This window comes from Neoroseomonas oryzicola (assembly GCF_012163135.1).
Classification (GTDB): Bacteria; Pseudomonadota; Alphaproteobacteria; order Acetobacterales; family Acetobacteraceae; genus Neoroseomonas; species Neoroseomonas oryzicola.
On sequence record NZ_JAAVUP010000002.1, the window covers coordinates 662,570 to 720,240 of the forward strand.

At 71.8% G+C, this 57,671-nt stretch carries 43 protein-coding genes and 1 tRNA gene (1 of these 44 cut by a window edge); 28 read left to right on the forward strand and 16 right to left on the reverse strand.

The features are described from left to right. The 5 genes from GWK15_RS09710 to GWK15_RS09730 form a co-directional block, all read right to left on the reverse strand. A protein-coding gene (locus GWK15_RS09710; protein WP_168041081.1) for a serine/threonine-protein kinase crosses the window boundary here: on the reverse strand, window positions 1–470 show its start. Its footprint begins 1,813 nt before the window's first position; 470 of the gene's 2,283 nt are visible here — the first part of the coding sequence; the start codon lies at window positions 468–470; its stop codon lies beyond the left edge, outside the window. Window positions 471–606: 136 nt separating this feature from the next. Next, a complete protein-coding gene (locus GWK15_RS09715; RefSeq protein ID WP_168041082.1) occupies window positions 607–3,618 on the reverse strand; it encodes a CHAT domain-containing protein in 3,012 nt (1,003 codons plus the stop codon). A 4-nt stretch (window positions 3,619–3,622) separates the two neighbouring features. Beyond that, complete coding sequence (locus GWK15_RS09720; protein ID WP_168041083.1) at window positions 3,623–15,601, reverse strand: two-partner secretion domain-containing protein; 11,979 nt, start codon at window positions 15,599–15,601, stop codon at window positions 3,623–3,625. A 3-nt stretch (window positions 15,602–15,604) separates the two neighbouring features. After that, entirely contained in the window at window positions 15,605–17,404 is a 1,800-nt protein-coding gene (locus GWK15_RS09725) for a ShlB/FhaC/HecB family hemolysin secretion/activation protein (RefSeq protein WP_168041084.1), read from the reverse strand. Window positions 17,405–17,593: 189 nt separating this feature from the next. Further along, window positions 17,594–20,491, reverse strand: coding sequence for an FAD-dependent oxidoreductase (locus tag GWK15_RS09730; RefSeq protein WP_168041085.1), 2,898 nt, complete (start codon window positions 20,489–20,491; stop codon window positions 17,594–17,596). A 74-nt stretch (window positions 20,492–20,565) separates the two neighbouring features. Here GWK15_RS09730 and GWK15_RS09735 point away from each other — a divergent pair, with 74 nt between their 5' ends. The 5 genes from GWK15_RS09735 (at window position 20,566) to hydA (ending at window position 25,957) form a co-directional block, all read left to right on the forward strand. Further along, on the forward strand, window positions 20,566–21,477 hold the full coding sequence (locus GWK15_RS09735) for a dihydrodipicolinate synthase family protein (RefSeq protein ID WP_168041086.1): 912 nt from the start codon (window positions 20,566–20,568) through the stop codon (window positions 21,475–21,477). A 14-nt stretch (window positions 21,478–21,491) separates the two neighbouring features. Beyond that, window positions 21,492–22,322, forward strand: a complete 831-nt coding sequence (locus GWK15_RS09740) for an ABC transporter substrate-binding protein (protein WP_168041087.1) — start codon at window positions 21,492–21,494, stop codon at window positions 22,320–22,322. A gap of 9 nt (window positions 22,323–22,331) precedes the next feature. After that, a complete protein-coding gene (locus tag GWK15_RS09745; protein WP_168041088.1) occupies window positions 22,332–23,021 on the forward strand; it encodes an amino acid ABC transporter permease in 690 nt (229 codons plus the stop codon). Window positions 23,022–23,058: 37 nt separating this feature from the next. Continuing rightward, a complete protein-coding gene (locus tag GWK15_RS09750; protein ID WP_168041089.1) occupies window positions 23,059–24,411 on the forward strand; it encodes a cytochrome P450 in 1,353 nt (450 codons plus the stop codon). A 61-nt stretch (window positions 24,412–24,472) separates the two neighbouring features. Beyond that, on the forward strand, window positions 24,473–25,957 hold the full coding sequence (gene hydA, locus GWK15_RS09755; protein WP_168041090.1) for a dihydropyrimidinase: 1,485 nt from the start codon (window positions 24,473–24,475) through the stop codon (window positions 25,955–25,957). A 6-nt stretch (window positions 25,958–25,963) separates the two neighbouring features. Here hydA and GWK15_RS09760 read toward each other — a convergent pair whose 3' ends face one another. The 4 genes from GWK15_RS09760 to GWK15_RS09775 all read right to left on the reverse strand — a co-directional run bounded on the left by GWK15_RS09760 (window position 25,964) and on the right by GWK15_RS09775 (window position 29,238). Next, a complete protein-coding gene (locus GWK15_RS09760) occupies window positions 25,964–26,509 on the reverse strand; it encodes a glucosaminidase domain-containing protein (protein ID WP_168041091.1) in 546 nt (181 codons plus the stop codon). Window positions 26,510–26,649: 140 nt separating this feature from the next. Beyond that, window positions 26,650–27,399, reverse strand: a complete 750-nt coding sequence (locus GWK15_RS09765; protein WP_168041092.1) for a hypothetical protein — start codon at window positions 27,397–27,399, stop codon at window positions 26,650–26,652. Further along, window positions 27,396–28,550, reverse strand: a complete 1,155-nt coding sequence (locus GWK15_RS09770; RefSeq protein WP_168041093.1) for an aminotransferase — start codon at window positions 28,548–28,550, stop codon at window positions 27,396–27,398. The genes GWK15_RS09765 and GWK15_RS09770 overlap by 4 nt, the downstream gene beginning before the upstream one ends. Window positions 28,551–28,584: 34 nt before the next feature. Next, a complete protein-coding gene (locus GWK15_RS09775) occupies window positions 28,585–29,238 on the reverse strand; it encodes a DNA-3-methyladenine glycosylase 2 family protein (RefSeq protein WP_168041094.1) in 654 nt (217 codons plus the stop codon). A 318-nt stretch (window positions 29,239–29,556) separates the two neighbouring features. On the opposite strand from GWK15_RS09775, the gene GWK15_RS09780 reads away from it, so the two are divergent. Both GWK15_RS09780 and GWK15_RS09785 read left to right on the forward strand, forming a co-directional pair. Then, entirely contained in the window at window positions 29,557–30,273 is a 717-nt protein-coding gene (locus GWK15_RS09780) for a response regulator (protein ID WP_168041095.1), read from the forward strand. Further along, entirely contained in the window at window positions 30,266–31,615 is a 1,350-nt protein-coding gene (locus tag GWK15_RS09785) for an ATP-binding protein (protein WP_338147223.1), read from the forward strand. The genes GWK15_RS09780 and GWK15_RS09785 overlap by 8 nt, the downstream gene beginning before the upstream one ends. A 3-nt stretch (window positions 31,616–31,618) precedes the next feature. Here the strand turns inward: GWK15_RS09785 and GWK15_RS09790 are convergent, their stop codons facing one another. Genes GWK15_RS09790 through GWK15_RS09800 form a run of 3 tightly spaced genes read right to left on the reverse strand, consistent with a single transcriptional unit; the run spans window position 31,619 to window position 34,621 of the window. Continuing rightward, the gene (locus GWK15_RS09790; RefSeq protein WP_168041096.1) at window positions 31,619–33,448 is read right to left on the reverse strand and encodes a TadE/TadG family type IV pilus assembly protein; all 1,830 of its coding nucleotides are present in this window, start codon (window positions 33,446–33,448) and stop codon (window positions 31,619–31,621) included. Then, window positions 33,445–34,062 (reverse strand): TadE family protein, encoded by a 618-nt coding sequence (locus GWK15_RS09795; RefSeq protein WP_168041097.1) that lies wholly within the window; start codon window positions 34,060–34,062, stop codon window positions 33,445–33,447. The genes GWK15_RS09790 and GWK15_RS09795 overlap by 4 nt, the downstream gene beginning before the upstream one ends. Continuing rightward, entirely contained in the window at window positions 34,049–34,621 is a 573-nt protein-coding gene (locus tag GWK15_RS09800) for a TadE family protein (protein ID WP_168041098.1), read from the reverse strand. The genes GWK15_RS09795 and GWK15_RS09800 overlap by 14 nt, the downstream gene beginning before the upstream one ends. A gap of 203 nt (window positions 34,622–34,824) precedes the next feature. Here GWK15_RS09800 and GWK15_RS09805 point away from each other — a divergent pair, with 203 nt between their 5' ends. Both GWK15_RS09805 and GWK15_RS09810 read left to right on the forward strand, forming a co-directional pair. Then, entirely contained in the window at window positions 34,825–35,388 is a 564-nt protein-coding gene (locus GWK15_RS09805) for a LemA family protein (RefSeq protein WP_168041099.1), read from the forward strand. 6 nt (window positions 35,389–35,394) lie between these two features. Then, a complete protein-coding gene (locus tag GWK15_RS09810) occupies window positions 35,395–36,567 on the forward strand; it encodes a M48 family metallopeptidase (RefSeq protein ID WP_168041100.1) in 1,173 nt (390 codons plus the stop codon). On the opposite strand, the gene GWK15_RS09815 is transcribed toward GWK15_RS09810, so the two are convergent. From GWK15_RS09815 to GWK15_RS09825, 3 genes are all read right to left on the reverse strand, one after another. Next, window positions 36,564–37,208 (reverse strand): aspartate/glutamate racemase family protein, encoded by a 645-nt coding sequence (locus GWK15_RS09815; RefSeq protein WP_168041101.1) that lies wholly within the window; start codon window positions 37,206–37,208, stop codon window positions 36,564–36,566. The two genes, GWK15_RS09810 and GWK15_RS09815, sit on opposite strands and share 4 nt — an antisense overlap. Next, window positions 37,205–37,657: a hypothetical protein gene (locus GWK15_RS09820; RefSeq protein WP_168041102.1), complete on the reverse strand. Its 453-nt coding sequence runs from the start codon at window positions 37,655–37,657 to the stop codon at window positions 37,205–37,207. Before GWK15_RS09820 ends, GWK15_RS09815 begins: the two co-directional genes overlap by 4 nt. A gap of 72 nt (window positions 37,658–37,729) precedes the next feature. Then, on the reverse strand, window positions 37,730–38,959 hold the full coding sequence (locus tag GWK15_RS09825; protein WP_168041103.1) for an MFS transporter: 1,230 nt from the start codon (window positions 38,957–38,959) through the stop codon (window positions 37,730–37,732). Window positions 38,960–39,097: 138 nt separating this feature from the next. On the opposite strand from GWK15_RS09825, the gene GWK15_RS09830 reads away from it, so the two are divergent. The 9 genes from GWK15_RS09830 (at window position 39,098) to GWK15_RS09870 (ending at window position 46,246) form a co-directional block, all read left to right on the forward strand. Then, window positions 39,098–39,173 (forward strand) — tRNA-His (locus tag GWK15_RS09830). A 68-nt stretch (window positions 39,174–39,241) separates the two neighbouring features. Then, window positions 39,242–40,027, forward strand: a complete 786-nt coding sequence (locus tag GWK15_RS09835) for an SDR family NAD(P)-dependent oxidoreductase (RefSeq protein WP_168041104.1) — start codon at window positions 39,242–39,244, stop codon at window positions 40,025–40,027. Between the two features lie 214 nt (window positions 40,028–40,241). Further along, window positions 40,242–41,606 carry a CmpA/NrtA family ABC transporter substrate-binding protein gene (locus GWK15_RS09840; protein WP_168041105.1) on the forward strand — a complete coding sequence of 455 codons (1,365 nt, stop codon included), beginning with the start codon at window positions 40,242–40,244 and terminating at the stop codon, window positions 41,604–41,606. A 3-nt stretch (window positions 41,607–41,609) separates the two neighbouring features. Then, on the forward strand, window positions 41,610–42,458 hold the full coding sequence (gene ntrB, locus GWK15_RS09845; RefSeq protein WP_168041106.1) for a nitrate ABC transporter permease: 849 nt from the start codon (window positions 41,610–41,612) through the stop codon (window positions 42,456–42,458). 7 nt (window positions 42,459–42,465) lie between these two features. Next, entirely contained in the window at window positions 42,466–43,314 is an 849-nt protein-coding gene (locus GWK15_RS09850; protein WP_209442106.1) for an ABC transporter ATP-binding protein, read from the forward strand. A 23-nt stretch (window positions 43,315–43,337) separates the two neighbouring features. After that, entirely contained in the window at window positions 43,338–43,820 is a 483-nt protein-coding gene (gene cynS, locus GWK15_RS09855) for a cyanase (RefSeq protein WP_168041108.1), read from the forward strand. A 290-nt stretch (window positions 43,821–44,110) separates the two neighbouring features. After that, window positions 44,111–44,791, forward strand: coding sequence for a DUF6792 domain-containing protein (locus GWK15_RS09860; protein ID WP_168041109.1), 681 nt, complete (start codon window positions 44,111–44,113; stop codon window positions 44,789–44,791). 277 nt (window positions 44,792–45,068) lie between these two features. Then, window positions 45,069–45,386 (forward strand): hypothetical protein, encoded by a 318-nt coding sequence (locus GWK15_RS09865; RefSeq protein WP_168041110.1) that lies wholly within the window; start codon window positions 45,069–45,071, stop codon window positions 45,384–45,386. Window positions 45,387–45,436: 50 nt separating this feature from the next. Next, window positions 45,437–46,246, forward strand: a complete 810-nt coding sequence (locus tag GWK15_RS09870) for an aspartate dehydrogenase (protein WP_168041111.1) — start codon at window positions 45,437–45,439, stop codon at window positions 46,244–46,246. 109 nt (window positions 46,247–46,355) lie between these two features. On the opposite strand, the gene GWK15_RS09875 is transcribed toward GWK15_RS09870, so the two are convergent. Beyond that, window positions 46,356–47,960, reverse strand: a complete 1,605-nt coding sequence (locus GWK15_RS09875; RefSeq protein WP_168041112.1) for an alkaline phosphatase D family protein — start codon at window positions 47,958–47,960, stop codon at window positions 46,356–46,358. A 149-nt stretch (window positions 47,961–48,109) separates the two neighbouring features. On the opposite strand from GWK15_RS09875, the gene GWK15_RS09880 reads away from it, so the two are divergent. The 10 genes from GWK15_RS09880 (at window position 48,110) to rseP (ending at window position 57,631) form a co-directional block, all read left to right on the forward strand. Continuing rightward, entirely contained in the window at window positions 48,110–49,084 is a 975-nt protein-coding gene (locus GWK15_RS09880) for a Bug family tripartite tricarboxylate transporter substrate binding protein (protein ID WP_168041114.1), read from the forward strand. Window positions 49,085–49,268: 184 nt separating this feature from the next. Further along, window positions 49,269–50,057 (forward strand): 30S ribosomal protein S2, encoded by a 789-nt coding sequence (gene rpsB / locus GWK15_RS09885; RefSeq protein WP_168041115.1) that lies wholly within the window; start codon window positions 49,269–49,271, stop codon window positions 50,055–50,057. Between the two features lie 67 nt (window positions 50,058–50,124). Then, on the forward strand, window positions 50,125–51,063 hold the full coding sequence (gene tsf / locus GWK15_RS09890) for a translation elongation factor Ts (RefSeq protein WP_168041117.1): 939 nt from the start codon (window positions 50,125–50,127) through the stop codon (window positions 51,061–51,063). A gap of 131 nt (window positions 51,064–51,194) precedes the next feature. Continuing rightward, window positions 51,195–52,178: a magnesium/cobalt transporter CorA gene (gene corA, locus GWK15_RS09895; protein ID WP_168041118.1), complete on the forward strand. Its 984-nt coding sequence runs from the start codon at window positions 51,195–51,197 to the stop codon at window positions 52,176–52,178. A gap of 169 nt (window positions 52,179–52,347) precedes the next feature. Then, window positions 52,348–53,073 (forward strand): UMP kinase, encoded by a 726-nt coding sequence (gene pyrH / locus GWK15_RS09900; RefSeq protein ID WP_168041120.1) that lies wholly within the window; start codon window positions 52,348–52,350, stop codon window positions 53,071–53,073. A 13-nt stretch (window positions 53,074–53,086) separates the two neighbouring features. After that, window positions 53,087–53,653 (forward strand): ribosome recycling factor, encoded by a 567-nt coding sequence (gene frr / locus GWK15_RS09905; RefSeq protein WP_168041122.1) that lies wholly within the window; start codon window positions 53,087–53,089, stop codon window positions 53,651–53,653. A gap of 81 nt (window positions 53,654–53,734) precedes the next feature. Continuing rightward, a complete protein-coding gene (gene uppS, locus GWK15_RS09910) occupies window positions 53,735–54,469 on the forward strand; it encodes a polyprenyl diphosphate synthase (RefSeq protein WP_408891890.1) in 735 nt (244 codons plus the stop codon). 71 nt (window positions 54,470–54,540) lie between these two features. Beyond that, on the forward strand, window positions 54,541–55,323 hold the full coding sequence (locus GWK15_RS09915; protein ID WP_408891883.1) for a phosphatidate cytidylyltransferase: 783 nt from the start codon (window positions 54,541–54,543) through the stop codon (window positions 55,321–55,323). Further along, on the forward strand, window positions 55,320–56,501 hold the full coding sequence (dxr, locus tag GWK15_RS09920) for a 1-deoxy-D-xylulose-5-phosphate reductoisomerase (protein ID WP_209442107.1): 1,182 nt from the start codon (window positions 55,320–55,322) through the stop codon (window positions 56,499–56,501). Before GWK15_RS09915 ends, dxr begins: the two co-directional genes overlap by 4 nt. 29 nt (window positions 56,502–56,530) lie before the next feature. After that, window positions 56,531–57,631: an RIP metalloprotease RseP gene (gene rseP / locus GWK15_RS09925; protein WP_209442108.1), complete on the forward strand. Its 1,101-nt coding sequence runs from the start codon at window positions 56,531–56,533 to the stop codon at window positions 57,629–57,631. The last annotated feature ends 40 nt before the right edge of the window (window positions 57,632–57,671 follow it).

Genomic DNA, 57,671 nt, shown 5'->3' on the forward strand with positions numbered 1-57,671 from the left:
ATGCCGAAATCGGCGATCTTCACCTGGCCGTCCGGCGTGAGCATGATGTTGCCGGGCTTGATGTCCCGGTGCACCACGCCGCGCTGGTGCGAATAGTGCAGCCCGGCGCAGACCTCGCCCATGATCCGCACGATCTCGGGGACGGTGAAGCGCTCGTTCTTGTCGAGCCGGCCCTTGAGGCTGCCGCCCTCGACCAGCTCCATCACGATCCAGGCCTGGGTCGCGTTCTCGCCGTAGTCGTAGACGCCGACGATGTTGGGGTGGGACAGGCGGCCGGCGGCCTGCGCCTCGCGCCGGAAGCGGGCATGCGCCTCGACGGCTTCGGGGTCGCTTTCGTTCGGGCGGTTGACGACCTTGATGGCGACGCGGCGCTCGATGATGCGGTCCACCGCGTCGTAGACCGTGCCCATCGCGCCCGCGCCGAGCGTCCCGCGGACTTCGTACTTCTGGTTCAGCTCGGCTGGCAGCATGGGTCCTCGGGGTCTCCGGCGTCCCGCATCCGGTTCGGGGCGATGCTACAGCCTCGCCGCCGCGATGTCGTTACCACGGCGGAGAACATTTGCACGCATTGCGATTCCCCTCACCGCACGCGCCGGCGCGCCGCTGTTACAGGCGGGCCGGGCCGTTGGTCGGCGCCTGGGCGCTGCCGCCCGGCGTCCCGGTCCGCCGCCCGTCGCCGATCAGCACGAAGGGGGCCCAGTAGTAGGGGTGGGCGAAGGCGGCCGGGATGCTGCGTCCGGCTTCCTCGAGGATCAGCATCTGCGCCCCGCGCAGCGACGCGGCGGAACTCGCGCCCCCCTGCTGGCGGCGCAGCGTGTCGGCGACGGTCAGCGCCGCAGCGGCGTCGTCCACCGCCCAGTGGGTGACCATCAGCCCGCGGGCGCCGGCGTAGAAGAAGGCACGGGCAAGACCCGACAGCGCCTCGCCGCCGCCTTCGCCGCCCGGCCCGCCGGTGTTGCAGGCGGACAGGATCACGAGGTCGGCGTCCATCTTGATGTCGAGCACTTCGCTCGCCTTGAGGAAGGCGGGATCGGCCGAGGGCGCCCCACCCGGCGGGGAGGCGACGACCGAAGGCTCCGGCAGGCACGAAAGCTCGCCCGGCAGCAGCGCGTGGGTCGCGAGATGCACGACGCGATATTGGTCGAGCCGCTGGCGCCGCATGTTCGGGATGGTGAACTCCGCCCCGAGGATCGCCTTGTCCGGGGCCGCGCCCATCAGCTGGCGCGACGTCTGGACCTCCGCCCGCGTACCCGGCAGGCGGCCCAGGCCGGTGGCGAGCCGTGCATCGCGTCCGCAGCGGTCGGCGGGGAAGGAGCGCGCATATTGTGCGGCCGAGGGCGGGACGAAGTCGCCGAAGCCGATATAGGGCAGCGGCGCGGTCGACCCGGTGCCGGCGGCGCGCAGCGTCACCAGCGTCTGCGGGCTCGGCACATGGACGATGGCGAATTGCCGCACCAGCCAGGGCGCGCCGACCAGGTTCTCGGCCGGCGCGGGGCCGGCGAGCAGCATCCCGAAGGGCAGGGCGAGCAGCGGGCCGTCCGGCGCGACCACCAGCGTCTCGGTGCCCGCGAGCGAAGCCGCGAGCGGGCCCACCAGCAGGTTGTGCAGTTCCTGCGCCGCCTCGGTGTCGAAGCGGGGCACGCCGCCGGCGCCGATCTCGCTCGACCGCCGCACCCGGCTCACCAGCGCCGCCACGGCTTCCTCCCCGATCGGGATGCGCCGGGCGTCGACGCGGCCGTTGCGGACCGACATGACGAAGCCGTTGTTGGGGCCGAGCAGCATGGTCAGCATGCCTTCCTGCGGCCCGAGGGCGCGGAAGACGCTGTCGGCATCGACGGCGGCGAGCAGCAGCTGGCGATAGCCCGGCGCCGCCGCGGCCACCTGGCTCTCGGCCTCCGCGCGCCGCTGCTGGGCGGCGGCGATGCGCTGGTCGAGCGCGGCGTTGTTGGCGCCCGAGGCGTCGCGCTCGGCGAACAGGTCGCGCAGTTCGCGGTCGGCGTCCTGCAGGCCGCGCACCGCGCCCTGCACCGCCGGATTGCCTTCCGACACGCCAAGGCGCGCCGAGGCCTGCTGCACGTAGCGCGCAGTGCTTGAACGCTGGGCGAGCTGCGCGGCGCCGAACATCTCGGCCCGCAGCGCCGCGGCATTGCCCGGGCTGGCCGAGGCTTCCTGGTCCAGCGCGTCGAGGTAGGGGACGACGAGGGCGACCGGCAGGCCGATCTGGCGGGCGCGCAGGATGCCCGCGCCGGTGCGGAAGGCGGCCAGCGCCTCGGTCCGGCGGCCGGCGCGCAGGCGCTGCTGGCCGGCGAGGAACAGCGTCACGGCTTCCGGACGCTCGCCCGGGGCGGCGATGCCGAAGCGGCCCGCCGCGCGTTCGAGCAGCGTCGCCGCCGCCTCGGTGCGGCCGAGGCGGATATCGGCGCCGGCCTCGGTGCGCAGCGCGCGGCCGACCATCATGTTGGGCTCGAGCCCGGCGCGGCGCAGCACGGCGCGGCCCTCGGCCACCACCTCGGCGGCTTCCTGCGCGCGCCCGGCGCGGGACAGCGCCACGGCGCGGTTGCGCTTCGCTTCCGCCAGGCCAAGGATCGCCGATTGCTGGACCGGGTCGGCCAGCAGCTCGGCGGTGTCGTTCTCCTGCGACTGCGAGGCGGCGGGCGCCAGCGCGGCGTAGCGGGTCTCGGCTTCCTGGAGGAAGGTCGCCGCGCGCGCCGGGTCGCCGGCATTGAGCGCATGCAGGCCGCGATAGTGCAGCACGCGCGCCTGCATGGTCGGGTCGGCGGCGCGCGGGGCGAGGGTGCCGGCGCGGTCGAGCAGGACCTGCGCCTCGGACAGGCGCTTCTGGTTGGACAGGTTCACCGCGAGGGCGAGCATCGGCGCCGCGGTGTTGGGATTGTCGCGGCCCAGCACGCGTTCCTGCACCGACAGCGCGGCGCGGTAGGCGTCCTCGGCGGCGGCGAAGTTCTCGGTCTGGTTCAGGTCGCGGCCGAGGTTCATCAGCTGCTCGTAGCGGCCGACATCGGCGGCGCCGAAGGCGTCGGCCGACAGGCGCGCCACCGCGAGTTCGAGCGCGGCCGAACGCGACCCGCCCCCTGCCGCGGTGCCCGAACCGCCCGTGCGGCCGGTGGCGAGGCGCTCGATGACGGGCAGGGAGGTCGCGACGCCGTCGGCGACCACCGGCCCGGACGCCCCGGCAGTGACGATGGCGACGTGCGGCCAGCCGCCGGCCCGGCGCGTGCAGGCGAGCAGCCGCGCCGAGCCGCCGCCCGTCACGGTGGTGCGCGTCGGCGGGCCGCAGGCGACGCGCTGGTCGAGCCAGGACCGCCACAGCCCCGAGGTGGCGAGCGCGTCGAGATCCGCCTCGGTCGCGCTGCCCGAGAGTTCGAGCACGCGCGCGGCCGGCTGGGTCCAGCCGCCGCAGAACACCTCACGCGCACGCAGCACCGGACGGTCGGCGGCGATGGTGCGCCCGGGCTGCGCCTGGCAGGCCTCGTTGCGTGCGTCGGTGCCGACGGGCTCGCCGGCGGTGGCACTCATGGTGCGCGTCACATAGGCGTCGGGCGGCGGCTCGGAGCAGGCCGAGAGTCCGATGAGCAGGCAGGCGGCGAGCGGGACGCGCACGGGCTCAGTAGTCCTCTTCTGCGACGTTCGGGATCTGCACGTCCGGGTCGGTAATGCGGCTGCCGAAGAGGCGGATGTCCACCTGCTGCGGCGGGGCCTGCGGGATCGCCAGCACCTGCTGCGGCACGAAGCAGTTGATCGAGGAGATGACGCAGTCGTTGAAGGTGAAGCGCGCCAGGGCGTCGCCGGGCGCGGGGCGGGCGGAGTCGGTCAGCGCCGAGGCGTTGCCGCCCGAATACTGGTTGCCCTGGTAGTCGATCAGCGTGCCGCGCAGCGTCACCGTGCCGCCGGTGCCGAAGATGCCGACGCGCCCGGCAGTGTTGATGTCGCCCGTCGCGCTGCCGCCGTCGATCAGCAGGAAGATCGCGCTGCGGCCGGCATCGATGGTGAAGTTGAGCGTGCCGGCGGGATTGCCGGTGGGCACGCCGAAGTCGCCCGGCGCGTCGGTGCCCGGCTCGCGCACCTGGGTCGGCTGCTGGGAGGCCGGCAGGTTCGGGTTGTCCGGCTGGATGATGTCGAGCGGATCGATCGCCGGGACGGTGATGCGGGTGTCGAAGGCGACGCCCGGCAGGTCGGTGCCGAGCGGGCGGACCACGATGCGCCCGACCGTCTGGATGCTGGTCGGGCTGGCGAAGACCACCGCGTCGCCGATGATGTAGAGCCCGCGCTCGAGCGTCAGCGGGCCGCCGCTCTCGATGCCGAGCGTGACCGCGGTGAAGGTCGAATCCGTCACCGTCATGGACCCGCCCGCGAGGATGCGGATGGCGTCCGAGGCCGTCATCGTCGAGTTGACGATCGAGATGTTGTTCACCGCGGTGATGCGGATGACCTGCGGGTCGATGTTCGCCGAGGTGAAGTTGAACGACCCGCCGGACAGCGCGATCTCGTTCCCGCCGTCGAACTTGCCGCCGTTCACCGAGACGAGCCCGCCGGCGCCGAGGCGGATGTCGCGCGTGGCGAAGAGCGAGGCGCCGGAGAAGGAGGCGCCGCCGCCGACCGTCATCAGCATGTCCTGCCCGGCGGACAGGGACGCCGAGGTCACGGTGAGCGTGCCGGCATTGACCGTGAGGTCGGTCCCGGCCGCGGCCGAGGTGCCCGGCTGCACGAGGACCGTGCCGGTCGCATTCAGGCCGAGCGTCGTCGCGGCGGACAGCACCGGGGCACCGAGATTGAGGTCGCCGGCCGTCGCCGACAGCGCCAGGCTGCCGCCCGACGCGACCTGCCCGCCATTCACCACCACCGCCGCACCGGTGACGGAGACCGCCCCGCCGGTGCCGGAGGTGATCGTCGTGCCCGACAGGGTGGCCGTGCCGCCGGGGGCCGCGAGCGCGAAGCCCTGGCCGCCCGCATGGCTGCCGCCCGAGAGCGTCGCACCGGCCTGGCCGGTGATCGAGGTCGCCCCGGTCGCGTTCGTCACGGTGCCCGCCAGGGTCGCCGTGCCGGACGCCGCCAGCGTGATGTCGCCGCCCGAGGTGAGCGAGCCGTTGGTGGTGGAGACGGCCCCGCCGGTCGCGGTCATCGCGATCGCGGTGCCGGCGCGCAGCGTGGCGCCGGACATGGTCGCGGCCGTGCCGGTCATCGACAGCGTGCCGGCGGTGGCCGTGACGGTGGTGTTCAGCGTCTCGGCCGGGCCGGCCGCGGAAGCGATCGTCACGTCCTGCGCGGCGACATGCGTCCCGCCCGTGATCCGCGCCAGCGTCCGGCCCTGCACGGAGATGCTGTCCCCGGCCGTCAGCCCGCCCGCGGAGACGATCGCGGACCCGGTCGTGCCGGTCAGCGAGATGGTGCCCGAAGCGCCGACGGTCGTGGTGTCGATCGTCGCCGAGGTGCCCGAGAGCGTCACGTCGCCGCCATTCGCCGCGACGGCGGTGCCGATCACGTTCGCCGCGCCGCCCGAGGAGGTGAGCGAGACGCCGGTGCCGGCGGTATGCGTCCCGCCGCTGATCTGCGCCTGCGTCGCGCCCTGGAGCGTGATCGCGCCGGTGACGTCGGTGGTGCCGTTGGTGATCGTCGCCGCGCCGGCGGTCGCCGTCATCGCCAGGTCGCCCCCGGCGGTGATGGTGCTGGCGGAAACGAGGGCGCTGCCGCCGTTCATCGTGACATTGCCCGAGGCCCCGGCGGTCGAGGTGTCGATCGTCGTCGTCAGGCCGGCCAGCGCGATGTTGCCGCCATTGGCGGTCGCGTTGGTGAAATACAGGTAGGCGTCGCCGGCGGCGGCGGTGACGTTCACCCCCGCGCCCGCGGTATGGGTGCCGAGATAGAGCGCCGCGAAGGTGGCGCCGTCGACAGAGATGTTCCCGCCCGCGTTCGTCGTGCCGGCGTAGATGTAGGCCTGGCTCGTGCCGGCCAGGGTGACGTCAGTGCCGGCGCGGATGGTGCTCGAATCGATGATGGCGTAGGCGCCGGAAAGATCGACCGCGCCCGAAGTCGCCGTGACGTCCGCGCCGTTGTAGATGTAGGCATAGTTGCCCGGCCCGGTCAGCGTCACGTTACGGCCGGCCACGGCAACGCCGCCGGCGATATAGGCGCCGCCAGGGCTCTGCAGGATGATGTCCCGCCCGGCGCCAAGGTCGGCGGTGTCGACCAGCGTTTGGCCGGAGGTGCCGGTCAGCGCGATGTCGGTGCCTGCGCGGACGATGCCGCCCGTGATGCTCGCGGAGGTGCCGATGAGCGCCACCTCGCCGTTCGTCGCCGTCACGTTGGCGGTGCCGGTCAGGTTGGCGGCACCGCCGGTGGCGGTCAGGTCGACATTGCCGGTCGCGCGGTGCGTGCCGCCGCTGATCTGCGCCAGCGTGTCGGCCTGCAACTGGATGTCGCCGCCCGCCGTCAGGGCGCCGTTGGTTACCGTCGCCTGGCCGGCAGTCGCCGTCAGGGTGATGTCGGTGCCCGCGCCCACGGTGGCGCCACTGACGACGGCATTGCCGGTGGACGCCGTGAGGCCGACCAGGCCGCCCGCGTTGACCTGCCCGCCGCTGATCGTCGCCGCGGTGCCCGAGACGGTCACGTCGCCGCCGGTCGAACCAACCGTGGCGCTCAGGATGTCGGCCAGCCCGGCCGTCGCGTTAACCGCCACGCCGCCCGATGCGTTGTGCGTGCCGCCATTGATGCGCGCGCTGGTCTGGCCGAGGACCTGCAGCGTCCCGCCCGTGACCGTCGTGGTCCCGCCCGAGAGCAGGGTCGCCCCGTCGGAGGTCAGGGTGAAGCCGCCCGACCCCGCGGTCAGCGCCGCATTGGTGACCGTGAGGCCCCCTGCGCCGGCATCGAGTGTCGCCGTGTTGCCGCCGACCGTCCCGCCGGTGACCGAGACGACGCCGGTCGTGGCCAGCGAGAGCACGCCCGCCGCGCCCTGGGCCGCGACGTTGCTGCTGTCGAGCGTGATGTTGCCCGAGGCGAGGTTGGCCGTGATCGTCTGCGCCGTGACGTCGGCGCCGCCGGTTATCGCGAGCGAGGTGCCCGCGAGGGTGACGCTGCCGCCGGCCCCGGCGCCGCCGGTGACCGTGCCGCCGGTGATGGCGAGCTGGCCGCCGGAGGCAGTCAGGTTGACCGTCTCGGCCGAGGCGGTGCCGTTGATCGTCATCGCCGTCCCGGCATTCAGCGACAGGACGCTGGCCGGCCCGGTCGCCTCCGTCGTGCCGGTCGCCGCGACCGTCAGCGTGGTGCCCGCGTTGAGCGTCAGCGAGCCGACCGCCGAGGCGAGGCCGGTGACGAGCAGCCCGTTCTGCACCGTGAGCGAGGCGGCCCCGCCCGCGGAGAGGGACCGCAGCTCCGTGACCTGGTTGGTCGCCGGGCCGAGGTCGGCATTGACGCCGGCGACCACCTGCAGCGCGTTCGCCCTGATCTGCGTGCCGGACGCCGCCTGGGTGATGCTGCCCGTCGCCGAGAGGGTGACGACGCCCGCACCCGCGCCGGTCGCGATGATCTCGGTGACCGAGGCGCTGGTGCCGAGGTTCGGCCCGACCACGGTCGGCGCCGTGATGACGATGTCCGCCGCCGGCTGGGTGCCGGGAGCGACGGTGCTGAGCGTGATGTTGCCGGCGCTGGACTGGATGTCCTGCGCGACGGTCAGCGTGCCGGTCGCGCTCGCGACGATGTCCCCGGTGGCCGAGACGGTGCCGTTGATCGACAGCGTGCCGACGCCGTTGCCGGCGGCCGGGCCGGCCGTCAGGGCGATGCCGCCGCCTGCGGAGACCGCCGCGGTCGAGGCGATGGCGAGGCCCGTCCGCCCGGTCAGCGCGACGTCGCCGGCCACGCCGGTCGCCTGCGCGCCGCCATTGACCGTCAGGAAGCCGTCGGAGGTGACGGCGAGCGCGCCGCCGGCTGCCGAGGCGGTGACGCCGGTGGGCAGCACCAGGTCGCGGGCGCTGCGCAGGGCCGCACCGCCGCCGGCGCCGGTCAGCGCCGTGACGGTGTCGACCGCATTGGCCGCCGAGGTCAGCGAGACGCTGCGCGCAACGGCGCTGATGGTCGCGACGTTGAGGCCACCCGCGCCGGTCTGGGTGATGTCGCCGCCGGTGCTGCTCGCGGTCAGCTGCAGTGCGAGGGCGCGCGCGCCGCCGACGGCCGAGGAGGCATCGGCCGGCGCGTCGCGGAAGGAGACGTTGCCCTGGATCTGGATGGTGCCCGACCCGGTGTCGCCGAAACGCACGAGCGCCAGCGGATCGGTGGTCTGGCCGATCCGCCCGATCTCGGCGGTCGATAGGCCGAGGGTGCCCGCGACCTCGGTGCCGAGGCTGATGCCCCGGCCAGCGGTGACGCCGGAGATGTCGACGGTGCCGCTGGGCACGGTGATGCTGCCGCCGGCGGTGATCGCGAGGTCGTCGGCGCGGATGGTGATGGTCGATCCCGAAGCCGCGGACGCGACCGCGCCGCTCAGTGTCAGCAGCGGGCTGGCGGAGGCGAGGCTTATCGCCCCGCCCGCGCTGATGCCGGTCACCTCACCGATCAGGTTGCTGGCGCTGCCGACGGTCACGAAGGACCCGGCGGCGATGTTCAGGCGTTCGACCGTCAGCTGCGACGTCGTGGTCGCATAGGCGAACTGGTTGACGAAGCCGTTTGCGGCCGAGAGGTTCAGCGTGGTGCCGCCGGTCATGAGGCCGGCGAGCGCCGCGGTGTCGATGATGTAGATGCCCTCGCCGGTGTTCGTCGTCGTGACGTTGATGGTACCGGCGCGGAGATTGGCGAGCTCGCTCGCCTCCAGCGTCAGGTAAGGTGCGCCGATATCGACGATGCCGCCCAGCACGACGGGATTCGCGGCCGTCAGCGGCGCGATGTCGATCACGCCGGCCTGGCGGTTCGTCGCCCCCGGCCCGCGCGTATCGACCAGCGCGCCCAGCGTCATCTGGTCGGCGCGCAGCGTGACCGTCACGCCGGTCCGCGCCGGATCCCACCCGGCGAGCAGCGGCGAGTTCAGCGCCAGGGTGCCGTCGGTGGTCAGCGATACGTTGCCGCCGGCGACGATGCCGGCAGAGGCCGCCGCGCCGCCGGCATCCGCGCCTGCGACGATCGTGCCGAAGGTGTTGCCCGTCGCCGTGAGGGTGATGTCGCCGCCCGGGGCGGAGGCCGAGAACTGCGACGTCTCGATGGTGCCCGCCGTCTGCACGATGCTCGGCCCGCCCGCGGTGCCCGAGGCCGGGTCGAAATTGCCGCCCGTGCGCAGCAGGACGCGGTTCGCCGTGAGCGTGCCGCCCAGGCCGCCCGAGCCGAGAGTGATCCCCGCGCCCTGGAGCTCGATCGACGTGCCGGAGATGTTGGCGCCGACCGTCATCGCACCGCCGCCGGTCGCGCTGATCGTCCCGCCCGAGACGTTGGCGCCGATGCCCACGGTGCCCGTGGCGGCCAGCGTGACCGCTCCGCCGGCGCCGCCCGTGAGGGTGGCGGTGGTCGCGAGGTCGCCGCCGCTCTGCACCGCGATGGAACCGCCGGACAGCGCGGCATTGACCGTGACGTCGGAATCGCCGCGCAGGGCGACCGTGCCGGCCGCGCCGCCGGTGATCGTGCCGGCCACCGTCAGCGCGCGGTCGGTGAAGAGGCGGAAGTCCGTCCCGGCGCTGCTGGCGAGAACCGTGCCCACGGAATTCGTCGTCGCGCCGTTCAGCAGCACCGAGCCGCCGGGTGCGACCGCCGTGAGGCTGTCCGCCGCGAGCGATCCGCCGGCCTGCTGGACGATGCTGCCGAAGCGCGAGACGAGGGTCGCTGCCCCCGACGTCCCGCCCGCCGCCGTGCCGACCTGCACGGCGCCCGTGAGGTTCATGTCGAGGAAGGTGCGCAGCGTGAAGTCGCCCGCCACGAACACCGTGCCAACGGCACCGAGCTCATTCGCGACCACGGATGTCGTGGTGGGTGGCACGGCGCCGTTGGTCAGGGCCACCGAGCCCGCCGGCGCCGAGACCGAGAGCGTGTTCGTCGTGATAAGGTTGCTCGGCTGGGTGATATTGCCGCTCTGAGAATGGAGCGTGACGTTGCCCGCCGCCGTGTCGGTCACGACCCACGCGTTGAGCGCCAGATCGCCGCTGTTGCGGATGGTGATACCGTTGTTGGCGTTGAAGCTGCTGAGGACAGACTGCGTCAGGCTGTCGATGCGGTTCAGATCCGCCGCGAGCGTCGTGTTGGCCGAACCGCCGTCGAGCACGAGGGCCCCGGCCGGCAGGTTGACCTCGAGCGCCGCCGTGTCGATCGGCGAACCCGTCGCCTGGGTGATGCTGCCGGTATCCGCCTGCAGCACGACGCGCGTCGGTGCCGAGATGCCGCCCGAACCCGCCGGGCCGATCTGGAAGCCGTCCGCGTCGCGGAAGCTGAAGGTCCCGCCCGCGGAACCGGACAGCGACGCCACGTTGTGCGCGACGCCGCCGAGGTTGACGTTGCCCGCGGCGTTGGCGATCAGCGTGCCCGCCGTGATGACTCCGTTGGCCTGCAGGTAGGCCGGGTTCAGCACGTTGATGGAGACGATCGGGTTCAGCAGGACATCGTACGTGAGGATCGTCTCGAACCGCGCATACGTGCCGGAGGGGAGGATGCTAGCGCCGGCGGCGAGGTTCACGGTGCGGCCCGGCGCCGACACGTTCGCGCCGACGACGACGTCGCCGCCGCGGATGTCGAAGGTCGTGAACTTGGCGTTGGGCGTCAGCGCGCCGATGACGAAGGTGCGCGCGGTCTGACCTGGGGTGCCGATGCGCAGCGTCGCGTTCACCGTGCCGGCCGACAGCGGCAGGTTGTTGATGTAGGTGCCGCTGATCCACTGCGTCAGCGCGCCCGTCACGGGCGTCGCGGCGATGACGTAGGACGCGCCGGGGATCGCGACGATGTTGGTGTCGATCGTTGGGTCGCCGACCAGGATCTCGATGTTCGGGTTGTCGAAGCCGATCCCGAAGGTGCCGCCCGGGCCGAGGTCGATCTCGCCGCCACCGTTGATCAGGTTGTCGGTGATCAGCGTGACGCTGCCCACCTGGTTCGTGTCGAAGCGTACCAGCGGCGCGCCGGCCCCGATCGTGATGGAAGGCGCCTGCAGCGTGATGTCGTTGCTGACGATCCCGATCGGCCCCGTCGTCACCGTGTTGTCCGGCGTCAGGATGTTCGGCGCCGCGGCCGAGACGGTCGTCAGGCCGACATTGCTGCGGACGTTGATCCCGACATCCGCCGCGAGCGCCGCGGCGGCGAGGTTGCTGATGGTGTTGCCGGTGCCGCTGAGGTCGACGTCGCCCGCGGCGAGGATCCGCAGCGTGTTGGTCCCGACGCTGCCGCCCGCGCCCTGGACGATGGTGCCGCCCGGGCTCGTCGTCATGTCGAGCCGGGTGGTCAAGCCGGCATTGCCAAGGACGCCGTTGACGGTGACGCCGCCGCCCGCGCCGACGCTGATCGCCTCGGCGATGATGCTGCTGAAGTCGCCGACGGTCAGCCGGCCGCGGGTGACGATCGCGACGGTGCCGCCGGCGGCGCTGTTGAAGGCGCTGCCCTGGAACAGCAGGTCGCCGACATTGAGCAGGCGGAAGTCGCCGACCGTGCTCGCGACGATGCTGCCGATGGTGTTCCACAGCGCCGGATTGCCGGCATCGCCCGGGCCCAGCCCGGCCGTGGTGCCGATCCCGATGCCCGCGGTCAGGTTGACGCCGCCATTGGCGTTGAGGCTGAGGCTGTCGGCGACGATCCGCCCGCCGGTGGACTGGCCGATCGCGCCGGTGACGCCCGTGGCGGTGAGGCTGACGGACCCCCCGCTGGTCGCCGCGGCGCCGCGCGGGCGGATCAGCGCCGCCTGGGTGATGTCGGTGCCGGTCAGCGCGATCAAGCCGGCATTGGTGGTGGTCAGCGCGCCGTTGACGGCCAGCGTCCCGCCCTGGGCGTAGAGTTGCAGGGAATCCGTCGCCGACACCGCCCCCGAGACGGTGAGGCCGCCCGTCGTGGTGAAGGAGAAGGGACCGCCCGCCGAGGAGGCGAGCAGCGTCGGAATGCTGTTGTCGGTGCGCGAGAGGTCGACGCTGCCCGTCGCCGTCACGGCGAGCGCGCCGGAGGCCGTCGTCAGCACCCGCGCCGTCTGGCTGACATTGCCGGAGGCCGCGCCCGAGCCATTGGTGGTCAGCCGCAGCGTCGGCGTGACACCGCCCGAGACGGCGATCGGCGCGCCGATCGAGACGCTGCCCGCGGTGATGTCGACCAGGCCGCCGCGCGATTCCACCGCCCCGGTGATCGACAGCGCGCCGGACGTCGCGAGGGTGAAGGTGCCGCCGGCATAGACGCCGCGGTTGGCGTCGGTCAGCAGGGGGCCGTTGCCGCCTGGCGCCGTGATGCCGTTGACGATGGCGCCGATGGCGTTGCCGGATCCGGTCAGGCTGATGTTGCCGGTGCTGTTCGCGAGCAGGCTTGCCGCGGTCAACGTCCCGGCCCCGCCCTGCGTGATGCCGCCGCTGCCGGCCGAGAGGTTCGCGCTCGTCGCGGCGGAGACCGTGCCGGTCCCGAGGTCGAGAACGCCGGCGGCCGCCGTGGCCGCGAGCACCAGGCCGGCGCCGCTGGATGCGCCAAGGATGCTGAAAGTCGGCGCGCTCGAGGTGACGCTGACGTCGCCGGTCGCGCGCGCGTCGAGTGCGTCGATGACGTTGGCGCCGGACAGGGCGACGGAGGCCGCGCCGCTGTTGCTCGTCGCGCCGCGGATCACCAGCGTCGGCACGTCGAGGACGCCGCCGGCCGTGGAGATCGCCCCCGTCCCGTTCAGCGACAGCGTTCCGGCGATGGTCAGGTTGCTGCCGAAGGCGATGTCGCCCGCCGTCACCGCGGTCGCGTTCACCGTGGTCTGGCCGAGCCGCACGGTCGTCGCATCCGCGCCCGCGATCGCCGTCCGGCTGCCGGTGTCGAGGAAGAGGTTGGTCCCGTCCGTGCCGCCCCAGGCGATGGCGCGCCCGGCGGTCTGCGGCCCGATCTCGAGCAGGGCAAGGTTGTTGCCCGCCCCGGTCGCGTCGAAGGTGGCCCCGGTCAGGTCCATCCGGTCGGCGCGCAGTCGCACCGTGCCTTCGTCGGCGGTCCGCACCGCCCCGCCGATGGTCAGCGTCGCAGCGGAGGCGGCCCCGCCGCCGGTCTCGGTCGCGACCAGCGTCACATCGGTGCCCGTGGCGACCGCGCCGTTCGGCAGCGCGAGCCGCGGGGCGGTCAGCGCGACCGACCCGCCCTCGGCCAGCGTGACCGACATGGTCGGGTTGGCGGGGAAGTTGTCGGGCGCGCCGGTGGCCGCGAAGCCGGCCGAGGAGACCGCGAACGCGCCGGTCGTGCGTGCATCGAGCACGGCGATCTGGTTCGCCGCCTGGTCCAGCGCGGCGCTGCCGGCCGCGGTGGCATTGCCGTCGGTGCGATTGCGGATCCGCAGGATGCCGGTCGAATCCCGCGCCGTTACGATGGCGCCGGTCGCGTTCTGCGTGATTGCCCCGTCCGCGTTCAGCGTGACGCCGGCGGTCGAGGTGAGCGACGCATTCACGGCGATGGTGCCGGTGCCCGCCGTCCCGGCATTGGCGTTCTGGCGCGTGGACACCAGCGTCACGCCGCCGCCGCTCGACGCGCCCGCGATCTCGATGGCGCCGGCCGTGCCGCCGCTTTGCCCGTTCGCGAAGTCCCCCGACTGCACCGTGACGGTGCCGGGGGCGGAGAAGGTCAGCGCCAGGCTGCCATTGCCCGCCTGGGCGAGAGAGATATTGCCCGCCGCCGTCGTCGCACTCAGCGGCAGCGCGGTGCCGACGCCCGAGACCGAGGCGATGGTCCCCGCCGTCTGGTTGATGCCCGTACCGGCCGTCATGGTCATGGACGCCGCGCGCAGGTCGGCGCCGATGCTGATGGATCCGGCGGTCGCGGCCAGGCTCAGCGCGCCGCTCACGCTGACATTGGCACTGATGGTAATGCTGTCGCCCGCGGTCAGGCCCAGCCCGCCATTGGTCTTGTTGATGGCGGAATCGACGACGATGTTGTTGCCGGCATCGAGCGTGACGGTGCCGTTGAAGCCGGTGATCGCGCCGGGATCGACGCGCAGCCACTGGTTGTTGTTGCCGGTCGTCGCGGTGAAGTTCGCGGCCGGGTCGGTCGCGGTGTCCGTCACCGTGCTGCCGCCACCCGGCGGATTCACGTTGGAATTGCTGCTGACGATGATGTTCTGCGGGTCGAGCAGCAATTCGCCCGGCGTGCCCGACGGCGCCGCGAGGTCGATGAAGCCCGAGATCAGCAGCGATTGCTGGCCCGAGATCTCGACGAAGCCACCATTGCCACCCATGGCACCGCCGCGCGCGGACACGGTGCCGCGCATCTCGGTGCTGGTGGTGCTGTTGACGACGATCTCGCCGCCATTGCCGTTCTGCGTCGCGTCCGCGCGGATCACCGCGCCGCGCTCGACGGTCGTGCGCGCGGCCATGGTCTGGTTGCGGCCGCGCCCGGTGGTGCCGACCAGCACCTGCCCGCCGCCCGCCCCGCCCGAGGCGTCGATCCGCGCCGTGCCGGCGACCGTCACGCCGTCCGTCGCCTGCACCGCGACGCGCCCGCCGCGCTGCCCCGCACCGCCCGTCGCGTCGATGGTGCCGTCGACGCGCACTGACCCGCCCTGGGCGCGCAGCGCCACCTCGCCGGTCTGGTCGCCCACGGTCTGCACGTTGATCACGCCGGTCTGCCGGACCAGGTCCTCGACGAGGCCCGAGGCCGCGTGCGCGGTCAGCAGCACCGACCCGCCCGGCGCCTCGATCACGCCGGTATTCGTCACCAGCGCCTGGTTGCCGTCCGGGGCGGTGCGCACCGCCTGGGTGACGTCGATGTTGATCAGCCCGTCGCCGGCGAGGTCGAGGACGAAGGTCTCCGCCGCGCCGAGCGCGACACGCCCGAGCCGCGCGCGGATGACGCCGGAATTCGACACGCCCGGCGCGACCAGGGCGGCGAGGCCGCGGTCGGCGACGGTGATGGTGCCGTGGTTCTCGACCCGCGCGCCGGGCCGCGGCGCCTGGTCGAAGACCATGCGTCCGGCCATGAAGTTCTCATTGGTGATGCCGGCGGCCGAGGCGATCAGCGAGGCGACGTTGACCTGCGCGCCCTGGGCGAAGACGACGCCCGACTGGTTGACGATGGCGACGCCGCCATTGGCCTGCACGCGGCCCGCGATGACCGACGGGTCGGGCGTCATCACGCGGTTCAGCGTCCAGGACCCGGCATTGGGCTGGACGAACTGGACCGTGTGCTGGCTGCCGACGTTGAACTGCTGCCAGTCGATGGCGGCGCGGTTCGTGCCCTGCGTGATCGTCGTGCTGCCGGCGCCGCGCGTGATCGCCGCCTGGCCGGCGGTGACCTGCCCGCCGGTCGGGCCGGTGGTCGCGGATGGCAGCGTCTGCGCCGCGACCGGCCCGGCCGCGATCGGCAGCAGCGCGGTGGTCGCGAGCAGCCAGCCGCGATGCGGCGTGCGTCGGTGCGGCGCGCGCGCCGGGGCCGGAATGGGCTTCGAAACGGCCGCCGGCCGGCCCGTCTTCGCAACGCGTGCCATGGTTCAGAACCTCACAAGCGTCCGGAAGTATACCTGCGTTGCGCGCAGCGGTTCGGACAAATCGCCATCGGGTTGGGTGGTGATTCGCCGTGCGATCTCGAGGTCGACCTGCACGGCTTCCGAGATCACCGTGCGCACGCCACCACCCCAGGAGGAGAGCCGGCGGTCGCGGTCGGCGTCCAGGTTCTGGTACGCCCACCCCAGGTCGCGGAAGAGGTAGAACTGCGACGTCGCGCGATTGGTGCCGAGCGCGGGCTCGGCCGGCAGTTCGTAGCCGATGTCGAGCTGCAACTCGAGCGCGTAGCCGTAGCCGTAGTCACCCGTCACCTGGCCCGAATAGAAGCCGCGGCCCAGCCGGTTCCCGCCCAGGTAGTATTTCTCGGCGTTCGGCAGCACGTTGGTCGACCACTGGCCCGAGACATACGCCTGGAAGTTGAACATCGCCCCGTCCCAGGGCGCCCAGATCGGCTGGATGCGCTGGTACTCGCCGGTGAACTTGGTGAAGTCGAACTCGCTGCCGAGCCGGCTCGACAAGGCGTCGTTGTTCGAGGTGGTGTCCCACACGGCTACGCCCTGGTGGGCGCGCGCCGTGGCCTGGTTGGTCGCGGGCGGGGCGAACCACAGGAAGGTGTCGATCGCCTGGGCGTCGAAGCCGCCGCGCACGGCGCGGATGCGGTCGCGGCCGGACAGGGTGCGCCCGAAGCTGCTGCCCGAGCCGGTGTAGATGTTCGAGTTGAAGGCGTCGAACTGGCCGATGGCCCAGAGGTTCACGGGCCGCGAGCGGATGATCGGGTAGTTGGCGACGATGCCGGCCAGCGAGGTCTCGCCCTCGTAGCCGATCTCCTTGAGCTGGCCCGAGGGCAGGGTGTTGCCCATGCCGGCATAGATGCGGATGCGCAGGCCCGAGGAGCCGACGAAGACCTCCTCGCTGGCTTGCATGAACCACTGGGTGCCGCCCTCGGTGCCGTAGATCGAGGCCTCGGTCCGCTCGCCGAACTCGGTCATCGAGTTGACGCCGGCGACAAGCAGCGCCTCCCATGGGCCGGTCAGCTGGTAGGCGCGGTTGTCGACGTTGAAGTAGCCGCTGACCGCGCGGCGCGAGACCTGGGCGATCAGGCGCAGCGCGCCCGGTTCGCCCTGGATCGGCTGCAGCACGCCGCGGACCGTCACGCCGGGCACGTCCGAGGCGAGCAGCAGCGCGCGCTCCACGTCGCGGGTCGAGACCGGGCGGCTTTCCTTCACGCGCTCGAGGAAGCGCAGGACCTGGGTGCCGGCCGGGCCGATGTCGCCGTCGAGGCGGACCTCGGCGACATAGGCCTCGGTGACGGCGTAGCGGACCTCGTTGCGCCCGTCGGGCCCGGGGACCAGCGCGGCGGCGATCGAGACGAAGGGATAGCCGGCGCGGCGATAGGCGCCGAGCAGGGTCAGGCGCGTCTCCTCGATCCGCGCCAGGGTGATGGTGCGGTCCTCGATCGGCGCCAGGAGCCGGCGGATCTCGGAATCCGAGAGGATGGAGTTGCCCTGGACGGAGGCGGTGGAGATCCGGACCTCGCGCGTCTCGCCCGGGCCGCGCTGGGCCTGGGGCATGGGCGGCAGGGTGCGCGGGCTGACGGCGGGGGTGGGCGGCGGGGCCACGCGGTCGATCAGGTCCGACTGGGCCGGGGGCGGGCGGGGGATGTTGACCGGCGCCTGCGCCAGGACGGCGCCGGATGCCAGCAGGACGGAGATGCCGGTCGCCGCGGCCGGCAACACGCCGCGCCGACGTGCGCGGTGCGCGGGAAAGCTGGTGGCCTTGATGGTCATCCCTGGGGTCGCCGAGCCCGATCAATCCGATTCTGCGACGACCATAGCTGCATACAGATGCAATTGAACCGCTGGATCACGTTTGCGTTTCCAAAAATTAAACGCCGTCACCCGAAGGCAACGCGTTTGCATCGCCGCGGACAATGGCATTCGGAGGAATGCACGCGTGGGTTGAGGGCGGCGCTTCCGTCACCCGAAGCGACCGATGGAAAAATCGGGCGCGACCGCCTCACGCCCCAGCACCGCATCGGCCGTCATCCGCCCCGCCACCGGCCCGAGCGTGAAGCCCGAGGAGGTCACGGCGGCGTAAAGGCCGGGGCAGCCCGGCGCCTCGCCCAGGATCGGCGCCCGGTCGACATGGACGTTGAGCCCTGTCCAGGCCCGCAGCACCGAAAGCCCCGCGACCGCCGGCACGACATGCCCGGCGATCCAGAGGTTCCCCTCGATGCTGTCGCGCCGGTTGCGTGTCGTTCCGCTCACGGGATCGTGAATACCCGGCCAGCCGCCGCCGATCAACAGGTGGCCCTGTGGCCCCTGCTTGAAGGAGAGGTGCCGCCCGGCATGGGCGACCAGGTGCGGCACCAGCGGCGCGGTCGGCTCGGTGGCGATGACCTGCTGGACCAGGCCCCCGACCGGCAGCCGCACCCCGGCGAGTGCGGCGATCCGCCCCGACCACGGCCCGGCCGCAACGACGACGCGCCCGGCGCGGATGGTCCCGGCCTCGGTGGCGGCGGCGTAGCCGCTGCCGTCCCGGTCGATGCCGGTCACCTCGATGCCGCCGGCGATCCGTGCCCCGGCCTTGCGCGCGAGGCCGAGCAGCGCCGCGGTGCCGCGCAGCGGGTCGATCTGGCCCTCGTCCGGGCAGAAGGCGGCGCCGAGGAAGCGCGGCGCCAGGTAGGGCGCGATGTCGCGCAGCTCGTTGGCGCCGATGACGTGGTTCTCGATGCCCGCGCTCCGCTCGGCGGCGGTCTTGCCGCGCAGCCAGGCCATCTCCTCCTCGGTCTCGGCGAGCATCAGCCCGCCCTCGGTGCGGATGCCGCAGCTCTCCCCGGCGTCGCGCGCGATCTCCCGCCAGAGCGCGATGGAGCGCGGCCCGAGCGGCAGCGTCGCCATGGCCGGCCCGGCGGTGCCGAGCGCCTCCGCCTTGTCCCCGAAATCATAGGACAGCAGCTGGACGTGCAGGCTGCCGGCATTGGCCGTGGTCGCCGCGAGGCCGGTTTCCGAGCGGTCGGCCACCAGCACGTCCACCCCCTCCCGCGCCAGGTAGAGCGCGGTCGAGAGGCCGACCACCCCGCCGCCGATGACCAGCACGTCGCAGGCGCGGTTCTCGGGCGCCAGGGCCGCGGCGGGGCTGCGCCAGCGGATCGGCGTCGGGGCCTCGATGGCAGGCGTCTCGTAGCCCTCGGGCACCTCGCGCATCAGCGCGGCGGCGGGGATGGGCTTGATCGGCGCGCGGGGGGCGGCGAAGGCGGCCTCGTCCGCCGGGGCGCCGACAAGGCGCGCGACGGTTGCGCCGCACATCCGGCCCTGGCAGCGGCCCATCCCGGCGCGGGTCTGCTTCTTCAGCGTGGCGAGGCTCCGCGCGCCGCCGTCCATGGCCTCGCGCAGCGCGCCGGCGGTGACCTCCTCGCAGCGGCAGACGATGGTGGCGTCGGCGATCGCCGCGGGGTCGAAGGGCGGGGCGGCGAAGATGCGCCAGAGCGCGCGCTGGAAGGCGAGGGCGCGGGCAAGGTCCTGCCGTGCCACGGCGTCCTCGGGTGCGGAGAAGCCGAGGTCGCGCGCCGCCGCGAGGCCCGCGAGCCGCCCGCGCGCCAGCGCGACGCGCGACCCGCCGATCGCCGCCCCGTCGCCCACCGCGAAGACCTCCGCGATGCTGGTGCGCCCGTCCTCTTCGGCCACGGTCTCGAGCCTCCCGATCTCGGCCCCAGGCCCCTCGGTCGCGAAGCGCTGCGCGCAGCCGAGGGCGCGGGCAAGGCCGGTCTCCGGCTGGAAGCCCATGTTCAGCGCGGCGACGCCGGCCTCGATGCGACGTTCACCCCCAGGCGTCGCGATGCGCAGCGCGGCGAAGCGGTCCGTGCCCTCGCAGGCTGCGATGCTGCTGCCCCAGAGCACCGGCACCCCCGCGCGCCGCAGCATCGCGAGGTAGCGCAGGCCATCCCAGGCGAGGTCCGGCGAGGACCGGGCCAGCGTCAGCATGTCCCGCCAGGCGCCGAGCCCGGGCTTCGGCGCGGCCTCGACCACCGCTGCGACCTCCACGCCGCCGGCGATCAGTTCGCAGGCGAGCTGCAGGTTGAGCGGCCCGCTGCCCGCGATCACGACGCGCCCGGCCGGGCTGACGCGCTGGGCGCGGGCGAGGGTCTGCAGCGCGCCAGTCGTCATCACGCCGGGCAGGGTCCAGCCGGGCACCGGGACGGGGCGTTCATGCGCGCCGGGGGCGAGCACCAGCCGCTTCGGGCGAAAGGTGACGGCGCCGTCGTCCAGCAGCGCGGCGATCTCATCCGGCGCGAAGCCGCCCCAGACCGTCGCGCCCTGGTGGATCGCGACACCGGCCGCGCGCGCCTCGGCGAGGAGCGCCGCGCCCTTGCGGAACTGGGCGTCGGGCGCGGCGTTGGCGTGGCTCTTCGCCAGCGGCTTCAGGTATTGCCCGCCGGCCTCGCCGCGTTCGTCCAGCACCACGACATCCGCGCCCGCCCGGGCGGCGGCGATGGCGGCCGAGAGGCCCGCCGGCCCGGCGCCGACCACCAGAACGTCGCAGGCGCGATCGGCGATCTGCGCGGGCGGCGTCGCGAGCGGCGCCGGCTCGCGCGGCGGTGCGCCTTCCACGCGCATGCCGGCTTCCGCCTTCACCAGGCAGGCGCGCTGGCCCGACTTCCCGTCGACGGTGACGATGCAGTCCCAGCACGCCCCCATGCCGCACCAGAGGCCGCGCGGCGCCTTGTCCTTCGCCGTCTCGCGGAAGGCGAGGATGCCGGCGGCCGACAGCGCGGCGGCGATGGTCTCGCCCGGCAGCGCCTCGATCTCCCGCCCTTCGAAGGTGAAGCGGATGGGCGCGGCCGCGCGCGCGATGGTCGGGGAGGTGAGGCGCATGCCCTTGCCGTGCCGGAGAAAACGGTTTCCGATCATCGCATGCGCGCCTCGCGCGTCCATCCCCGGAGGCCCCGATGTCCCGCGAGCCCTTCCGCGGCACCTATACGGTGCTCGTCACCCCCTTCACGCCGGACGGATCGGCCGTCGACCACAAGGCGCTGGAACGCCTGGTCGAATACCAGGTCACCGAAGGCGTGCGCGGCCTGATCCCGCTGGGTTCCACCGGCGAGTTCCTGAGCGTGTCGCGCGAGGAACGCACCGCCATCACCGAGACCGTCATCCGCGCCGCCAAGGGCCGCGTGCCGGTCATCATGGGCACGGGGGCCGAGGACACGCGCGAGGTGGTGGCCCTGTCGAAGGAGGCCGAGGCGCTCGGCGCCGACGGCGTGATGATCATCCCGCCCTTCTATTCGGTCCCGACGCTCGAGGAGCTGATCCACCACTACGACACCGTGGCCAGGGCGATCGGCATCCCGATCATGGTCTACAACAACCCGGCGACGTCCAACGTGGACATGACGCCGGCCATGCTCGCCGAGATCAGCCGCATTCCGAACTGCCGCTACGTGAAGGAGAGCACGCTGGAGGCGACACGGGTGCGCGACATCATCGCGCTCTGCGGCGACCGGATGGAGGTCTTCGCCGGCGTGCTCGGCTACGAGAGTGCCTGGCTGGGCGCCATCGGCTGGGTCGCGGTGTGCAGCAACGTGGCACCGCGCCTGTCGTCCGAGATGTTCGACGCGGCGGCCTTCGAGGCGAACCGCGACAAGGCGCTGCCGCTCTATCGGAAGCTGGCGCCGCTGCTGCCCTGGGTGGGCGGGCCGCGCTACGTCTCGGGCACCAAGGCGGCGTTCCGCCTGATGGGCATGGACATGGGCCCGCCGCGCCCGCCGCGGCTGCCCCTGCCGGGCAAGGACCTGCCGGCGCTGGCACAGGTCCTGCAAGGCATCGGATTGACGCACGTCGCCGCCCAGGCGGCCGAATAAGGGGGTATCGATCGATGGACCGTCGCCATTTCCTCGCGGCCGGCAGCGCGCTGCTGGCGGCCCCGTCGCTGGCGCGCGCCCAGGCGCCCGCCTGCGCGCCGCAGGTGCCGAATTCCGAGCTGGTGAAGGCCGGCACGCTGACCATGTCGGTCAACCCGACGCTGCCGCCGATGCAGTTCGTCGACCAGCAGGGCCAGCTGCGCGGCATGCGCGTCGACCTCGGCAACGAGATCGCGCGCAGGCTGTGCCTGCAGGCCGAGAATGTCCGCGTCGAATTCGCCGCCATGATCCCGGGCCTCGCCGCGCGGCGGTGGGACATGATCAACACCGGCATGTTCTACACCGAGGAACGCCAGCGCCTGATGTACCTGGTCCGCTACGAGCAGCAGGCGATCAGCGTCTCGGTCCCGCGCGGCAACCCGCGCAACATCCGCCGGCTCGAGGACCTCGCGGGCCTGCGCGTCGGCGTCGAGCAGGGCGGCTTCGAGTTCCGCCGCACCACGGACATGGCGAACGACCTGCGGGCGCGGGGTCTCGCGCCGCTGCAGGTCCGCGCCTTCGACAATTTCGCCGTCTCCTTCCAGGCGCTCCGCGCGGGACAGCTCGACGCGGCCATCTCGATCGACAGCACGGCCAAGGAATACGACGACCGCGGGGAATTCACGCGCGCCATCTCGGGCCTCTACGGCACGCCGATCAATTTCGGCTTCCGCTCCAAGCCGCTGGCCGAGGCCGTGGCGCGCACCCTGACCGCGATGAAGGCGGACGGGTCCTTCCAGGCGCTGCTCGATCGCTTCGGCGTCACGGCCTATGACGGGCCGTTCGAGGTGGTCGGGCCGGCCTGAGCACCCACCATGCAGGTCTGGCGCTGGGACGGCTTCTTCGACTCGCTGCTCAACACCTACCTGCTGGAAGGGGCGTTGATCTCGGTGGGGCTGACGGCGGGCTCGCTCGTCTTCGGCCTCGCCATCGGCATCCTGCTCGCGCTGCTGCGGCTGTCGGAGAACCGGTGGCTCTCGGGCTTCGCGGCCTTCTATTGCTGGTTCTTCCGCGGCACGCCCCTGCTGGTGCAACTGCTGATCATCTACACCGGCCTGCCGCTGATCGGGCTGCGCTTCGACGTTTGGGAAGCCGCGCTGATCGGCATCTCCCTGAACGAGGGCGCCTACCTGTCCGAGATCGTGCGCGCCGGCATCATGTCGGTGCCGAAGGGGCAGCGGGAGGCAGCCCTCGCGCTCGGCCTCCGGCGGCCCCAGGTGTTCCGGTTGGTGACCTGGCCGCAGGCCTTTCGCGTGATGATCCCGCCGCTCGGCAATTCGGTGAACGGGCTGCTCAAGACCACCTCGATCGCGAGCGTGATCAGCGTGGACGAGCTGCTGCGGCGGACGCAGCTGCTGATCCAGGAACGCTTCCTCGTTCTCGAACTCTTCACCGTCGCCGCGCTCTACTACCTGTTGATGACGACGCTCTGGAGCCTGGTGCAGATGCGCCTCGAAGCCCGCTACGGCCGCGGCTACGGCACGGAGGCGACGGAGCGTCGGTGACAGGCGCGGGCCTGCGCGCTATCGCTGCGACACGCCCATGAGCGCCACCAAGGCCGATTTCATCCCGCCCATGCCCACGCCCGCGGCGCGCGAGCCGACCGGGCTTGCCGGGCTGATGCGCGCGCGGCGGGACGTGCTGTCGATCTTCCCGGCCGACGCCTATCGCCGGCAGGTGTTCTCCACGCGCCTGCCGGGGCGGCTGATCCTCATCGCCAATGCGCCGGAAGTTGTGCGCGAGGTCTTCGTCACCAAGCACGAGACCTACCAGCGCAAGTCCCGCTTCCTCGAGGACGCGCTGCGCCCGGTCGTCGGCAATTCCTGCTTCATCGCCTGGGGCGAGGAATGGGCCGAGCGGCGGGAGGCGGTCTCGCCGCCGATCCATCCCTCGGGCCTCGCGCAGTTCCATCCCTGCTTCGTGCGGGCGGCGGAGGAGACGGCGGAGGATTTCGCCCGCGCGGACGGTCCGGTCGACGTCGCCGCCGCCTTCGCCGCGGGCATCAGCCGGGTGTTGCTGCTGGCCGTCTTCGGCCCGGACGCGCGGCGCGAGGAGGCGCGGATCATCGCCGAGACCTTCACCGCCTACCAGGACGCGGCGGAGGTGGTGGACCTGTTCGGCCTGATGGGCCTGCCGGACGTGCTCGGTTGGCTCACGCGCCGGCGGGCGGGACGGCTGGCCGTCGCGCTGCGCGGGCGCGTCGCCCGCCTGATCGAGGCCGCCGGGCCGGAGGGCGGCACGCCGCTGCTCGCCGCGTTGCGCGACGCACGGCGCCCGGACGGGTCGCGCGTGCTGACTGGGGAACGGCTGCTGGACGAGGTGGTGATGTTCCTCCTCGCCGGCGCGGAGGGGGCCGCGATCACCCTGACCTGGACGGCGATGCTCGCCGCGCTGCACCCCGAGACGGCGGACCGGATGGCGGCCGAACTGCCGGATGCGGCGCCGGCCTATGCAGAGCTGCCGAACTTCGCCTTCACCCGCGCGGTGATCCAGGAGGCGATGCGGCTCTATCCGCCCGTCGCCGTCTTCGCCCGCCAGGCGGTGAAGCCCGACCGCATCCGCCGCTGGGAACTGGACGAGGGCGACATCGTCCTCGCCGTGCCCTGGCTGCTGCACCGGCACGAGGCGCTGTGGGAGGCGCCGAACGCCTTCCGCCCCGACCGCTTCCTCGGCGACGCCGCGCGCCAGCGGCCGCGCTTTGCCTACCTGCCCTTCGGCATCGGGCCGCGCATCTGCGCCGGGGCCGCCTTCGGCATGGCGGAGGTGTCGGTCTTCGCCGCCATCCTGTTCCGCCGCTTCCGCTTCGCCCTCGCGCCCGGCTTCGTGCCGCGGCCGAATTGCCGGCTGGCGCTGCGGCCCAAGGGCGGGATGCGGCTGGTCGTCACGCCGCGCTGACGCTGGACGCCTACGCCGCGTCGCAGCAATCTTCGCGGCGAAGCGAATGGGAGTGCGGGTGATGGCGGAATTCGACCTCGCGGTGCGCGGCGGCCAGGTGGCGACCGGCTTCGGCACGGTGCGCTGCGACATCGGCGTGAAGGACGGGCGCATCGTCGCGCTGGCCGAACGCATCGCCGACGCTGCGCAGGTGGTCGAGGCCGGCGGCCTGCTGGTGCTGCCCGGCGGCGTCGACAGCCATTGCCACATCGAGGAGCCCTCCCGCGGCGGCTATGTCGGCGCCGGCGAGGGCGAGCCGCCGCTGACGGTCAACGAGGAGACCTTCGCCACCGCCTCCGCTTCGGCCTTCGCCGGCGGCACGACGTCAGTCGTCTGCTTCATCCCGCAGTGGAAGGGCTTCGGCGTCTGGGAGCGCTACGTCGACTACCGGGCGCGGGCGGCGAAGGGGATGCTCGACCATTCCTTCCACCAGATCATCTCCGACCCGACCGACATCGTGATGGATGAGGAAGTGCCGCGCGTGGTCGCCGAGGGCGTGCGCAGCCTCAAGGTCTTCCTGACCTACGAGCCGCTGCACCTGTCGGACGCCCAGTACATCCGCGTGCTGGCCAAGGCCCGCGAGCTGGGCTGCCTGGTCACCGTCCATTGCGAGAACTACGCCGCGATCTCCTGGCGCACGGCGGAGCTGCTGAAGCACGGCATGACGGCGCCGAAGTACCACGCCTGGTCGCGCCCGCCGGTGGTCGAGCGCGAGGCGACGCACCGCGCCATCGCCCTGGCGGAACTGGTGGACCAGCCGATCCAGGTCTTCCACGTCTCCTGCGCCGAGGCGGCGGAGGAGATCGCCCGCGCCCAGGCCCGTGGCGTGAAGGTGTGGGGCGAGACCTGCCCGCAATACGTGGCACTCACCGCCGCCGACATGGACCGCCCCGGCTTCGAGGGCGCGAAGTTCATGTGCAGCCCGTCCCCGCGCACGACCGAGGAACATGCGCGCATCTGGGAGATGATCCGCCGCGGCACGCTCGACGTCGTCTCCTCCGACCATTGCGCGTTCTCCTTCGAGGGCGACAAGGGCAAGGGGCAGAACGGGCGCGCCGCGCCCTTCCGCGACATCCCGAACGGCATCCCGGGCTTCGCGGCGCGGCTGCCGATCATGTTCAGCGAGGGCGTGTCGAAGGGGCGCATCAGCCTCGACGAATTCGTCCGGCTGACCAGCACCAATCCGGCGCGGCTGATGGGCCTCGCACCGCGCAAGGGCATGATCGCGGTGGGGTCCGATGCCGATCTGGCGCTGTGGGATCCGGCGAAGAAGGTGACGATCACCAACGCGCTGATGCAGCACGCGATCGACTACACGCCCTATGAGGGGCTCGAGGTCACGGGCTGGCCGGTCGCGACGATCCGGCGCGGGGAGGTGGTGATGCGCGAGGGCAAGGTGCAGGCCGAACCCGGCACCGGCCGTTTCCTGCCGCGCGCGCCCTACGACTTCATCCGCCCGCGCGGCTTGGTCCCGGACGGCTTCGATCCGGCGCCGGCGCGGCGCTGACGCGGTTCAGGCGACCTTGCCGCTGTCGAAGCGGCGGAGGTTCTCCTGGTCGATGATCTTCAGGACCGTCTTGGGATACTCGACCGCGTTGCCGGCGCCGAACAGGCAGCGGGTCGCCATGACCTTGGCGAAGGCGGCGGGGTCGTTGGCGGCAGCCTTCAGGGCGGCCTTCCCGCTGGCCGATTTCAGCATCGGGTGGTTCTCGATCAGGCCGCGGAAGATCGCGAAGGCGCCTTTCAGCGTCGGCGCGATGCAGAAGCGGTCCTGCACGATCGGCCCGTCCTTGATCGCCTGGGTCGGCAGGTAGACCCACTCGGTCCCGCGCACCTTGCATCCCGGCAGGTCCCAGCCGTCCTTGTAGGGCGCGGTGATGCCGAACAGGATGTTGTAGTCGCGGTAGTGGGCCGAGGTGCCGAAGCCGCTTTCGAGGCAGGCCATGCCGATGACGCCGGAGACCGGCAGGCTCATCGCCATGATGTCGTAGCCGCATTCCTTGTAGAGCTGTTCCGCGAAGGCACGGCGGACATGCGAGGGCGGCGCTTCCTTGGCCATGGTCTCTGCTCCGGTTGCCGGGGACTGGCGGTCGTTACGGAACAGGATGCCATATCCGCTGTCTGCTGCATCACCTTCCGCACGGCCGCGTGCTGATGGTTTCCAAGGGTCCTTCGGCCTTTGGTGCAGCGCCCCTCCGTTCAGCCGTGGCTGAGCACGTCGTAGATCCCCAGCGCATCGAGGTCGTCATTGGTGATCCGCCGCCGTGGCTCGGTCGCAAGCCAGGCAAGCGTGCGCGCGCGCACCTCCTCGACCCGGCGGCGCGGGGCCGGGGCGTCCGGCTGCCCGGCCGGCGCCGTCATCACCCCGCGTCCCGACCAGCCGAGCGTCGTCGTCCAGGCGAGGCGCTGGCTGCGGGGCCCGCCGCGGCGGGGCGGGCAGTTCTCCTCCTGCCGCCGCCAGGTCTGGGCGAGGCGCATCCCCTCCGCGCCCGTCTCGGCCGCGACGGCGAGCCAGGACCCGCCGCCGCACGGCCCGGTCAGGCGATAGTGCAGCGTCTCGAGCGCCAGGATGCGCGCGATCCCGTCATCGTCCTGGCCGATCACGGCCTGGAGTTCCTGGTAGGTGCCGGTGCCGGTCGAGCCTTCGAAGGCCGCGAAGACGAGATCGCGGCCGCGCAGCGTCTTCACCGCGAAGACGCGGGCGTAGCCGTACCAGGAGGTGAAGTCGAAGACCTCTGGCGGCGCGCCGGCGCCCTCGAAGCGGACGGCGAGGGACTGGCCGCGTTCGGTGATCCGCGCCTGGAGGCGGACAGGGGCCGCGCCGGGGCGCAGGCGGACCTGCCGCGGGGTGGCGAGGCGCGGCGGCTGGCGGCCCGGCTGCGTCGCCGCCTCCGCGCGCGCGGACAGCAACAGGACGGGCGCGGCGAGGAGACTGCGGCGCGTCGTCACAGCCGGGACGGGACCTGCGCGATCACCTCCTCCGAGGCATTCGCGAAGGCGAGGCGCAGGTAGCGCTCCTGCCCCGGTCCGAAGAAGGGGCCGGGCAGGCCGAGCAGACCCTGCTCGACGGCAAGGCGTTCGGCGGTGGCGACGGCCTCGGGCGCGTCCTCGGGCAGGCGGAGATAGGCGAAGTAGGCGCCGAGCGCGTCGAGCCGCCACCCCGGCAACTGCGCGGCGGCGCGGCGGAAGGCCTCGGCGCGGCCGGCCATGATGGTGCGGTTGCCGACGCGCCAGTCCCGCAGCGCCTCCACGCCCCAGGCGAGCGCCGTCTGCGCGGCGCGCGGTGCGCAGATCTGCATGGTGTCGAGCGCCTTCATCAGCTCGCCGCGGAAGGCGGGCCCGGAGGCAATGGCCGCGACCCGGTGCCCCGGCACGCAATAGGCCTTCGAGAAGGAATAGAGGTGCACGACGTTGTCCCGCCAGGCGGGGTCCTCGAACAGCGCGTGGGGCGGGGATTGCTCGGGGGAGAGGAAGTCGCGGTAGGTCTCGTCCAGCACCAGCCAGGCGCCGTGGCGGCGGGCGAGATCCGCGAAGCGCGCGATGACCTCCGGCGGGTAGACCGCGCCGGTCGGGTTGTTGGGCGTGACGAGGACGATCGCGCGGACGCCATCCATGAGCCCGGCGGCGCGGTCGGGGTCAGGCACGAAGCCGTCCTCGGCGCGGCAGTCGAGCGGCACGCAAGGGATGCCGAGCGCGGTCAGCGCCATGCGGTGGTTGAAGTACCAAGGGGAGGGCAGCATCACCGCCTCGCCCTGCCCGGCGAGGGTCGTCATCGCCATGGTGAAGGCGAGGTTGCCGCCCGAGGTGATGGCGATGTCGTCGGTGGCGAGCTTCGCGCCGTAGAAGCGCGACATGTCCCCGGCCAGCGCCGCGCGCAGCGCCGGTTCCCCGTCGATCGGGCCATAGGAGGCGGTGGCGCGGCTGCCCGCGCTCTCGGCGAGCTTCGCGAGCAGGTCGGGATGCGGCGGATAGCCCGGCACGGCCTGGGTCAGGTCCAGCACCGGGCCGGCGCCGCCGGCATAGCGCGCCGCCCAGGCGCGGACCGAGGGAATGGGCGGGGTCTGCGTCGCGCGGATGCGCGGGGAAAGGGCGAAGTCCATGGCGCGGCAAGGAACCACCGGGGCGCGCCGGCGTCTATGGCGCCTCCCCGGCCGGGCGGCCGGTGACGTGGCGCCAATGGTGCCAGAGCAGCCGGGCGGCGAGCGACCGCCAGGGCGCCCAGGCCAGGGCCATTTCCGCCAACACCTTGGGCTTGGGGCGTTCAGGGAGCGATTTCAGGTCGGCGAGGCCGGCGGCCAGCGCGAGGTCCCCGGCCGGAAAGACGTCCCGGCGTTCCTGTCCGAACAGCAGGTGGACCTGCGCCGTCCAGGGGCCGAGGCCGGGAATGGCGGCGATGGCGGCGACCGCGGCCTCGTCCGGCATCGCGCGCAGCAGGGTGAAGTCGAGCCGGCCATCCGCCACCGCTTCCGCCAGGGCGCGGACATGCAGCACCTTGTTGCGCGACAGCCCGGCGCCGCGCAGCGCCTCCTCGCTGAGCGCCAGCAGCCCGGCCGGTTCCAGCGCGCCGGGCAGGGCGGACAGCCGCCCCCAGATCGCCGCGGCGGCCTGGTTGGAGATCATCTGCCCGCAGATCGCCCGCAGTAGCCCCGCGAAGCCGGGATCACGCCGTCGCCAGGGCAGCGGACCGGCTCGGCCCTCGATCCCTGCGAAATCGGGGTCGAGCACGACGAGGGCGTCGATGCCCTCCCGCGCCCATCCGGGCGGGGCGTCCATGGCGGTGGGGGTCACGAAGCCGTCCTTGCTGACCGTCGCGCTGCGGCGACGCGGCGCCGGGATGATCTGCGCGCCGTCGGACGGGAAGGGAAGGGGGGGAGGCGGCGGGAGCCAGGGGGAAGTCTGGGGGTGGCCCCCGCCGCCTCGGAGGACCAGCGCCCGCTGGGGATGGGGCAGGCGATGATCGTGCCCGGGACATGGGAAGGCCCGCCTTCGCCACCCAGGGCCGCGGCGGCCGATTTTGCAACGCCCCGCAACGCAACGCGCGCCCGCAACAAGACGAAACACAGCAAGGCCGTGAATGCCGGCGCCGATCCCCTATTGTAACAGACCATGGAACCCGCCCCGCACATCCTCGTCGTCGATGACGACCGCGAGATCCGCGACCTCCTCTCCCGCTTCCTCGAGAAGCAGGGGATGCGCGTCACCGCCGCGCGAGATGCGCGGGAGGCGCGCAAGGCCTGGCCGCTCGGCCGCTATCACCTGGTGGTGCTGGACCTGATGATGCCCGGGGAACCGGGCCTCGACTTCGCGCGCTGGCTGCGGTCGCAGTCCGATGTCCCGATCGTGATCCTGACCGCGATGGGGGAGGAGACGGACCGCATCGTCGGGCTCGAACTCGGCGCCGACGACTATGTCGCCAAGCCCTTCAATCCGCGGGAATTGCTGGCGCGCATCCGCGCCGTGCTGCGCCGCGCGAGCGGCGAGGGCCCGGCCAAGGAACCGCCCGCCAAGGTGATCCGCTTCGCCGGCTGGACGCTGGAACCTGGCCGGCGGCGCCTGCTGAACCCCGACGGGGCCGAGGTCTCCCTGACCGGGGGCGAATACGAATTGCTGCTGGTGCTGGTGGAACGCCCCAACCGCGTCCTGACGCGCGACATGCTGATGGACCTGCTGCGCGGCCGCCAGGCGGGCCCCTTCGACCGGGCGATCGACGTCGCGGTGTCCCGCCTGCGGCGCAAGCTCGAGGATGACGGGCGCAACCCTACGCTGATCAAGACCGTCCGCGGCGGCGGCTACGTGCTCGCGGCGACGGTCGAGCGTGGCTGAGTCCCGCCGGCGCATCGGCCTGCCCGCGACGCTGGGCGGCCGGACGGCCTTCTGGCTGATCCTCGCCCTGATGGCCGTGCAGGCGGCGGGGCTGACCATCCATGCGCTCGACCGCGTCGACCTGCAGCGCTTCATTCAGGCGCGCGAGATCGCCGGCCGCGCCTTCGGCGCCTGGCGCGCGACGGTTCTCGCGCCACCGGAGCGGCGGGAGCAGGCGCTCGCCGACCTCGACCTGCCGGACGGGCTGACGCTATCGGTCGACGCGCAGCCCATCGTGCGCCAGGGCGCGCCGCCGCCGCCGCCCGAGATCATGCGCCTGTTCCGGCTCGACCTGCTCGGCGCCGGGCCGCAGCGGCTGCGGCCGCGGGAGGTGCGGCTCGGCCCGCCGGACATCCCGGGTGGGTTCAATGCCTCGCTGCGCCTGCCGGACGGGGAATGGCTGAACATCCGCGTCAGCCTGCCCCCGCCGCGGCCGTGGCATTCGGCGACCTTCCTCGCGGCCTTCCTGGTCATGACCGGGGCGGCGGCGCTGCTGATCCTCTGGGCGGTGGCGCGGCTGATGCGCCCGGTGCGGATCCTCGCCGCCGCGGCGGACCGGCTGGGACGGGACGTGAATGCCGCGCCGCTCGAGGAAACCGGGCCCGTCGAGGTCCGCACCGCCGCGCATGCCTTCAACGAGATGGCCGCGCGCATCCGCCGCTTCGTCGCCGATCGGACGCAGATGCTCGCCGCCATCGGTCACGACCTGCGCACGCCGATCACCCGGCTGCGGCTGCGCGCGGAATTCATGGACGACGACGAGCAGCGCCGGAAGATGCTCGCCGACCTCGACGAGATGGAGCAGATGATCGCCGCGACCCTCGCCTTCGCGCGGGACGACGCGGCAGCGGAGCCGGCGTCCCCGATCGACCTCGCGGCGCTGTGCCGCACCGTGGCGGACGAGGCGGCGGATGCGCGGCCCGAACTGGCCGAGGCGATCTCCTATTCGGGCCCGGAGCGGCTGGTGGTGCGCGCGCGGCCCGTCGCGCTCAAGCGCGCGATGGCGAACCTGGTCACCAATGCTCTGGCCTATGGCGGGGCGGCGCGGTTGGCGCTTTCGCCGCCCGAGGGCGGCGTGGTGCGCCTCGCGGTCGAGGATGACGGGCCCGGCATACCGGAGGCCGAGATGGAGAACGTCTTCGCGCCCTTCCGCCGGCTGGAAGGCAGCCGCAACCGGGAGACCGGCGGCACGGGTCTGGGGCTGACCATCACGCGCAACATCCTGCGCGCGCATGGCGGCGACGTGACGCTGCGCAACCGCCCGGGCGGCGGGCTGACCGTGGTGGCCAGCCTGCCGACCTGATGGCTATTCCACGAGGCGCAGCGCGACGAGCTGGTTCGCGATCTCGCGGAAGGCGTTCGGGACGTCCTGCGCCGTCTGCGCCCGGATGTAGGTCCGGCTGTCCGAGGCGCAGGCCGCGAGCATCGTGTCGATGGCGCTGCCCTGCGTGACCTCGAGCCCGACGACGTAGATCGTGATGCCCTGCGCCTTCATGGCGGTGCACACCGCGGCGAAGCGTTCGTCGAGCCGCGCATCCGCATTCGCCTGCTGCTGCGTCGTGCTGGTGGCCGTGGCGATGTCGGTGCCGGTGGTGTTGGTGTTGTAGTCGGTGCGCCGGCCATAGGCGTTGTACATGAGTTCCGTGAACCAGTTCGATCCACGGACGGAATCCCGGACAGTGTACGTGACCCTGTTGATGTCCATGGAATACGGTGGCTGCCAGTTGTTGTCGCCGTCGGTCAGGATCACGGCGATCTTGGACATGTTGCGCGTGTTGTAGGCGACGGGCAGGGCGCCGAATTCGCTGCTGGTCGCGATGCCCGTCCACTGGTTCCGCCAGTTGGGGCTGAGCGTGTACCAGGCACCCTGCATGCCGGCGACGACGGTGGTGCCGCCGCTCTTGTCGGGCGCCTGGATGGCGCGGACGGCGGCTTCGACGGCCGCGCGGCTCGCGGTCAGCGGCGTGATCGGCGTCATGGCGCACAGGGTGTTCGGCCCGGCCGCCGAGGTCTGCAGGAAGCCGTTGCCGCTAAAGCCGGCATCGACCAGGTAGTCGTACATCGGGTTGTAGGCGGCGTTGCCGCTCGACGCCGACAGGGTGCGCAGCCGTGTCGGGTTCGCCGTGTCGGACAGGTCGCGCCAGTCATTCGCCCCGCGACAGAAGCGGACGCTGTAGTTGGTCGGGTTGTTCGCGTTCGCCGAGGCATAGAGGCTCATCGTCACCGCGCCATAGGCGTTCCCGCTGGTGCAGAGGCTCCCGCCCTCATACGCCGCACCGCCCGTGACGGACGTGAAGCGGGACGCGTTGCGCGCGAGCGTCGCGACGCCCACGGGAATGTCGGTGCCGACCCAGCCCACCTGCCGGTAGGTCGTGTCCCAGTAGTAGGGCGGGAAGCGCGTCTGGTTCGTGGTGGGCGCGGCATCCGTGATGTCGTGCCCGTTGCGCCGGGATTCCACGCAGCCGGCCCAGTTGCCGCTGAAGGTCGTCCAGCTGGCCGGCATGGCGGAAGTGTCGAGCAGCGACGCGTTCGCCGTCCCGATGTTGATGGTGCGCGCCCAGGGCACCACCGAGAGCCACATGTTCCGCTTGGTGTCCTCGGTGCCGTAGAGGATGTCGAGCAGCGCGATGACGCCCGCCTTGGCGAGGTCGAGCTTGGTCTGCCCGCCGCCGGCCGAGGCGAGCATCGAGGAGGTCTGGTCGATCGCGATTGCGATTTCGAGGCCGGTGCCCTCCCGCTCGGCGAGCGAGGTCTCCTCGAGCGGCGTCGTGTTGCGGGAGATGATGCCGAACAGCGTCGTCGGCACCGTGGCCCGCGCGGTCACGCGGATGCGCGTGGTGCCGACCGGCGTGATCTCGACGGTGGTGTTCGGCGTCGCGAGCATGTGGCTGCGCGCCGAGCGCCCGTTCATCGTGTAGTTGGCCCAGAAGACCGCGCGCGTGTCGGCGTCGCGCGTCGTGCTGGTCATGGTCCGCGCGGCCACGAGGCTCGCCGCGTCGACCGAGGTCTTGAGCCTGGCGCTGACCAGCCAGATGCGCGTCAGGTCGACGGCGAGTCCGGCGAAGCCGATCACCGGGACCATGATCACGGCGGACAGTGTGGCGACGGCGCCGCGGCGGCTGCGGGATCCGGTCATGCTGTGCAATCCGCGGTGTTCGGGTTGGTGGCGTTCGCCGGGTCGGTCTGCAGCACCGTCGGGTCCGGCGCGCGGGAGAGGAACAGCGTCGTGCCGTTGAGCACGTTCGGCAGCACCGTGCCGATCAGCCCGGCGCTCAGGATCCAGGGCTGCACGATGGCGTAGACCTCGGTCACGAACAGGGTCTGGCCGGTCGGGACGACGAAGCCCTCGGCGATCGTGGCCGCACCGGGCACGGTGGTGGCGACGGAGCTCGCGATCGTCGTGTTGCCCGTCCGCTTCCGCCACAGCGCGCGGTTCGCGTTGTTGTTGCGCCCGACCGCCGTGATGATCACGGCGCCGCCGGTCCCGCTGTTCACGTCGACGACGCCGCCGGCGATGCGTGTCGCATGGGTCCAGAACTGGCTGACGTCGCCCGGATCCGTGATGCGGCGGCATTGCGAGACGATCTGGCCGAGCTGGACGGCGACCGTCTCGACGCGCAGCTGCGCGCGGAAGTAGCGCACGACGTCGGTGGTCGCGAGCGCGATCAGGAAGAAGATCGGCGCCATGAGCACGAGCTCGATCGCCGCGGCGCCGCGGCGCCCGCGCAGCACCTGCTCAGCAGGGAACATTGTCGAAGGGCTCGTTCTTGACCATCAGGAAGGCGCGATGGGTGAAGCCGTCGGTGCCCCACAGCAGCCGGGCGATCCCGCCGGTCACGAAGGGCTGCCGGTAGGTGATGGTGTAGGAGACGATCTGCCCCCCGGCGCCGGCCCCGCTCGTGCCGCTGCCCGACCCCGCGCCGCCGACCCCGCCCCAGGCGGCGGTGGCGATCGTCAGGTCGGCATTGTCGCGGATCAGCCAGCCGGTGGACCGCGTGATGAGCCAGCGGATGTTGTTCGACCGGCAGGTCGGCAGGTTCTGGCCCTGACCCTGGGTCTGCCAGGATGGCGGCGTATTGGCGCCGGTCATGCCGTATCGGCTGGCGCGCAGCGCCGCGTGGTCGAGCCCCGCGCCGGTGGCGAGCTGCCAGGCCGCCTCCATCACGCCCATCAGCAGGACGAACAGGGGGAAGGCGATGATCGCGAACTGCGTGGCGGCCGTCCCGCGGCGGCGGGCGTTGCGGCGGGCGCGGCGGGATGCGGTGTCGGCGGGACCGTGGGGGAACGGCCGGTGGGGCGCGGGGGGCATGCAGAAATCCGACAGGAGAACCGAATTTGAGACCTGCCGGGTAAAGCGCACGCCGGATGGAATGAACGCGAGTCAACGACTCGTGCGGCGTCACAAATGGCCGTGATGTGCTGCGGCGCACGCGACGGTGAGCAGCGGGGGTGCCGCCGTCCGCGCCGGACCGCTAGTCTGGCCCGCAGGCGGATCGGAAAGGGTGTGTCTCCATGGAATGGGTGCTCCTCGGCATCGTCGTGCTGGTCGTGGTCTGGCTGGTCGTCGTCTACAACCGCCTGGTCGCGCTGCGGCAGGTGACGGGCCAGTCCTGGTCCGATGTCGACGTGCAGCTCAAGCAGCGGCACGACCTGATCCCGAACCTGGTCGAGACGGTGAAGGGCTACGCGACGCACGAGAAATCGACGCTCGACGCGGTGATCCAGGCGCGCAACTCCGCGGTCACCGCCCAGGCGCAGGGCCCGGCCGCGGCGGGGCCTGCGGAAGGCGCGCTCGGGGCCGCGCTTGGCCGGCTGTTCGCGCTGTCCGAGGCCTACCCGGACCTCAAGGCCAACCAGAACTTCATCGCCCTGCAGGGCGAACTCTCGGACATCGAGAACAAGATCGCCGCGGCGCGGCGCTTCTACAATTCGTCCGTCGCGGAATACAACGCGATGACGGAAAGCGTCCCGGCGGTGTTCTTCGCCAAGTCGATGGGCTTCCAGCAGCGCGGCTTCTTCGAACTGCCCGAGGCCGAGGCGGCCGCGGTGCAGGCCGCGCCGCAGGTCAGGTTCTAGCCCGCCATGCAGGCCTTCGGCCTGCGCACGCATGCGTGGAACACGGCCTGGCGGTCGATGCTGCTGCTGGCCGGCTTCCCGATGCTGCTCGCCCTCACCATGCTCGGCGTCGGGCTGGTCTTCGGGTCCGAGCAGCACGACCTCGCCCGCGCCTTCCGCAACGCCCTGCGGAACCTCCCGGGCCTCTACGTGGTCGGCTGCGGCATCTCGATCATCTGGTTCGCGATCGCCTGGCAGGCGCATGACCGCATCCTCGACTGGGCGACCGGCGCGCATCCGGTGACGCGGCAGGAGGAGCCGCGGCTGTGGAACCTGCTCGAGAACCTCTGCATATCGCGCGGGATGAAGATGCCACGCCTCGCCATCATCGAGACGCAGGCGATGAACGCCTTCGCGTCAGGGTTGTCGCGCGAGACCGGGTCCGTGACCGTGACGCGCGGCCTGATGCAGGGCCTCGACGACCGTGAGTTGCGCGCGGTGCTCGCGCATGAACTCGCGCACATCCACAACGGCGATGCGCGGCTCGGCCTCGTCGCCGCCGTCTTCGTCGGCATCATCTCCCTCGGCTTCGACATGATGACGCGCACGCGGCGCGTCGCGCGGCACGACCGGCGCACCTCGGACGACGATGGCGGCGGCTGGCGCGTGCGCACGGATTCGCGAAATGGCGGCTTCGCCGCGCTGGTCGGCGTGCTCATAATCGCCCTCGCCTGGGGCCTCGCGGCCGTCCTGCGCATGGCGTTGTCGCGCAACCGTGAGTTCCTGGCCGATGCGGGCGCCGTGGAGCTCACCTCCGACCCCGATGCGATGATCTCGGCGCTGCGGAAGGTCGAGGGGCATGCCGACATGCCGGAGGTCTCGCCGCAGGTCCGCGCCCTGTTCCTCGAGGATGCGGCGGACAGCGCGCTCTCCTCGCTGATGGCGACGCATCCGCCGATCGGGGACCGCGTGGCGGCGCTCGTGCGCTATGCGGGCGGGCGCGATCCCGGCCCGCTGGCCGTCGAGGCGCCCGCGGCCGCGGATGTCCCGGCCTGGGCGCAGCAGGAGGCTTCGGACGCGACGGTCAACATGCCGGCCGCGCAGCCGGGCAGCGCGACGCCGTGGTGGCAGGGTCCCGCGCAGCCGGGACCGCCGCCGCCGGGCGGCGGCGCGCGGTCGCCCTGGGGGCCGCGGAACTAGGCGCCGAGCAGCCGCTTCAGCTTCAGCACCGCGCTGTCCGGCGTGGTCAGCACCGGCTTGCCGGTGGCGCGTTCCACATGCTGCTTCGCCCGCGCCAGGCTGAACTGGCCGAGCGCGATGGCATCGCAATCCGCAAGATCCCGCGCGGCTTCCTCGGCGAGGCGGTCATGCGTCTCGAGGTCGCCGGCGTCCAGCGCGGCGAGCGCGCCCTCGGCGACCTTCGGCACCACGGTGATGCCGGGCGGGAATTCCGGCGTCATGGACGGGATGGTGCCGGGGAAGGTGACCAGCAGGCCGATGCGCGTGCCGACCTTCACGGCCTCCTCGATCATCGCCTCGTTCGGCTTGAGCACGGGCAGCGGCGCGAGGTCGCGCGCGCAGGCCTCGATCGGCGGGCCGAAGGCCGAGCAGGTGAAGAGGATCCCGTCCGCCCCGGTGCCGGCGGCGTAGCGCGCCAGCGTCAGGAAGCGCTCGGTCATCCGCGGCGTCAGCTTCCCTTCGCGCGCCAGGTCGGCCGAGAGGCTGTCGTCCAGCAGGTTCATCAGCACCTGGCCGGGCCAGAGCCGGGCAAAGGCGGCCTCGATCGGCGGGGGCGAGTGACGGAGCGCGTGGATCAGCGCGATGCGCTTCGGGCCGCTCACCGGTTCGGCGCTCCGCAGCGGCGCAGCGGGGAGGGCATCTCGCGGCAATTGGGGAAGGTGATCTCGTCGGGTCCGACGCGCTGGACGATCAGCTCGTCCGGCCCGCCGGGGCAGCCGAAGCCGAAATCGGCCGGCAGGCGCGACGCCATGCCCCCCGGTGCGGCGGGGGTAAAGCGGAAGGAGGCGGTGTCCTCCCGCGTCGCGACCGTCTCGATCAGCCGCTGCCGGTAGGACGGATCGAGCAGCGCGGTCCGCATCACCACGTCGCGCGTGAAGATCACCGTCGGCTGGCCGAGGCAGCGGGCGCCCTCGGTGTCGGCCGGGGGGAAGATGCCGCCGGTCCAGGATCCGAACAGCCATTCATGCGGGGCGGGCGGGCGGTCCTGCGCCGAGGCGCCGGCGGCCAGCAGCGGCGCGGCGAGGAGGAGGCAACGGGCAAGGCGTCGCATGGTTCGGGGATTCCCTCTGCAAGCGTGTCCGGCCCGGTATGGCCCCGGGCGGTGGCCCGGGGCAAGCGGGGGTCAGGCGGCGGCGGGTGCCGCCCGCGGCCCGTCGCGCACCGGCAGGTGCACCATGGCCGCGAAGGCGGCCGCCGCGATGCCGATCGACCACATCAGGTCGTAGGATCCCGTCGCGTCGTAGACGAGCCCGCCCAGATAGGCGCCCGTGAAGCCGCCGATCTGGTGGCCGAGGAAGACCAGGCCGAAGATCGTCGCGAGCCAGCGCGTGCCCCAGTTGCGCGCGCAGAGCGCCACCGTGGGCGGCACGGTCGACAGCCACAGGATGCCCATCAGGGCCGAGAACAGCATGACGGTGAAGGTCGTCTTCTCGACCATCATGAAGCCGACCATCAGCACGCCGCGCAGCGCGTAGATCGCGACCAGCAATTCCCGCCGCCGCCACTTCTGGGTCAACTCGCCCGAGATCAGCGATCCGGCGATGTTGAACAGCCCGATCAGCGAGATCGCGCCCGCCCCGACATAGAGCGGGAGCCCACAGGAATGCACGAAGCCCGGCAGGTGGACGGTCAGGAAGGATACGTGCAGCCCGCAGACGAAGAAGCCGAAGAACAGGCACCAGAAGGAGGAATCGCGGAAGGCGCGGGACAGCACGGCGCTGGCGGACTCGTCCGTGCCCCCCGCCACCTTGGCCGGCACCGGCGCCGGCCGGTCCGACAGCGGCATGGCCAGCGGGATCATCAGCAGCGCCGCCGCCGCCATGGCGAACAGCGCCGCCTGCCAGCCGAGTCCGGCGATGCCGATCCCGGCCAGCGGCACCACGAGGAACTGCCCCGCCGAGGACCCCGCCGTGCCGAGGCCCACGGCCCGGCCGCGCTGATCCTCGGGCAGCAGGCGCGTCAGGCTCGCGATGATGGTCGGCATCCCGGCGGCCGAAACCGCCGCGCCCATCACGATGCCCGCGAAGAAGGTGAACAGCGGCAGGCCCTCGGACAGCGCCATGCCGACGATCCCCGCCGCGTAGAGCAGCGCGCCGGCGATGATGACGATCCGCCCGCCGAAGCGGTCCGCCAGTTGCCCCATGATCGGCTGGGTCACGCCGTTCAGCAGCACCTGCAGCGCGATGGCGAAGGCGAAGCCGGAGGCCGTCCAGGCATGGGCCTCGGTCATCGGGGCGAGGAACAGGCCGAAGGACTGTCGCAGTCCCATGGCGAGCATGGCGCCGGCCACGGCGCAGGCCATCAGGATGCCGACAGGCAGCGCCGCGCGGGAGGCGGCGTGGGACAGGCTCATGGGAGACTCCCGGCTTTGGGCCAACCATGTCGTCCCGGCCCCGGCACGGACAACCGGCCGGCGGCGGGGGGCAGCCATGCATCGGCACGGGCGGTTGACGGGGGAGGGGTGGCGGCCGTATCTCCCGCGCCTCCGGTGGCGGCCATAGCTCAGTTGGTAGAGCGCCAGGTTGTGGTCCTGGATGTCACGGGTTCGAGTCCCGTTGGTCGCCCCACCCTCTCCCCTTCCTTGCGCGTCGCGCGGTTCCCGGCAGGATGTCCGGCACCGAGAGGGGAAACATCCATGCAATTGTCGCTGAACGGCCGCGCCGCGCTGATCACGGGCGGGTCCAAGGGGCTCGGCCTCGCCATGGCCAAGGCCTTCGCCCAGGCCGGGGGCAACGTCGCCCTGGTCGCCCGCGGGGCGGAATCCCTCGCCCAGGCGGAGGCCGAGATCCGCGAGGCCGCGCCGACCGCCAAGGTCGCCGCCATCGCCGCCGACATCCGCACCGCCCAGGGCTGCGAGCAGGCCTACAACGGCGCGGTGCGCGCGCTCGGCCAGGTGGACATCCTGGTCAACAACGCCGGCACCTCCCAGCGCGGGCCCTTCCTCGAGGTGACGGACGCGCTCTGGCAGGACGACCTGGACCTCAAGCTGTTCGCCGCGGTGCGGCTCTGCCGCCTGGCCCTGCCGGGGATGCGGGACCGGAAATGGGGCCGGGTGATCAACGTGCTGAACATCGGGGCCAAGGCGCCCAAGGCCACCAGCACGCCGACCTCTGTGAGCCGTGCAGCGGGCATGGCGCTGACCAAGGCGCTCGCCAACGAGTTCGCGCCCCACAACGTGCTGGTGAACGCGATGCTGGTCGGCATCATCGAAAGCGACCAGTGGGTCCGCCGCCACGCCGCCGACAAGCGCAACATCACCTGGGAGGAGTGGAAGGCCGAGCAGGGCAAGCCCGTTCCCCTCGGGCGCATCGGCAAGGCGGAGGAATTCGCGGCCATGGCGCTGCTGCTGGCCTCGGACATGGGGGGCTACGTGACCGGAACGGCCATCAACGTCGATGGCGGCTCGAGCCCGGTCGTGTGACGGCCGGGAAGGCGCCGGCCCTCCGGGGCATTCCGCCAGGGGGCTACGGCCCCCTGGCAGAGGGGAACCACCTGCCCGGCGACTGATTCCTTTCTGAGCGCGGCTGCCTCAATCGTGGGCGCCCGGGCCGTCGGCGCGGCCTGCGCCTCACGATCCGTTGCGCGGCACAACGCTTGCTGATGCCCCGTGCATACAACGCCCGGGAGGCATCAGGATGACGCGTCTCTTCCAGAATCCCTTCTCGGCCGACAGCCGCCTCGACGCCTGCGGCTGCGGCCGCGACCACGCGCCGGGCCTGGCCTGCGAGCCCGCCGCCGCGCCCGCCGACGGCACCGGCGCGCTCGGCGAGGCCGCCGAGGTGGCGGTGATGAAGGCGGTCTTCCCCGACGATGCGACCCGCCGCGGCATGCTGCGCCTGTTCGGCGCCGGCACGCTGATGGCCGCGATCGAGAGCGTCTTCCCGCTGGCCACCGCCCGCGAGGCCATGGCCCAGGCGGCCGGCACGCCGGAGAAGCGCGACCTCAAGATCGGCTTCATCCCGATCACCTGCGCCACGCCCATCATCATGGCGCACCCGATGAACTTCTATTCGCGCCATGGGCTGAACGTGGAGGTCATCCGCACCGCCGGCTGGGCGGTCATCCGCGACCGCGCCATCGCGCGGGAATACGATGCGGCGCACATGCTCTCCCCCATGCCGCTGGCGATGAGCCTCGGCGTCGGCGTCGCGCAGCCCATCCCCTTCGCGGTGGCGGCGATCGAGAACGTCAACGGCCAGGCGATCACGCTCGCGAACAAGCACAAGGAGAAGCGCAACCCGCGCGACTGGAAGGGCTTCCGCTTCGCCGTGCCCTTCGACTTCTCCATGCACAACTACCTGCTGCGGCACTACCTGGCCGAGCACGGCGTCGATCCCGACCGCGACGTGCAGATCCGCTCCGTGCCGCCGCCCGAGATGGTCGCGAACCTGCGGGCAGACAACATCGACGGCTATCTCGGCCCCGATCCCTTCAACCAGCGCGCGGTCTTCGACGGCGTCGGCTTCATCCACATCCTGACGAAGGAACTGTGGGACGGACATCCCTGCTGCGCCTTCGCCGTGCCGCGCAGCATGATCACGGACACGCCCAACACCTTCGCCGCCCTGATGCGCGCGATCGTCGAGGCGACCGCCTATTCCTCCAAGGCGGAGAACCGGCGGGAGGTGGCGCAGGCCATCGCCGCGCAGAACTACCTCAACCAGCCGCCGACGGTGGTCGAGCAGGTGCTGACCGGCACCTTTGCCGACGGGCTGGGCCGCGTGCAGCGCGTGCCCGACCGCATCGGCTTCGATCCCTTCCCCTGGCATTCCATGGCCTACTGGATCCTCACCCAGATGCGCCGCTGGGGCCAGCTGCAACGGGACGTGGACTACGCGCAGGTGGCCGACCAGGTCTTCCTCGCCCTCGATGCCGGCAAGGCGATGCGCGAACAGGGCCTGCCCGTTCCCGCGAGCCCGCTGCGCACCGAGACCATCATGGGCAAGACCTTCGACCCCGCGAACCCCGCGCCCTGGACCGAGCGCGCGATCCGCGCCTGATCCATGTCGCAGAAGGTTCCTTTCTGGCGGGCGGCGACCGTCTCCCTGCTGCTGCTGACCGTGCTGCTGATGGCGTGGGAATACGCCGTGTTGCCGGTCTCGGGCGGCGGGGCGGAGATCGATCCGGAATATGCCGCGCTGCTCGGCCAGGCGGCGGCGCAGGGCGGCACCACGCCGATGCCCGGGCCCTCCGCGATCTGGAAGCGGCTGGTCGAGCTGATGGCCGATCCCTTCTACGTGCGCGGCACGAACGACCAGGGCATCGGCGTGCAGATCGCCTATTCCCTGCTGCGGGTCGGCGCCGGCTTCGGGCTGGCGGCGATCGTCGCCATCCCGCTCGGCTTCCTGATCGGGATGTCGCCGCTGCTCAACGCCGCGCTCAATCCCTTCATCCAGGTGCTGCGGCCGGTCTCGCCGCTCGCCTGGATGCCGCTCGCGCTCTACTCGATCAAGGACAGCGCGATCTCGGCGGTCTTTGTCATCTTCATCTGCTCGATCTGGCCGATGCTGCTGAACACGGCCTTCGGCGTGGCCTCGGTGCGCAAGGAATGGCTCAACGTCGCGCGCACGCTCGAAGCTGGTACGTGGAAGACCGCGACGCGCGTGATCCTGCCCGCCGCGGCGCCCACCATCGTGACGGGCATGAGGATCTCCATCGGCATCGCTTGGCTCGTGATCGTCGCCGCCGAGATGCTCGTGGGCGGGACGGGCATCGGCTACTGGGTGTGGAACCAGTGGAACAACCTGTCCATCGCGGACATCGTCATCGCCATCCTGATGATAGGCCTGGTGGGCCTGGCGCTCGACCGGCTGCTCGGCCTCGCGGCGAATGCCGTGGCCTGGCGGGAGTGAGGCCGCGATGAAGCCCTACGTTTCCGTCGAGGGGATCGCCCGGCGCTACGGCGCGATGACGATATTCGAGGATGTCTGGTTCGGCATCGCCCGCGGGGAATTCGCCTGCCTGGTCGGCCATTCGGGCTGCGGCAAGACGACGATCCTGAACATCCTCGCCGGCCTCGAGAGCCCGGACGAGGGCGCGGTGATCGTGGACGGGACCGAGATCTCGGGACCTTCCCTGGACCGCGCGGTGATCTTCCAGGGCCACGCGCTGATGCCCTGGATGACGGCGGCGGGGAACGTCGCCTTCGCGCTGTCCTGCCGGCACCGGTCCTGGTCGCGCGCGCAATGCGACGCGGCGGCGCGCGAGGCGCTGAAGCGCGTCGGCCTGTCGCATGCCGCCGACCGCAAGCCGGCCGAGCTCTCGGGCGGGATGAAGCAGCGCGTCGGCATCGCCCGCGCGCTGGCGCTCAACCCGAAGATGCTGCTGATGGACGAACCCTTCAGCGCGCTCGATGCGCTGACGCGCGGTTCGCTGCAGGACGAGGTGGCGCGGCTGGTCGCCGAGACGCAGCAGACCGCCTTCATGATCACGCATGACGTGGACGAGGCGATCCTGCTCGCCGACCGCATCCTGCTGATGTCCAACGGCCCCGGTGCCCGCATCGCCGAGGTGGTGGTGAATACCCTGCCCAAGCCCCGCACCCGGGCGAACCTGCACCACATGCCGGGCTACCACGCGCTGCGGGACCACGTGCTCGACTTCCTGATCACCCGGTCGAAGGATTTCGACGCCAAGGCGCCGCCCGCCGGCTGGTCCGCCCGCGCCGTGCCGGAAACCCGCCCCGCATTGCCGCTCGCAGCCGACTGATCCCACCCAGAGGAGAGACGCCCATGACGCGCGCCCAGCTCACCGAGAAGATCCTCGACATCAAGCGCGAGAAGAACTGGACCTGGAAGTACATCTGCGAGGAGATCGGCGGCGTGTCGCCGACGCTGATCGTCGGTGCGCTGCTCGGCCAGATGAAGCTGGTCAAGCCGCTGGCGAAGAAGGCCGCGACGCTGTTCGGCCTGACCGAGGTCGAGGAGCGGATGCTGAACGAGGTGCCCTACCGCGGCACCGCCATGCCGCCGACCGACCCGCTGATCTACCGCTTCTACGAGATGGTGATGGTCAACGGCCCGGCCTGGAAGGCGCTGATCGAGGAGGAGTTCGGCGACGGCATCATGTCCGCCATCGACTTCGACTTCCACTTCGAGCGCATGGCCCATGAGAAGGGCGACCGTGTGAAGATCGAGATGACCGGCAAGTTCCTGCCCTACAAGTACTACGGCGCGGAGCAGGGCATCCCCCCTTACGGGTTCAAGGAGGAATAGGGCGCGGCGCTGCAGCAAGGGCTTCACGCGGCTGATGTATTCCCGAGCCCTGGCACGGCCAGCGCCATCCAGATGATTGGCGTCGGTCAGCAGGGCTTCGATCGGCTGCCCCGCTTCGCCGCACGGGCCGTTGGCGCGTGCGAGGCTCGGCGGGGCGAACCGGGTTTAGCGGCGCAGCACGACGCCAGATTTTCTTCCGGAGGCAGAATTATCCACTTCAACGAACCTTGAGCGCGCTGCTACGCTCCGGTCACGGCAGCACACTTTCGCGACCAAACCGGAGCGCCAAGATGAGCATTACCATCCTCGATTGCGCCGAAGCGGCGAGCGCCGTCTACAAGAATCTCGATTTCGAGAATTGGGTCCTGGTCCGTGGGATTTACGACCCCAAGAATACCGCGGTCCGCCAGGAGGGATACTCCATAGGTTTTTACAGTCGCCTCGGTATTCCGAATCTTTACATCATCAGTGCGCGTGGTAGCGCAAAAGGTCTGACCACAAAAGACTGGATGGACGACGATCTCTCCATCGGCGTCGGCCGCACGCCGGATCGTTATGCTGCCGCCTTGGCGTTTACGCAGGCGACAATGCAGAGACACCCCGGGACCTACATGGTGGTGGGGCATTCGTTGGGGGGGCACATCGCCCAGATGGTCGGCGTCATGTGCAATCTGCACTTCGTCACTTTCAACGCACCGCCGGCCATCGGGACCTGGTCCGGAACTCTTCCCAACGGCGTCAATCCCGCGCAGTTCAAGAAAGGCCTCAATTATCGCGTCAACTATGACCCGGTCAGCCTGACATCCGGCACGCACGTCGGACCGCTCGTCACGCTGAGGCTGTATGGCAAGTCGATCCCAAGTGCGCATACAAAGAAGACGTACATCAATTCCGTGAAGATGGAGGGCATTGGCGGACTGGATGCGTTTGCCGCGATTGCGGGGCGCAATGGGCAGGCCTTCCGTCTTTGATGCTGCTACCGCTGGCTGCGGCGGTCGCTCCGGGGCGCGGTCCGACGAATGCTGATGAAGGTGCCCGTCGGTGCGGTGTCAGTGCGGCCGGACTGCGTCGGCGCCGCGCGCCTGATGGAAGCCCAAACGCCGTAGACGCGACCCGCGGCATCCTGCCGATGCATGACGGAGGCGTCCCGCTCCGGAGATAATGCGGTGCCGAGCAGGACATTCGCCCTTACGATGCCAGAGGGGCGAAGCACGGAACGGGCCGCGCCCCGACCGGGAAGGGCGCGGCATGCTAGAGATCCTGGCCTTCGTCTGCGGGGTGATCCTGATCGTCTGGATGCCGATCGAGGCCGGACGGGTGGCGGGCGGCTGGGTCCGCCCCCGGCATCGCGGCACGCCCGAGGAATTCCGCCGCAACCATCGCCGGCAGCAGACCCTGTTCATCTGGCTCGGCGTCGTGCTGGGCCTGGCGAATCTCGCCCTGGCCCTCCTGCTCGACGAGGACCGCTCACGCAGCCTGGTCAAGGTGGCGCTGGGCGCGGTCTGGATCGGCGTCGGGATATCGGCCTGGTTCGCGCGCCGGCGCGTCGACGCCGCGGCGCGCTGACTTCCTCCCCGCCCTGTGCTACCCGCCGCGGCGATCATGCGGAGGGGCACATGGCCAAGGAACTGACGGTCGGCATTGCGGGGCTCGGGGCGATCGGCCTGCATCTCGCGCGGCAACTCGATGCGGGCGTGCAGGGGCTGCGGCTCGCGGCCGTGAGCGCGCGGGACCTCAAGAAGGCGCAGGCGAACATCGCGGGCTTCAAGACGCCGCCGATGGTGGTCTCAAACGCCGAACTGGCCGCCTGCGACATCGTGGTCGAGGCCGCGCCGGCCGCCGCCTTCGAGGAAATCGCGACCGCGGCGATCGAGGCCGGGAAGATCTTCGTCCCGTCCTCGGTCGGCGCGCTGCTGCCGCGGATGCACCTGGTCGAGCGCGCGAAGCAGACCGGCGCGAGGATCATCGTGCCGACCGGTGCGCTGCTTGGGCTCGATGCAGTGCGTGCGGCGGCCGAGGGCGCGGTCGAGAGCGTGACCATCGAGACGCGCAAGCCGCCACGCGGGCTCGAGGGCGCGCCCTACCTCAAGCAGCACGCCATCGACGTTGGTGCGATCACGACCGCGACGCGCGTCTTCAAGGGCAATGCCTTCGACGCGGCGCAGGGTTTCCCGGCCAATGTGAACGTCGCGGCGGCGCTGGCGCTCGCCGGCATCGGGCCGGAGCGCACCATGGTCGAGATCTGGGCCGATCCCGGCGTGACGCGCAACACGCACACCATTCGCGTCGAGGCGGCCGCGGCGCGCCTGACCATGACGATCGAGAACGTGCCGTCGGAGGAGAATCCGCGGACGGGGAAGATCACGCCCCTGTCGATCGTGGCGTGCCTGCGGGGGCTGACCAGCACGCTGAAGGTCGGGTCGTAAGGCGGGGGGGAGAAGAGAACTTCTCCCCCCGGAACCCCCCTCAACCTTCTTTGGAACCAAGTATCCAAAGAAGGGAGGGGGATCGGGGGAGGTTCTCCTCCCCCGACCTTCAGGCCTGCACCACCTCGGCCCGCCCTGCCTCCACGACCATTCGCGCCGCCGTCTCCCGCGGCGCCCCTTCCCGCGTCACGAAGGGCAGGGCGACGAATTCCGTCGTCATGCGCTGGGCCGTCGCCTCCGCCACGCAATAGCCGCGCCGTGCGTGGAACAGCGCGATGTCGGGGTTGCGGCGCAGGATCTCCTCGCCGCCGCGCGTCATCTCGGCGCCGTCGCCCTCGCTGGTGACGGAGGTGGCGGTGAATTCGGTCGCGACGGGCACGCTCGAGGCGTCCTCGGGCCGGCGGCGGATGGTCGCGGCCAGCGCGACGTGCACGTCCCCCGACAGCACCACGGGGTTGGGCGCGCGCCGCTCGGCGATTCCGTCGAGGAGGCGCTGCCGCGCCGCCGGGTAGGCGTCCCACTTGTCCATCGAGATGGCGCCGTCGCGCAGTTCCCGCCGCATCAGCGGGATCTGCTGCGCGAGGATGTTCCACCGCGCCGGGCTGCGCGCCATGCCCTCCAGCAGCCAGGCTTCCTGCGCGGCGCCGAGCATCTGCGCCTCGGCGCGGAAGACCTCGGGGCAGGCCGGCTTGGCGCCGTCCCCGCAGGGCTGGTCGTCGCGGAACTGGCGGGTGTCGAGCACGTTCACGCGCATCAGCGTGCCGAAGTCGACCCGCCGGTAGGCGGTGATGTCCGGCCCGCGCGGCAGCGCGGCGCGGCGGACCGGCATGTTCTCGTACCAGGCCTGGAAGGCCGCGGCCTTGCGCAGCGCGAAGACCTCGGGCGGCACGGCGACGGGGAAGCGGCCGCGGCCGTCCTCCTCGCTGAAGGGACCGGCCCAGTTGTTGTCGACCTCGTGGTCGTCGTAACTCGGCAGGAAGGAGTGCGCGGCGTGGGCGGCCTGCAGGTCCGGGTCGGTGCGGTACTGGGCATAGCGCAGGCGGTAGTCGGCCAGGCTCATCGTCTCCTCGCCCAGATGCGAGCGGACGATCGGGCCCCAGCCGCGCTGGCCGGGCTGCCGTCCGGCGTATTCGTAGATGTAGTCGCCATAGTGGAAGACGAAGTCGAGGTCGGCTTCCTCGGCGATCTTCCGCCAAGCGGTGAAGTGGCCGTGTTCGAAGTGCTGGCAGCCGGCGAAGGCGAAGCGGATCCGCGACGGCGTGGCGCCCGGGGCGGGGGCGGTGCGGGCGCGGCCCGTGGCGCTGGCCGCGCCGCCGGCCTGGAAGCGGTAGAAATAGGGTCGCCCGGGGCTGAGGCCGGCGACCTCGACATGGACGGCATGGGCGAGTTCGGGGCGGGCGACGGCGCTGCCGCTCGCGGCGATGCGCGCGAAGGCCTCGTCCTCCGCAACCTCCCAGGTCACGGGCACGGCGCGCCGGGGCATCCCGCTGTCGGGGGCGAGGGGATCGGGGGCGAGGCGCGTCCAGATGACGAAGCCATCCGGCGCCGGTTCGCCGCTGGCGACGCCGAGGGCGAAGGGGAAGGCGCGGAAGGCTTGCTGGGCGAGCCCATCGCGCGACGGCGCCCCGATCGCCCCCAGCGCGGCAAGGCCCGTTGCCCCGCGCAGCAGGCCGCGGCGCGAGAGGTCGAGGATGTGGCGGCGGATGCTGTCCATCGGGCGACGTTCCGAAGCTGGCCGCAAAGCCTGGCGGCGGACGGGTGAGGGCGGGGTGAAGCCTGCGTGACACCGTGGCGATGCGCCAGGGCCTTCCGGCCGCGCCGCCCGCATGTCCAAACTGCGGAAAATCCAAGGGAGGACCAGGCATGACCCTCAGCCGCCGCGCGGCACTCGCCGCGCCCGCCATCCTGCTGCTGCCGCGCGCCGCCCGCGCCGCCTTCCCCGACCGGCCCGTGCGCATCCTGGTGCCCTTCGCGGCCGGGACCTCCTCGGACCTGCAGGCGCGGATGATCGGGGAACGCATGGCCCCGCTCCTGGGCCAGCCGGTCGTGGTGGAGAACCGCGCCGGCGCCGGCGGCGCGGTCGGTGCCGACGCGGTCGCGAAGTCGCCGCCGGACGGGCACACGCTGCTGCTGGGCTCGAACGGGCCGCTGACCAACGCGCCGGTGCTCCAGGCTCGGCTGACCTACGACCCGGCCAAGGATTTCGCCGCCGTCGCGATGATCAGCCGCAGCCCGTTGACGCTAACCGTCAAGGCCGACAGCCCTTGGCGCAGCCTCGCGGATGTGCTGGCCGCCGCGCGGGCGGCGCCGGGGCGGATCGCGATCGGCTCCTCGGGGCAGGGGAGTGCGACGCATTTCCTGATCGAGCAGGTGATGGCGACGGCAGGCGTCCAGTTCACCCACGTGCCCTATCGCGGATCGAGCGCCTCGGTCCCCGACGTCATCGCCGGCAACATCCCGCTGGTGATGGCCGAGGTCTCGACCGTGCTGCCGACCTTCCGGGGCGGGCAGACGCGGATCCTGGCGATGACCTCGGCGGCCCGGATGCCGATCGCGCCGGAGGTGCCGACGCTGATCGAGGGCGGGTTGAACCTGACCGGCGGGTCCTGGGCGGGGCTGGTGGCGCCGGCGGGCACGCCCGCGGCGTCGCTCGCGGTCCTGGCCCAGGCGGTGCTGACGGGGCTGGCCGATCCGGCCTATCGCCAGCGCCAGGCCGAGTTGGGGGCGGAGATCGTCGCGGCACAGGAACAGACGCCCGAGGGCTTCGCGGCCTGGCTCGACCGGGAAAGGGCGACGATCCGGGGCATCGCGGAACGGGCAGGCATCAGGCCGGAGTAGCCCCGCCCCTTGCCCCCGCCCGCCGTTTCGGCCATACCCCCGCCCGCCGGACGGGGGCGACCCCGCCCGGTAATCCGCACGCGGCGCGCCCAACCTTCACCGAGGCTGGGTCCGGTCCCCGGGAGACATCCGGGGCATTGCACCGCGGAGGCCCAACCGGACTATCGGAAAGGAGGCTCGCCCCATGGCGATGCGTGAAGTCACCCTGCGTGCCCTGCTCGAGGCGGGCGTCCACTTCGGCCACCATACGCGCCGCTGGAACCCGCGCATGGCGCCCTACATCTTCGGCGTCCGCAACCAGGTCCACATCCTCGACCTGCAGCAGACCGTGCCCCTGATGGAGCGCGCGCTGCGCGCCGTGCGCGACACCGTCGCCGCCGGCGGCCGCGTGCTGTTCGTCGGCACCAAGAAGGCGGCGGCCGACTACGTGGCGGAAGCCGCGACCCGCTGCGGCCAGTACTACGTCAACCACCGCTGGCTCGGCGGCATGCTGACGAACTGGAAGACGATCACGGGCTCGATCAAGCGCCTGAAGCAGATGGAAGAGCGTCTGGGCACCGACACCAGTGGCCTGACGAAGAAGGAAGTCCTGATGCTGACGCGCGAGAAGGAGAAGCTTGACCGCGCGCTGGGCGGCATCAAGGAGATGGGCGGCCTGCCCGACATCATCTTCGTGATCGACACCGTGAAGGAGAAGCTGGCGATCGAGGAGGCCAACAAGCTCGGCATCCCCGTCATCGCGGTGGTCGACTCCAACGCCGACCCCGAGGGCGTGACCTTCCCGATCCCGGGCAACGACGACGCGATCCGCGCCATCACGCTGTACTGCGACATGGTCGCCTCCGCGGTGCTCGACGGCATCTCGGCCGAGCTCCAGGCCTCCGGCGTGGATGTCGGTTCGGCCGAGGAGCTGGTGCCCGAGGTCCTGCCGGAAGCCCCGGTCGAGGCCGCGGCCGAGGCGCCGCAGGCCTGAGCCTGACCTGCCGGGGCCCTCAGCGGCCCCGGTTCCTTTTCATCCCTGGCAACCACGGAGCACTCCGATGGCCGAGATCACTGCGGCGATGGTCCGCGACCTGCGCGAGAAGACCGGCGCGGGCATGATGGATTGCAAGAAGGCGCTCGTCGAAGCGAACGGCGACATGGAGGCCGCGGTCGACTGGCTGCGCAAGAAGGGCCTGTCGGCCGCCGCCAAGAAGTCCGGCCGCGTCGCCGCCGAGGGCCTGATCGCCGTCGCCTCCGCCCCGCGCACCGCCGCGATGGTGGAAGTCAACGCCGAGACCGACTTCGTCGCCCGCAACGAGCACTTCCAGGCCTTCTGCGCCGCGGTTGCCGAGCTCGTGCTGACGGTCGGCGACGACATCGAGGCGCTGAAGAACGCCCGCTACCCGGGCTCGATGGACCTGGTCGAGGGCGGCACCGCCCATCGCACGGTCGGCGAGCAGCTGACGCACCTGATCGCGACGATCGGCGAGAACATGTCGATCCGCCGCGCCAAGCGCCTGCACGTGAACGAGGGCGCGGTCGCGACCTATGTCCACTCCGCCGTGAAGCCGGGCATGGGCAAGATCGGCGTGCTGGTCGCGCTCGAGGGTGCGTCGGAGATCGCCGCGCTCGAGACGCTCGGCCGCCAGATCGGCATGCACGTCGCCGCCGCCCGCCCCGAGGCGCTCGACGTCTCGGCGGTCGATCCCTCCGCGCTGCTGCGCGAGAAGGACGTGCTGTCCGAGCAGGCGCGCGCCTCCGGCAAGCCCGAGGCGATCATCGAGAAGATGGTCGAGGGCCGCATCCGCAAGTACTACGAGGAAGTGGTGCTGCTGGAGCAGGTCTGGGTGCATGACGGCGAGACCCGCGTGAAGGAGATCGTGAAGAAGGCGGGTGCGAACCTCGCCGGCTTCGCCCGCTTCCAGCTCGGCGAGGGCATCGAGAAGCAGGCCTCCGACTTCGCGGCCGAGGTCGCCGCGGCCGCCGGCCAGGGCTGAACCGCCCCGGCCCGCGGGCCGTGGTGATGCGTGACGGACGGGCAGGCCCACGGGCCTGCCCGTTCCTTTTTCGGCGCCCGCGCTGACGCGCGGTGGTAGCCTCCCGCTGCGCAAAGGGGGGGAGGGCCGCGATGGGTTCGGTGGTCGGGAGCGCCGTCTACCAGGCCGGCCATCGCGTCGAGGATGTCGAGATCGAGCGCCTCGACCTCGCCTGCGACGCCGTCCAGCCCGAGCCCGGGCGCTTCGTCTGGATCGGCCTCTACGAGCCCGACGAGGAGGTGCTGCACAAGGTGCAGCGGCGCTTCGGCCTGCACGACCTCGCCGTCGAGGACGCGCACAACGCGCATCAGCGCCCGAAGCTCGAGACCTACGGCGATTCGATCTTCGTCGTTCTGCGCACCGTCCAGCTGGTCGACGGCCATGTCCGCTTCGGGGAGACGCACATCTTCGCCGGTCGCGGATACGTCGTCACGGTCCGCCACGGATCCTCGGCCTCCTACGCCGGCGTGCGCGGGCGCTGCGAGCGGACGCCGCGCATGCTCGCGCTGGGCGAGATCTTCGTCGTCTATTCGGTGATGGACTTCATCGTCGACAACTACTTCCCGGTGCTGCACGCGCTCGAGGCCGAGATCGACGCGCTCGAGGACCGGGTGTTCAAGCAGCGCAGCACGCGCGCCGATATCGAGCGGATCTACGAGCTGCGCCACGAGCTGATGACGATCCGGCGCGCCATCCATCCGCTTGGCGAGGTCTGCACGCGCATGATGCGCTTCGACACGCCGCTGATCGAGGAACGGGTGCAGCCCTATTTCCGCGACGTGCAGGACCATGTGCTGCGGGTGGTCGAGCAGGTGGACAGCTTGCGCGAGCTGCTGACCTCGGCGCTCGAGGCGAATCTCCTCTTTGCCTCCCTTCAGCAGAACGACGTGATGCGGCGCTTCGCGGGCTGGGCGGCGATCCTGGCCGTGCCGACCGCGGTCGCGGGCATCTACGGCATGAATTTCGAGGAGATGCCCGAGCTGAAGCAGCCCTGGGGATACCCGGTGGTCCTTCTCGGCATCCTGTCCGTCTGCGGGGGCCTCTACTGGCGGTTCCGGCGGCTCGGCTGGCTGTAGGGGCCGGCCATCGGGTCCGGCAGGGGCCTCGCGTCTTGCCCGGGCGGGATCGCTATGGCAAAGGCGGGGCCTCCCGTCGCCCGCCCTGCAGGCCTGCCGGCTGCCTTGCGGCCGCCACAAGGCCTGACTAGCCTCCGCCACCCCTTTTCTGCCCCGGAACCGCCGCTCCATGGCCTCGCCGAACTACAAGCGCGTCATGCTCAAGGTGTCGGGGGAAGCCCTGATGGGCAGCCGGGACTACGGGCTCGACACCGCCGTGTGCCGCCGCATCGCGGAGGACGTGAAGGGCGTGGTCGACCTCGGGGTCGAGGTCTGCATGGTTATCGGCGGCGGCAACATCTTCCGCGGCGTCTCGGGCGCGGCGTCGGGCATGGATCGCGCCCAGGCCGATTCGATCGGCATGCTCGCCACCGTGATGAACGCGCTCGCCATGCAGGCGGCGCTCGAGAAGATCGGCGTCTCGACGCGCGTGCAGTCCGCCATCCCGATGACCTCGGTCTGCGAGCCCTTCATCCGGCGCCGCGCCGCGCGCCACATGGAAAAGGGCCGGGTGGTGATCTTCGCCGCCGGCACGGGCAACCCCTTCTTCACGACGGACACTGCCGCGGCGCTGCGCGCGGCCGAGATGGGCTGCGACGCGCTGCTGAAGGGCACGCAGGTCGACGGCGTCTATTCAGCCGACCCGCGCAAGAACCCCGATGCCGAGCGCTACGTCACGCTCACCTACCTCGACATGCTCGCGCGCGACCTGGCGGTGATGGACGCCGCCGCCATCTCGCTGGCGCGCGAGAACAAGCTGCCCATCATCGTCTTCAACATCCACGAGGCCGGTGCTTTCACCGCCGTGATGAAGGGCGAGGGCCGCTTCACCACCGTCCACGAAGACCAGCACTGAGGGAGACGGGCCCATGGCTGCCGACTTCAAGGCCCTGAAGCAGGACCTGACGCGCCGCATGGACGGCGCGATGGAGACGCTGAAGAAGGAATTCGCCGGCCTGCGGACCGGCCGGGCGAGCCCCGCGCTGCTCGAGCCGATCCGCGTCGAGGCCTATGGCTCGATGACGCCGCTCAACCAGGTGGCGAACATCTCGATCGCCGGTCCGGGCCTGCTGTCCGTGCAGGTCTGGGACAAGGCGCTGACCAAGCATGTGGAAAGCGCGATCCGCGAGGCGAATCTCGGCCTCAACCCCCAGGGCGAGGGCCAGGTCATCCGCGTGCCCCTGCCGCCGCTGACGCAGGAACGGCGCAACGAGCTCGCCAAGGCCGCCGCCCGCTATGCCGAGCAGACCCGCGTCGCGGTGCGCGGCGTCCGCCGCGACGGCATGGAGCAGGTCAAGGGCTGGGTGAAGAAGCACGAATTCAGCGAGGACGAGGCGAAGCGCTCCGAGGAGGAGATCCAGAAGCTCACGGACCAGTACGTGAAGCAGGTGGACGCAGTGCTCGCGGACAAGGAAAAGGATATCCGCACGGTCTGAGCCCGTGCGGGCGACGGAGGCTGGCTTGCGCAAGCGCGCGGACGGAATGCGGCAGGCGAGGGGTCGGACGGCGTGAGCGCCGTGTCCGGGCCCGCCCGCCTGCCGGCCGAACCGACGGCCGGCCCCACCCATGTCGCGATCATCATGGACGGCAACCGGCGCTGGGCGCAGGCCCGCGGGTTGCCGGTCGCCCTCGGCCACAAGGCGGGGGCCGAGGCGGTGCGCCGCACCGTCGAGGCGGCCGCCGAGCAGGGCGTCACCTGGCTGACCGTGTTCGCCTTCTCCTCCGAGAACTGGCGCCGGCCGCTGGAGGAAGTCTCCGCCCTGACCGGGCTGCTGCGGCTCTACCTCCGGTCCGAGGTCGCGAACCTGGTCAAGGAAGGCGCGCGGCTGCGCATCATCGGCGACTATGACCGCTTCGGCCCCGAGATGGCGCGCGCCATCCGCTCGGCCGAGGAGGCGACGGCCGGGGGGACGCGCATCAACCTCAACGTCGCGCTGTCCTATGGCGCGCGGGACGAGATCCTGACCGCGACCCGCTCCGTCGCGCGCGCCATCGCGGAAGGCCGCCTCGCCCCGGAGGCGCTGGACGAGGCCACCTTCGGCGGTTTCCTGCAGACCGCGGGCATGCCGGATCCGGACCTGATCATCCGCACCTCGGGCGAGCAGCGCCTGTCCAACTTCCTGCTCTGGCAGGCGGCCTATGCCGAGTTCGTCTTCCAGGACGTGCTCTGGCCCGACTACGGCGCCGAGCACCTGGCGGCGGCGCTGGCCGATTTCCGGCGCCGCGAGCGCCGCTACGGGGCACGCCCCTGAGCCAGGCCACCGCATCGGGCGGCACGCCCAAGCGCTGGCGCGACCTGCGCAAGCGCTTCCTCTCGGCCCTGGTGCTGGGGCCGACGGCGCTCGCCTGCATCTGGCTGGGCGCCGAGCCCTGGACCTTCCTGATCGCGGTCGCGGTCGCCGTGCTTGCCTGGGAATGGGTGCATCTGTGCGGACTGCGCACCCGGGTGCTGCCGGGCATGGCGGTGCCGGTCGCGGTCTTCGCCGCCGGTCTGCTGGCGGTGGAGGAGCATGTTCGCGCCTCCCTGGTCGCGCTGCTGGTCGGCTGGGCGCTGACCTGGTGGACGGCGGCGCGGATGCGCGGGCCGGACCGGCCGGGCCAGCCGGCGGGGTGGCTGGCGGCCGGGGTGCTCTACATCGGCATCGCCGGCATTTCGCTGATCGAACTCCGCCACGACAACTATGCCGGGCGGGCCAACGTGCTGTTCCTGTTCCTGGTGGTCTGGGCGTCCGACATCGGGGCCTACATGGCCGGCCGCGCCTTCGGCGGGCCGAAGCTCGCGGCCGCGGTGTCGCCCAACAAGACCTGGTCCGGCGCGCTGGGTGGTCTCGCCACGGCGGTGCTGGTGGGCGTCGCCGCCGCGGCCATGTTGGCACCCGGGGGGGCTTCCCGCGCGGCGGCCGTCGCGGCCATGCTGGGCGTCATGGCGCAGGCGGGCGACCTGCTGGAAAGCTGGATCAAGCGTCGCTTCGACGTGAAGGACACCTCGAGCCTCATTCCGGGCCATGGCGGCCTGCTCGACCGGCTTGACGGGGTAATCGCGGCCGCACCCGTCGCGGCGCTGCTGGCCTTCGCGCTCGGCCAGGGCCAGCCGCTCTGGCGATGACGCGCTCGGTCACCATCCTCGGCTCCACCGGCTCGGTGGGGCGCAGCACGGTCGCGCTGCTCGAGGACGCGCCCGAGGGCGCCTTCCGGGTCGAGGCCCTGGTCGCCAACCGCGATGCGGTGGGCCTCGCCACCCAGGCGCGGCGGCTCGGCGCGCGGCTCGCGGTCGTCGCGGACCCTGGCTATTTCGGGGCTCTGCGCGACGCCCTCGCCGGCTCGGGCATCGAGGTTGCGGCGGGGCCGGAGGCCGTGGTCGCGGCCGCCGCCCGGCCGGCCGACTGGACCATGGCCGCGATCGTCGGCGCGGCCGGCCTGCCTGCGACGCTCGCCGCCCTCGGCCGCGGCGGGGTGGTCGCGATCGCGAACAAGGAATCCCTGGTCTGCGCGGGGGAGATCGTCCTCGCCACCGCGAAGGCGGCGGGCGCGACGCTGCTGCCGGTCGATTCCGAGCACAACGCGATCTTCCAGGCGCTGGAGGCCCGCGGCGGCGGGGCAGATCCCTTCGCCACCGTCGAGAAGATCGTGCTGACCGCCTCGGGCGGGCCGTTCCGGACCATGGCGCTGGCCGAGATGGCCGCCGTGACGCCCGAAGCTGCGGTGAAGCACCCCGTCTGGTCGATGGGCGCCAAGATCTCGATCGATTCCGCCACCATGATGAACAAGGGGCTGGAACTGATCGAGGCGGTGCGCCTGTTCCCGGTGCCCGAGCCCCGGGTCGAGGTGCTGGTCCATCCGCAGTCGACGGTCCATGGCCTGGTGCAGTACGCGGACGGATCCGTGATGGCGCAGCTCGGCTCGCCGGACATGCGCACGCCGATCGCCCATGCCCTGGCCTGGCCGGCCCGGATGGCGGCCGCGGTGCCGCGGCTCGACCTGGTCGCCCTCGGGCGGCTCGAGTTCTTCGCCCCCGACCCGGTCCGCTTCCCCGCGCTGCGCCTGGCGCGCGAGGCCTTGCGGGCGGGGGGCGGGGCAACCACCATATTGAATGCGGCGAACGAGACCGCGGTCGGGATGTTCCTCGACCGGCGGCTCGGCTTCCTCGATATCGCTGCGGTCGTCGAGGAGGCGCTGAGCCGCCTTGGCGCGCCCGAGGCGGCCGACCTCGACGCGATCCTCTCGCTCGACGGCGCGGCGCGGATGGAGGCGGCGAGGATCGCCGCGGAACGGGCGGCGGCCTGACGGGCCGCGCGCCAGACGGATTGGAACGAATGGACTTCCTGCCCGACCCCCTGCGCACCGTGCTCGCCTTCGTGGTCGTGCTGGGTGTCCTGATCTTCGTCCACGAGCTCGGCCACTACCTCGCGGCCCGCTGGCGCGGCGTGCATGTGGAACGCTTTTCGATCGGCTTCGGCCGGGCGATCGCCTCCTGGCAGGACCGTCGCGGCTGCGAATGGCGGATCGGCTGGATCCCCCTCGGCGGTTACGTGAAGATGCACGGAATGGAACATCCCTCGGACGCGGTGCCCGAGGAAGGCTCCTACCGGAAGGGCGAGAGCTTCCACGAAAAGCCCGTCGGGGACCGCGCCATCGTCGTCGCGGCCGGCCCGATCTTCAATTTCCTGCTCGCCGCCGTGATCTTCGCCGGGATCTTCATGACCTACGGCCAGCCCTCGGGCTCGACGGCCGTGCAGGCGGTGGTCGCGGGATCGGCCGCGGAGCGCGCGGGCATCGTGCCGGGCGACCGGATCGTCGCCCTCGACGGCCAGCGCGTCGCGCGCTTCGAGCAGTTGCAGCAGCACGTCCAGCCGCGCGCCGGCCAGCCGATCGAGATCCTGATCCGCCGCGGCGAGACCGAGATGAAGGTCGTCGCGACCCCGATCGCGCGGCCAGAGGATGGGCGCGGCCTGCTCGGCATCTCGGGCGGGGCGGTCGAGCGCACCCGGCTCGATCCGGTCTCGGCCGTGATCGAGGGCACCTGGCACATGGTGCAGGTGTCCGGCCAGACCCTGGTCGGGGTCTGGCAGATGATCAGCGGCCAGCGCGGCGCCGAGGAAATCGGCGGGCCGCTGCGGATCGCCCAGCTGTCCGGCGAGGTGGCCGATCTCGGCCTGCTGCCGCTGCTGACCTTCATTGCCCTGCTGTCCGTCAACCTGGCGTTGATCAACCTGTTCCCGATCCCGATCCTGGACGGCGGGCACCTGGTTTTCTACGCGGCCGAGGCGCTGCGCGGGCGGCCGCTGACCCAGCGGGCGCAGGAATACGCCTTCCGGGGCGGCTTCGCCCTTCTGCTGACCCTGATGCTGCTCGCGACCTGGAACGACCTGACGCATCTGGGCATCGTCCGCTGGGTGGCGGGCCTGATCGGCTGACCCGGGCGGCCTTCCGCACCGGCGGAAGGCAGCCAGGGGT

Coding starts and splice junctions, on each gene's coding strand:
- GWK15_RS09720 (WP_168041083.1), bottom strand. CDS start 15,601: ATGGCACGCGTTGCGAAGACGGGCCGGCCGGCGGCCGTTTCGAAGCCC.
- GWK15_RS09725 (WP_168041084.1), bottom strand. CDS start 17,404: ATGACCATCAAGGCCACCAGCTTTCCCGCGCACCGCGCACGTCGGCGC.
- GWK15_RS09730 (WP_168041085.1), bottom strand. CDS start 20,491: ATGCGCCTCACCTCCCCGACCATCGCGCGCGCGGCCGCGCCCATCCGC.
- GWK15_RS09735 (WP_168041086.1), top strand. CDS start 20,566: ATGTCCCGCGAGCCCTTCCGCGGCACCTATACGGTGCTCGTCACCCCC.
- GWK15_RS09740 (WP_168041087.1), top strand. CDS start 21,492: ATGGACCGTCGCCATTTCCTCGCGGCCGGCAGCGCGCTGCTGGCGGCC.
- GWK15_RS09745 (WP_168041088.1), top strand. CDS start 22,332: ATGCAGGTCTGGCGCTGGGACGGCTTCTTCGACTCGCTGCTCAACACC.
- GWK15_RS09750 (WP_168041089.1), top strand. CDS start 23,059: ATGAGCGCCACCAAGGCCGATTTCATCCCGCCCATGCCCACGCCCGCG.
- hydA (WP_168041090.1), top strand. CDS start 24,473: ATGGCGGAATTCGACCTCGCGGTGCGCGGCGGCCAGGTGGCGACCGGC.
- GWK15_RS09760 (WP_168041091.1), bottom strand. CDS start 26,509: ATGGCCAAGGAAGCGCCGCCCTCGCATGTCCGCCGTGCCTTCGCGGAA.
- GWK15_RS09770 (WP_168041093.1), bottom strand. CDS start 28,550: ATGGACTTCGCCCTTTCCCCGCGCATCCGCGCGACGCAGACCCCGCCC.
- GWK15_RS09780 (WP_168041095.1), top strand. CDS start 29,557: ATGGAACCCGCCCCGCACATCCTCGTCGTCGATGACGACCGCGAGATC.
- GWK15_RS09790 (WP_168041096.1), bottom strand. CDS start 33,448: ATGACCGGATCCCGCAGCCGCCGCGGCGCCGTCGCCACACTGTCCGCC.
- GWK15_RS09795 (WP_168041097.1), bottom strand. CDS start 34,062: ATGTTCCCTGCTGAGCAGGTGCTGCGCGGGCGCCGCGGCGCCGCGGCG.
- GWK15_RS09800 (WP_168041098.1), bottom strand. CDS start 34,621: ATGCCCCCCGCGCCCCACCGGCCGTTCCCCCACGGTCCCGCCGACACC.
- GWK15_RS09805 (WP_168041099.1), top strand. CDS start 34,825: ATGGAATGGGTGCTCCTCGGCATCGTCGTGCTGGTCGTGGTCTGGCTG.
- GWK15_RS09810 (WP_168041100.1), top strand. CDS start 35,395: ATGCAGGCCTTCGGCCTGCGCACGCATGCGTGGAACACGGCCTGGCGG.
- GWK15_RS09820 (WP_168041102.1), bottom strand. CDS start 37,657: ATGCGACGCCTTGCCCGTTGCCTCCTCCTCGCCGCGCCGCTGCTGGCC.
- GWK15_RS09825 (WP_168041103.1), bottom strand. CDS start 38,959: ATGAGCCTGTCCCACGCCGCCTCCCGCGCGGCGCTGCCTGTCGGCATC.
- GWK15_RS09835 (WP_168041104.1), top strand. CDS start 39,242: ATGCAATTGTCGCTGAACGGCCGCGCCGCGCTGATCACGGGCGGGTCC.
- GWK15_RS09840 (WP_168041105.1), top strand. CDS start 40,242: ATGACGCGTCTCTTCCAGAATCCCTTCTCGGCCGACAGCCGCCTCGAC.
- ntrB (WP_168041106.1), top strand. CDS start 41,610: ATGTCGCAGAAGGTTCCTTTCTGGCGGGCGGCGACCGTCTCCCTGCTG.
- GWK15_RS09850 (WP_209442106.1), top strand. CDS start 42,466: ATGAAGCCCTACGTTTCCGTCGAGGGGATCGCCCGGCGCTACGGCGCG.
- cynS (WP_168041108.1), top strand. CDS start 43,338: ATGACGCGCGCCCAGCTCACCGAGAAGATCCTCGACATCAAGCGCGAG.
- GWK15_RS09860 (WP_168041109.1), top strand. CDS start 44,111: ATGAGCATTACCATCCTCGATTGCGCCGAAGCGGCGAGCGCCGTCTAC.
- GWK15_RS09865 (WP_168041110.1), top strand. CDS start 45,069: ATGCTAGAGATCCTGGCCTTCGTCTGCGGGGTGATCCTGATCGTCTGG.
- GWK15_RS09870 (WP_168041111.1), top strand. CDS start 45,437: ATGGCCAAGGAACTGACGGTCGGCATTGCGGGGCTCGGGGCGATCGGC.
- GWK15_RS09875 (WP_168041112.1), bottom strand. CDS start 47,960: ATGGACAGCATCCGCCGCCACATCCTCGACCTCTCGCGCCGCGGCCTG.
- GWK15_RS09880 (WP_168041114.1), top strand. CDS start 48,110: ATGACCCTCAGCCGCCGCGCGGCACTCGCCGCGCCCGCCATCCTGCTG.
- rpsB (WP_168041115.1), top strand. CDS start 49,269: ATGGCGATGCGTGAAGTCACCCTGCGTGCCCTGCTCGAGGCGGGCGTC.
- tsf (WP_168041117.1), top strand. CDS start 50,125: ATGGCCGAGATCACTGCGGCGATGGTCCGCGACCTGCGCGAGAAGACC.
- corA (WP_168041118.1), top strand. CDS start 51,195: ATGGGTTCGGTGGTCGGGAGCGCCGTCTACCAGGCCGGCCATCGCGTC.
- pyrH (WP_168041120.1), top strand. CDS start 52,348: ATGGCCTCGCCGAACTACAAGCGCGTCATGCTCAAGGTGTCGGGGGAA.
- frr (WP_168041122.1), top strand. CDS start 53,087: ATGGCTGCCGACTTCAAGGCCCTGAAGCAGGACCTGACGCGCCGCATG.
- dxr (WP_209442107.1), top strand. CDS start 55,320: ATGACGCGCTCGGTCACCATCCTCGGCTCCACCGGCTCGGTGGGGCGC.
- rseP (WP_209442108.1), top strand. CDS start 56,531: ATGGACTTCCTGCCCGACCCCCTGCGCACCGTGCTCGCCTTCGTGGTC.